Annotated in this window: 50 protein-coding genes and 3 pseudogenes (2 of these 53 running past the window's edge); 37 read left to right on the plus strand and 16 right to left on the minus strand. The window is 71.8% G+C overall.

Annotated elements, in window-relative coordinates:
- On the minus strand, window positions 1-255 hold the beginning of the coding sequence (locus VT52_RS02565) for an alpha/beta fold hydrolase (RefSeq protein WP_046423366.1). It extends 528 nt beyond the left edge of the window; the window shows 255 of its 783 coding nt (coding positions 1-255); the start codon lies at window positions 253-255; its stop codon lies off the left edge, out of view.
- Window positions 256-292: 37 nt separating this feature from the next.
- The gene (locus tag VT52_RS02570; protein ID WP_046423368.1) at window positions 293-616 is read right to left on the minus strand and encodes a DUF427 domain-containing protein; all 324 of its coding nucleotides are present in this window, start codon (window positions 614-616) and stop codon (window positions 293-295) included.
- A 51-nt stretch (window positions 617-667) separates the two neighbouring features.
- Between VT52_RS02570 and VT52_RS02575 the strand changes: the two genes are divergently transcribed.
- The 5 genes from VT52_RS02575 (at window position 668) to VT52_RS02595 (ending at window position 7,745) form a co-directional block, all read left to right on the plus strand.
- Entirely contained in the window at window positions 668-1,207 is a 540-nt protein-coding gene (locus VT52_RS02575; RefSeq protein WP_046423370.1) for an LOG family protein, read from the plus strand.
- A 7-nt stretch (window positions 1,208-1,214) separates the two neighbouring features.
- Complete coding sequence (locus VT52_RS02580; protein WP_046423372.1) at window positions 1,215-1,913, plus strand: SDR family oxidoreductase; 699 nt, start codon at window positions 1,215-1,217, stop codon at window positions 1,911-1,913.
- Between the two features lie 30 nt (window positions 1,914-1,943).
- Window positions 1,944-2,951, plus strand: a complete 1,008-nt coding sequence (locus VT52_RS02585) for a methionine synthase (protein ID WP_046423374.1) — start codon at window positions 1,944-1,946, stop codon at window positions 2,949-2,951.
- Window positions 2,952-2,966: 15 nt separating this feature from the next.
- The gene (gene ligA, locus VT52_RS02590; protein WP_046423375.1) at window positions 2,967-5,165 is read left to right on the plus strand and encodes an NAD-dependent DNA ligase LigA; all 2,199 of its coding nucleotides are present in this window, start codon (window positions 2,967-2,969) and stop codon (window positions 5,163-5,165) included.
- A gap of 258 nt (window positions 5,166-5,423) precedes the next feature.
- The gene (locus VT52_RS02595; RefSeq protein WP_079174795.1) at window positions 5,424-7,745 is read left to right on the plus strand and encodes a putative bifunctional diguanylate cyclase/phosphodiesterase; all 2,322 of its coding nucleotides are present in this window, start codon (window positions 5,424-5,426) and stop codon (window positions 7,743-7,745) included.
- On the opposite strand, the gene VT52_RS35195 is transcribed toward VT52_RS02595, so the two are convergent.
- On the minus strand, window positions 7,647-8,168 hold the full coding sequence (locus VT52_RS35195; RefSeq protein ID WP_338059174.1) for a TetR-like C-terminal domain-containing protein: 522 nt from the start codon (window positions 8,166-8,168) through the stop codon (window positions 7,647-7,649). The genes VT52_RS02595 and VT52_RS35195 overlap by 99 nt on opposite strands.
- A 247-nt stretch (window positions 8,169-8,415) precedes the next feature.
- Between VT52_RS35195 and gatC the strand changes: the two genes are divergently transcribed.
- From gatC to VT52_RS38405, 8 genes are all read left to right on the plus strand, one after another.
- Window positions 8,416-8,712: an Asp-tRNA(Asn)/Glu-tRNA(Gln) amidotransferase subunit GatC gene (gene gatC / locus VT52_RS02605; protein ID WP_006130840.1), complete on the plus strand. Its 297-nt coding sequence runs from the start codon at window positions 8,416-8,418 to the stop codon at window positions 8,710-8,712.
- A 2-nt stretch (window positions 8,713-8,714) separates the two neighbouring features.
- Complete coding sequence (gatA, locus tag VT52_RS02610; RefSeq protein ID WP_046423378.1) at window positions 8,715-10,211, plus strand: Asp-tRNA(Asn)/Glu-tRNA(Gln) amidotransferase subunit GatA; 1,497 nt, start codon at window positions 8,715-8,717, stop codon at window positions 10,209-10,211.
- Window positions 10,208-10,447 carry a hypothetical protein gene (locus tag VT52_RS02615; protein ID WP_046423380.1) on the plus strand — a complete coding sequence of 80 codons (240 nt, stop codon included), beginning with the start codon at window positions 10,208-10,210 and terminating at the stop codon, window positions 10,445-10,447. Before gatA ends, VT52_RS02615 begins: the two co-directional genes overlap by 4 nt.
- A gap of 16 nt (window positions 10,448-10,463) precedes the next feature.
- Complete coding sequence (gatB, locus tag VT52_RS02620) at window positions 10,464-11,978, plus strand: Asp-tRNA(Asn)/Glu-tRNA(Gln) amidotransferase subunit GatB (protein WP_046423382.1); 1,515 nt, start codon at window positions 10,464-10,466, stop codon at window positions 11,976-11,978.
- Between the two features lie 236 nt (window positions 11,979-12,214).
- Entirely contained in the window at window positions 12,215-14,470 is a 2,256-nt protein-coding gene (locus VT52_RS02625; RefSeq protein ID WP_046423383.1) for an MMPL family transporter, read from the plus strand.
- Window positions 14,448-15,020, plus strand: a complete 573-nt coding sequence (locus tag VT52_RS02630) for a GNAT family N-acetyltransferase (RefSeq protein WP_046423385.1) — start codon at window positions 14,448-14,450, stop codon at window positions 15,018-15,020. The genes VT52_RS02625 and VT52_RS02630 overlap by 23 nt, the downstream gene beginning before the upstream one ends.
- A gap of 45 nt (window positions 15,021-15,065) precedes the next feature.
- Complete coding sequence (locus VT52_RS02635) at window positions 15,066-15,716, plus strand: hypothetical protein (protein WP_046423387.1); 651 nt, start codon at window positions 15,066-15,068, stop codon at window positions 15,714-15,716.
- 128 nt (window positions 15,717-15,844) lie between these two features.
- The gene (locus tag VT52_RS38405; protein WP_046423389.1) at window positions 15,845-16,129 is read left to right on the plus strand and encodes a DUF6191 domain-containing protein; all 285 of its coding nucleotides are present in this window, start codon (window positions 15,845-15,847) and stop codon (window positions 16,127-16,129) included.
- A 6-nt stretch (window positions 16,130-16,135) separates the two neighbouring features.
- On the opposite strand, the gene VT52_RS02645 is transcribed toward VT52_RS38405, so the two are convergent.
- Both VT52_RS02645 and VT52_RS02650 read right to left on the minus strand, forming a co-directional pair.
- On the minus strand, window positions 16,136-17,278 hold the full coding sequence (locus tag VT52_RS02645; RefSeq protein WP_046423391.1) for a PQQ-dependent sugar dehydrogenase: 1,143 nt from the start codon (window positions 17,276-17,278) through the stop codon (window positions 16,136-16,138).
- A gap of 73 nt (window positions 17,279-17,351) precedes the next feature.
- On the minus strand, window positions 17,352-18,350 hold the full coding sequence (locus tag VT52_RS02650; RefSeq protein ID WP_046423393.1) for an aldo/keto reductase: 999 nt from the start codon (window positions 18,348-18,350) through the stop codon (window positions 17,352-17,354).
- A gap of 76 nt (window positions 18,351-18,426) precedes the next feature.
- Here VT52_RS02650 and VT52_RS02655 point away from each other — a divergent pair, with 76 nt between their 5' ends.
- From VT52_RS02655 to serA, 6 genes are all read left to right on the plus strand, one after another.
- Window positions 18,427-19,467 (plus strand): 2-hydroxyacid dehydrogenase, encoded by a 1,041-nt coding sequence (locus VT52_RS02655; protein WP_079174796.1) that lies wholly within the window; start codon window positions 18,427-18,429, stop codon window positions 19,465-19,467.
- 383 nt (window positions 19,468-19,850) lie between these two features.
- Window positions 19,851-23,210, plus strand: coding sequence for an EAL domain-containing protein (locus tag VT52_RS36675; RefSeq protein WP_046423395.1), 3,360 nt, complete (start codon window positions 19,851-19,853; stop codon window positions 23,208-23,210).
- Window positions 23,211-23,453: 243 nt separating this feature from the next.
- Window positions 23,454-25,304 (plus strand): acetolactate synthase large subunit, encoded by a 1,851-nt coding sequence (locus VT52_RS02665; protein WP_046423397.1) that lies wholly within the window; start codon window positions 23,454-23,456, stop codon window positions 25,302-25,304.
- A gap of 22 nt (window positions 25,305-25,326) precedes the next feature.
- The gene (ilvN, locus tag VT52_RS02670; protein ID WP_046423399.1) at window positions 25,327-25,851 is read left to right on the plus strand and encodes an acetolactate synthase small subunit; all 525 of its coding nucleotides are present in this window, start codon (window positions 25,327-25,329) and stop codon (window positions 25,849-25,851) included.
- Window positions 25,852-25,981: 130 nt separating this feature from the next.
- The gene (gene ilvC, locus VT52_RS02675) at window positions 25,982-26,980 is read left to right on the plus strand and encodes a ketol-acid reductoisomerase (RefSeq protein WP_046423400.1); all 999 of its coding nucleotides are present in this window, start codon (window positions 25,982-25,984) and stop codon (window positions 26,978-26,980) included.
- A gap of 249 nt (window positions 26,981-27,229) precedes the next feature.
- The gene (serA, locus tag VT52_RS02680; RefSeq protein WP_046423403.1) at window positions 27,230-28,819 is read left to right on the plus strand and encodes a phosphoglycerate dehydrogenase; all 1,590 of its coding nucleotides are present in this window, start codon (window positions 27,230-27,232) and stop codon (window positions 28,817-28,819) included.
- A gap of 194 nt (window positions 28,820-29,013) precedes the next feature.
- On the opposite strand, the gene VT52_RS02685 is transcribed toward serA, so the two are convergent.
- Entirely contained in the window at window positions 29,014-29,805 is a 792-nt protein-coding gene (locus tag VT52_RS02685; RefSeq protein ID WP_046423405.1) for a transglutaminase domain-containing protein, read from the minus strand.
- 178 nt (window positions 29,806-29,983) lie between these two features.
- Window positions 29,984-30,391 carry an ATP-binding protein gene (locus VT52_RS02690; RefSeq protein ID WP_046423407.1) on the minus strand — a complete coding sequence of 136 codons (408 nt, stop codon included), beginning with the start codon at window positions 30,389-30,391 and terminating at the stop codon, window positions 29,984-29,986.
- Window positions 30,392-30,550: 159 nt separating this feature from the next.
- Here VT52_RS02690 and VT52_RS02695 point away from each other — a divergent pair, with 159 nt between their 5' ends.
- The 3 genes from VT52_RS02695 (at window position 30,551) to VT52_RS02705 (ending at window position 32,018) form a co-directional block, all read left to right on the plus strand.
- Window positions 30,551-31,432 (plus strand): helix-turn-helix domain-containing protein, encoded by an 882-nt coding sequence (locus VT52_RS02695; RefSeq protein WP_046423409.1) that lies wholly within the window; start codon window positions 30,551-30,553, stop codon window positions 31,430-31,432.
- A 4-nt stretch (window positions 31,433-31,436) separates the two neighbouring features.
- Window positions 31,437-31,649, plus strand: coding sequence for a DUF397 domain-containing protein (locus VT52_RS02700; protein ID WP_046423411.1), 213 nt, complete (start codon window positions 31,437-31,439; stop codon window positions 31,647-31,649).
- 111 nt (window positions 31,650-31,760) lie between these two features.
- Complete coding sequence (locus tag VT52_RS02705; RefSeq protein WP_240509626.1) at window positions 31,761-32,018, plus strand: hypothetical protein; 258 nt, start codon at window positions 31,761-31,763, stop codon at window positions 32,016-32,018.
- A gap of 249 nt (window positions 32,019-32,267) precedes the next feature.
- On the opposite strand, the gene VT52_RS02710 is transcribed toward VT52_RS02705, so the two are convergent.
- On the minus strand, window positions 32,268-33,656 hold the full coding sequence (locus VT52_RS02710; protein WP_206306421.1) for a PucR family transcriptional regulator: 1,389 nt from the start codon (window positions 33,654-33,656) through the stop codon (window positions 32,268-32,270).
- A 164-nt stretch (window positions 33,657-33,820) separates the two neighbouring features.
- Here VT52_RS02710 and VT52_RS02715 point away from each other — a divergent pair, with 164 nt between their 5' ends.
- The 13 genes and pseudogenes from VT52_RS02715 to cimA all read left to right on the plus strand — a co-directional run bounded on the left by VT52_RS02715 (window position 33,821) and on the right by cimA (window position 47,896).
- Window positions 33,821-34,747 carry a proline dehydrogenase family protein gene (locus tag VT52_RS02715; protein WP_046423416.1) on the plus strand — a complete coding sequence of 309 codons (927 nt, stop codon included), beginning with the start codon at window positions 33,821-33,823 and terminating at the stop codon, window positions 34,745-34,747.
- Window positions 34,748-34,785: 38 nt separating this feature from the next.
- On the plus strand, window positions 34,786-36,417 hold the full coding sequence (gene pruA / locus VT52_RS02720; protein WP_046423418.1) for an L-glutamate gamma-semialdehyde dehydrogenase: 1,632 nt from the start codon (window positions 34,786-34,788) through the stop codon (window positions 36,415-36,417).
- 160 nt (window positions 36,418-36,577) lie between these two features.
- Window positions 36,578-36,967, plus strand: a pseudogene (locus VT52_RS02725) (type 2 periplasmic-binding domain-containing protein); the annotation flags it as partial.
- Between the two features lie 244 nt (window positions 36,968-37,211).
- Entirely contained in the window at window positions 37,212-37,343 is a 132-nt protein-coding gene (locus VT52_RS39355; RefSeq protein ID WP_086812259.1) for a hypothetical protein, read from the plus strand.
- A gap of 100 nt (window positions 37,344-37,443) precedes the next feature.
- Complete coding sequence (locus VT52_RS02730; protein ID WP_046423420.1) at window positions 37,444-38,487, plus strand: 3-isopropylmalate dehydrogenase; 1,044 nt, start codon at window positions 37,444-37,446, stop codon at window positions 38,485-38,487.
- A gap of 264 nt (window positions 38,488-38,751) precedes the next feature.
- Window positions 38,752-39,840 carry a branched-chain amino acid aminotransferase gene (locus VT52_RS02735; RefSeq protein WP_046423422.1) on the plus strand — a complete coding sequence of 363 codons (1,089 nt, stop codon included), beginning with the start codon at window positions 38,752-38,754 and terminating at the stop codon, window positions 39,838-39,840.
- A gap of 201 nt (window positions 39,841-40,041) precedes the next feature.
- Window positions 40,042-40,746 (plus strand): urease subunit gamma, encoded by a 705-nt coding sequence (ureA, locus tag VT52_RS02740; RefSeq protein ID WP_046423424.1) that lies wholly within the window; start codon window positions 40,042-40,044, stop codon window positions 40,744-40,746.
- Window positions 40,743-42,467, plus strand: coding sequence for an urease subunit alpha (locus VT52_RS02745; RefSeq protein WP_046423426.1), 1,725 nt, complete (start codon window positions 40,743-40,745; stop codon window positions 42,465-42,467). Before ureA ends, VT52_RS02745 begins: the two co-directional genes overlap by 4 nt.
- A gap of 39 nt (window positions 42,468-42,506) precedes the next feature.
- On the plus strand, window positions 42,507-43,556 hold the full coding sequence (locus tag VT52_RS02750) for an agmatine deiminase family protein (protein WP_046423428.1): 1,050 nt from the start codon (window positions 42,507-42,509) through the stop codon (window positions 43,554-43,556).
- 33 nt (window positions 43,557-43,589) lie between these two features.
- On the plus strand, window positions 43,590-44,048 hold the full coding sequence (locus VT52_RS02755; RefSeq protein WP_046423429.1) for a nuclear transport factor 2 family protein: 459 nt from the start codon (window positions 43,590-43,592) through the stop codon (window positions 44,046-44,048).
- Between the two features lie 116 nt (window positions 44,049-44,164).
- Entirely contained in the window at window positions 44,165-44,782 is a 618-nt protein-coding gene (locus VT52_RS02760; protein WP_046423431.1) for a TetR/AcrR family transcriptional regulator, read from the plus strand.
- A 68-nt stretch (window positions 44,783-44,850) separates the two neighbouring features.
- Window positions 44,851-46,002: pseudogene (locus VT52_RS02765) on the plus strand (MFS transporter); the annotation flags it as partial.
- Window positions 46,003-46,288: 286 nt separating this feature from the next.
- The gene (cimA, locus tag VT52_RS02770) at window positions 46,289-47,896 is read left to right on the plus strand and encodes a citramalate synthase (RefSeq protein ID WP_046423433.1); all 1,608 of its coding nucleotides are present in this window, start codon (window positions 46,289-46,291) and stop codon (window positions 47,894-47,896) included.
- A 46-nt stretch (window positions 47,897-47,942) separates the two neighbouring features.
- On the opposite strand, the gene VT52_RS02775 is transcribed toward cimA, so the two are convergent.
- The 4 genes and pseudogenes from VT52_RS02775 to VT52_RS02790 all read right to left on the minus strand — a co-directional run bounded on the left by VT52_RS02775 (window position 47,943) and on the right by VT52_RS02790 (window position 51,843).
- Window positions 47,943-48,545: a GOLPH3/VPS74 family protein gene (locus VT52_RS02775; RefSeq protein ID WP_046423435.1), complete on the minus strand. Its 603-nt coding sequence runs from the start codon at window positions 48,543-48,545 to the stop codon at window positions 47,943-47,945.
- Between the two features lie 275 nt (window positions 48,546-48,820).
- Window positions 48,821-50,195 (minus strand): annotated as a pseudogene (locus tag VT52_RS02780) (glycoside hydrolase family 30 protein); the annotation flags it as partial.
- A 198-nt stretch (window positions 50,196-50,393) separates the two neighbouring features.
- Window positions 50,394-50,834 (minus strand): MarR family winged helix-turn-helix transcriptional regulator, encoded by a 441-nt coding sequence (locus tag VT52_RS02785; RefSeq protein WP_046423437.1) that lies wholly within the window; start codon window positions 50,832-50,834, stop codon window positions 50,394-50,396.
- A gap of 406 nt (window positions 50,835-51,240) precedes the next feature.
- On the minus strand, window positions 51,241-51,843 hold the full coding sequence (locus tag VT52_RS02790) for a YceI family protein (protein ID WP_046423438.1): 603 nt from the start codon (window positions 51,841-51,843) through the stop codon (window positions 51,241-51,243).
- Window positions 51,844-52,241: 398 nt separating this feature from the next.
- Between VT52_RS02790 and VT52_RS02795 the strand changes: the two genes are divergently transcribed.
- Both VT52_RS02795 and VT52_RS02800 read left to right on the plus strand, forming a co-directional pair.
- Entirely contained in the window at window positions 52,242-53,837 is a 1,596-nt protein-coding gene (locus VT52_RS02795) for an acyl-CoA carboxylase subunit beta (protein WP_046423439.1), read from the plus strand.
- A 35-nt stretch (window positions 53,838-53,872) separates the two neighbouring features.
- Window positions 53,873-54,064, plus strand: a complete 192-nt coding sequence (locus VT52_RS02800; protein WP_046423440.1) for an acyl-CoA carboxylase subunit epsilon — start codon at window positions 53,873-53,875, stop codon at window positions 54,062-54,064.
- 189 nt (window positions 54,065-54,253) lie between these two features.
- Here VT52_RS02800 and VT52_RS02805 read toward each other — a convergent pair whose 3' ends face one another.
- The 4 genes from VT52_RS02805 to VT52_RS02820 form a co-directional block, all read right to left on the minus strand.
- Window positions 54,254-54,844: a GTP-binding protein gene (locus VT52_RS02805; RefSeq protein WP_071387349.1), complete on the minus strand. Its 591-nt coding sequence runs from the start codon at window positions 54,842-54,844 to the stop codon at window positions 54,254-54,256.
- Window positions 54,825-55,424 (minus strand): DUF742 domain-containing protein, encoded by a 600-nt coding sequence (locus VT52_RS02810; RefSeq protein ID WP_046425851.1) that lies wholly within the window; start codon window positions 55,422-55,424, stop codon window positions 54,825-54,827. Before VT52_RS02810 ends, VT52_RS02805 begins: the two co-directional genes overlap by 20 nt.
- Window positions 55,425-55,518: 94 nt before the next feature.
- The gene (locus VT52_RS02815) at window positions 55,519-55,932 is read right to left on the minus strand and encodes a roadblock/LC7 domain-containing protein (protein ID WP_005479603.1); all 414 of its coding nucleotides are present in this window, start codon (window positions 55,930-55,932) and stop codon (window positions 55,519-55,521) included.
- A gap of 10 nt (window positions 55,933-55,942) precedes the next feature.
- Window positions 55,943-57,129 carry the final stretch of a nitrate- and nitrite sensing domain-containing protein gene (locus tag VT52_RS02820; RefSeq protein WP_206306422.1) on the minus strand. Its footprint extends 2,050 nt past the window's final position, so the window shows 1,187 of its 3,237 coding nt (coding positions 2,051-3,237); its start codon lies beyond the right edge, outside the window; the stop codon is at window positions 55,943-55,945.

Here is a 57,129-nt window from a genome sequence, read left to right on the forward strand (position 1 = left end):
GCCGCCGACCGCGTCCAGCAGCGCGGCCAGGTCCTCGACCTCGCGGTCCACCGCGTACGGCGCCGTGTCGCCGCTCCTGCCGCGGCCCCGGCGGTCGTAGACGACGGCCGTCACCCGGTCCGCGAGCCGCTCGGCCAGGGGAGCCAGGGTGCCGCCGGTGGACATCGCGCCGCTCACCAGGATCACCACGGGCCCCCGGCCGGTCACCGCGTAGGCGAGTGGGGTTCCGTCGCGGGAAGTCGTCTTCTCGTCCATGTCCGTGCAGACTGCCGCACGAGGGCGGACTCGTCGCTCACGACACGTCGACGTCGTAGAAGCAGAGATGGTCCTTGATCGGCGCGACCTCCGGCTTCGGCTCGTGGTACGCCCAGACCAGGTCCGGCGCGTCCGGCAGCGACCAGTAGGACGCCGTGCCCTTGAACGGGCAGACGGTGTGGGTCCCGGACGGGGTCAGCAGGTCGACGCGCACGTCCTCGGGCGGGATGTAGTAGCGCGCCGGGCAGCCCGTCTCGCGCAGTACGAGGGGGCGGTCGGTCTCCGCGAGCACCTGGTCGCCGTGCACCACGCGCACGTGCCGCTCGCCGGCTTCGATGGTGATGGTGTGTCCTTCGGCCATACCTGGACAGCGCCGCCGGGCGCCAGGTTCTTCCCGCGTACGGTAGGGGCCATGAACATCTGCGTCTTCCTCTCCGCCGCCGACCTCGACGAGCGGTACACCCGCCCCGCCCGTGAGTTCGCGGAGCTGATCGGCAAGGGCGGGCACACCCTGGTCTGGGGCGGTTCCAACGTCGGTCTGATGAAGGTCGTCGCCGACGGGGTGGAGGAGGCGGGCGGCCGGCTGGTCGGCGTGTCCGTGGAGTTCCTGGCCAACAAGACCCGGCCCGCCGCCGACGAGATGGTGATCGCCTCCGACCTCGCGGAGCGCAAGAAGCTGCTCCTGGAGAAGGCCGACGCCGTGGTCATCATGGTGGGCGGCACCGGCACCCTGGACGAGGCCACCGAGATCCTGGAGCTGAAGAAGCACGGCCGCACCCGGAAGCCGGTGGTGCTGCTGAACACGGCCGGGTTCTACGACGGGCTGCGCGAGCAGTTCCGCCGCATGGAGGAGGAGGGCTTCCTGCCCCGCCCCCTGGCCGACCTGGTCTTCTTCGCCGAGGAGCCGTCCGGCGCGCTGGCCTACCTGGAGGAGCAGGCCGGCACCCGCTGATGCGAGCATGGCGGGTATGGCTACACATGTGATCACCGGGGCCGGTTCCGGCATCGGCGCGGCAGTCGCCCGCCGGCTGCACGCGCGCGGGGACGAACTCGTGCTGCACGCGCGGGACGCGGGGCGCGCGAAGGAACTGGCCGCGGAGTTTCCCGGGTCCCGCACCCTGGTGGGCGACCTCGCCGAACCGGACCGGCTCTCCTGGGCGTTCTCCCACCAGACACCGCCGGACCGGGTGGACTCCCTGCTGCACATCGCCGGCGTGGTGGACCTCGGCGAGGTCGGCGAGCTGACCCCCCGGTCCTGGCGCCACCAGCTCGACGTCAACCTCGTCGCCCCCGCCGAGCTGACCCGCCTCCTGCTGCCCCAGCTGCGCGCGTCCCGCGGCCACGTCCTCTTCGTCAACTCCGGGGCGGGCCTCGCCGCCCACGCCGGCTGGGCCGCCTACGCCGCCTCCAAGCACGGCCTCAAGGCCCTCGCCGACGCCCTGCGCCAGGAGGAGCACGCCGGCGGAGTCCGCGTCACCTCCGTCTACCCCGGCCGCACCGCCGGCCCGATGCAGGCCAAGGTGCACCAGCAGGAGGGCAAGGAGTACGACGCCGGGAAGTGGATCGACCCCGAGTCGGTCGCCACCACGATCCTGATGGCCCTCGACCTGCCCCGGGACGCCGAGGTCAACGACCTGACGGTGCGTCCGGGCCGCTGAGCCGCCCCGCGGGTTCCGTAGGCTTCTCCGGTGAGCGAAAAGAGCGTGTTCAGGTTCGCCGGGGCCACCGGAGTCGGGTCCATGCCCGGCGGGGACGCCCGGGAGGCCGCCAAGACCGTCACCGGGTCCTTCGAGGACTTCCCGTATCTGCCCGAACTGCCCGCCCGCGGCCCCGGCGCCGACATGATCGGCCGGACCGCCGGGATGCTGGTCGAGCTGTACGCGCGCGTGGAGCCCAGCGGCTGGCGGATCGGCGACCGGCCGGGGCGGGACACCCGGCGGGCGCGGGCCTGGCTGGGGGAGGACCTGGACGCGCTGGAGGAGTTCACCCAGGGGTACGAGGGCGACCTCAAGGTGCAGGCGGTCGGGCCCTGGACGCTCGCCGCCGCCCTGGAGCTGAGGAACGGCGAGGCCGCCCTGTCCGACCCCGGCGCCTGCCGGGACCTCGCCGCCTCCCTCGCCGAGGGGATCGGGCTCCATCTCGCCGAGGTCCGGCGCCGGGTCCCCGGCGCCCGCGTCCTGCTCCAGCTCGACGAGCCCTCCCTCACCCCCGTACTGCGCGGCCGGGTCCGCACCGCCAGCGGCTACCGCACCCACCGCGCCGTGGACCGCCAGCTCGTCGAGCACACCCTGCGCGACGTCGTCGGCGCCCACCCCGACGGTCCCGTCGCCGTCCACTCCTGCGCCCCCGACGTCCCGTTCGCCCTGCTGCGCCGGGCCGGCGCCGACGCCGTGTCGTTCGACTTCGCGCTGCTCACCGAGCGTGACGACGATGCGATCGGTGAGGCCGTCGAGGCCGGGACCCGGCTGTTCGCCGGTGTCGTGCCGGGCACGGACGGCCCATTGTCAGACCCTGCCGGTAGCGTCATGGGTGTCAGGACGTTGTGGCGCAGGCTGGGCTTGCATCCGGGCCTGCTCGCCGAGGCGGTCACGGTCACCCCGGCGTGCGGTCTCGCGGGCGCTTCCCCCGCTTACGCGCGCCAGGCGCTCGCCCATTGCGTCCGGGCGGCGAGATCCCTCGCGGACAACCCAGAGTAACGGGAGGACAACACGGTGGCCGGCGACAAGCAGGCGGAGACCACGGCGGTGCCCGCCGAGGCCCGCGACAGGCACGCGCAGCTGGCGGAGCAGATCGAGGAGCACCGCTTCCGGTACTACGTGAAGGACGCTCCCGTCATCAGCGACGCGGAGTTCGACCAGCTCCTGAAGTCCCTGGAGGCGCTGGAGGAGCGGTACCCCGAACTGCGCACCCCCGACTCGCCCACCCAGAAGGTGGCGGGGTCGTACGCGACGGAGTTCACCGCGGTCGAGCACCGCCGGCGCATGCTCTCCCTCGACAACACGTTCAACGACGAGGAGCTGGCCGCCTGGGCCGACCGCATCGCCCGCGAACTGGGCGACCAGACCTACCACTTCCTGTGCGAGCTGAAGGTCGACGGCCTCGCCGTCAACCTCACGTACGAACACGGCCGCCTCACCCGGGCCGCGACCCGCGGTGACGGCCGCACCGGCGAGGACATCACGCCCAACGTCCGTACGATCGCGGACATCCCCGACCGGCTGGGCGGCGAGGAGGTCCCCGACCTGGTCGAGATCCGCGGCGAGGTCTACTTCCCGATGGAGAAGTTCCTCGAACTCAACGAACGCCTGGTCGCGGCCGGCGAGAAGCCCTTCGCCAACCCCCGCAACGCGGCTGCCGGTTCGCTGCGCCAGAAGGACCCCCGTGTCACCGCCACCCGGCCGCTGCACATGGTGGTGCACGGCATCGGCGCCCTGGAGGGCTTCAGCGGCATGACCCGCCTGTCCCAGGCGTACGACCTCCTCAAGTCCTGGGGCCTGCCCACCTCCTCGCACAACCGGGTGGTCGACGACCTCGACGGCGTCCGGCGGTTCATCGCGCACTACGACGGCGAGAACCGCCACTCGGTGGAGCACGAGATCGACGGCGCCGTCATCAAGCTGGACGAGATCCGCCTCCAGGGCCGGCTCGGCTCCACCGCGCGCGCCCCCCGCTGGGCCATCGCCTACAAGTACGCGCCGGAGGAGGTCAACACCAGGCTCATCGACATCAAGGTGGGCGTCGGGCGCACCGGCCGCGTCACGCCGTACGCCCAGGTCGAGCCCGTCACCGTCGCGGGCAGCGAGGTCGAGTTCGCCACCCTGCACAACCAGGAGGTCGTCAAGGCCAAGGGCGTGCTGATCGGCGACACCGTCGTCATCCGCAAGGCCGGCGATGTCATCCCGGAGATCCTCGGCCCGGTGGTCGACCTGCGGGACGGCGGCGAGCGGGAGTTCGTGATGCCCGGCGAGTGCCCCGAGTGCGGCACCCCGCTGCGGCCCATGAAGGAGGGCGACATCGACCTCCGCTGCCCCAACGCCCGCACGTGCCCGGCACAGTTGCGCGAGCGCGTGTCCTATCTCGCGGGCCGCGAGTGCCTGGACATCGAGCACTTCGGCGGTGTGGCCGCCGCCGCGCTCACCCGCCCGCTGGAGCCGGCCGACCCGCCGCTGGTGGACGAGGGCGACCTGTTCGACCTGACGGTGGAGAAACTGCTGCCCATCAAGGCGTACGTCCTGGACCCGGACAGCGGGCTGCCCAAGCGCGACCCCAGGACCGGTGAGGAGAAGGTCGTCACGGTCTTCGCCAACCAGAAGGGCGAGCCGAAGAAGAACACCCTCGCGCTGCTGGAGAACATCGAGGCGGCCAAGTCCCGCCCGCTCGCCCGTTTCCTGAACGGACTGTCCATCCGGCACGTCGGTCCGGTCGCCGCCCAGGCCCTCGCCCGCGAGTTCCGCTCGGTCGACCGCATCGAACAGGCCACGGAGGAGGAGCTGGCGGCCACCGACGGCGTCGGCCCCATCATCGCGGCCGCGGTCAAGGAGTGGTTCGCCGAGGAGTGGCACCGCGAGATCGTCCGCAAGTGGAAGGCCGCGGGGGTCCCGTTGGAGGACCAGGTCAGCGGGGAGGCGGAGGGCCCGCGTCCGCTGGAGGGGCTCACCGTCGTGGTCACCGGCACGCTGGAGAACTTCACCCGGGACGGCGCCAAGGAGGCACTCCAGGTCCGGGGCGCCAAGGTGACCGGCTCGGTTTCGAAGAAGACCTCTTTCGTGGTCGTCGGTGACAACCCGGGATCGAAATACGACAAGGCCATGCAATTGAAGGTTCCGGTGCTCGATGAGGACGGATTCGGCGTCCTGTTGGAGCAGGGTCCGGACGCCGCGACGGAGGCCGCGCTTCCGACCGAGGAGTAGCGGTTGAAGGCCACCCGTTCGGCGCATACCAGTTGCATACGGGTGGCCCCGGCGCATTCGGGCAACCGCCGACGACCGGTGCCCGTGGAAGCCCCGCGCGGCCTAGTGTTGAGTTGTGCACCTGCCGTGCCCGGCGGCGGACGGGGGCATTTCCCTGCCCGCCGCGGGCGCGGCAAGGGTTTCTTCAGCGCGAAGCCGTCGATGGCGTCTGACATCGGCCGCGTGGCGTGGGCACCGCCGGCTGTGAGAGGGACGGGAATGGAACCGACCGAGAGCGTCGCCCCGGACTCACGGCTGCGCCTGCGCCGCCGCGCGCTCGCCTGGCGGGAGATCCTGCGGCCCGCCCGCGCCGGCGGCGGTACCCGCCCGCGCGTCCGCCCGGCCGCGGCCGGCCCCGTCACCCCGCCGGGCACCCGCGTGCCGCTCGCCGTCGAGCCCGCGCCCGGCCTGGCGGGCGCGAGCGTCGGCGGCGAGCCGGAGCCCGGCCGGCCGGGTCCCCGGCCCGCGCTGCCCGCGGCCGTCACGGCGGCCGCCGGGCTCGTCCTGGCCGCCGGTTTCCTGCGCGCCTTCGGTGGCCGGCACGCCCTCTTCCCGTACGGCACCGCCGGCTGGGCGCTGGCCCTGCTCACCGGGATCATCGTCGGCCACCTCGTCATGCTGGGCCGCGCCCGCTGGTGGGGCGGCACCGGCTCGGGCGCCGCGCTCACCCTCGCCGTACTGCTGCTCTACGGCTGGGTGCCCGCCGGCATGGTGAGCCTGACCGTCGTCGTCCTGGTCGGCATCGCCCGCCGGTACCGCTGGCGCCAGGGCGTGCTGCACGGCGCGACGGACATCCTCGGCATCGCCGTGGCCGCCCTGCTGCTCGGCGCGCTCGGCCGGGTGCCCAGCGTGGAGCAGCCCTGGCGGGCGCACAGCTGGAGCCTCGCCACCGCGCCCGAGGTCGTGCTCGCCGCCGTCGCCTATCTCGCCGTCAGCCGCGGCCTGCTGTGGTACCTGACCGCGCCGCGCACCCGCGGACTGCCCGGCATCCCCCGGCCCGCCCTGGTCAGACAGGGCCTGGTGGCCGTGGCGCTGCTCGGCATCGCGCCGCTCGTGTGCGTGGTCGCGGACGCCCAGCCGGTGCTGCTGCCGCTGTTCGCCATCCCCCTCATCGCCCTCGACTCCGCCCTGTGGATGGCCCGCGCCCGCGCCGAGGAGCAACTGCGCGACCCGCTGACCGGACTGCCCAACCGGCAGTGGCTCCAGGAGCGGATCTGGACCGCGCTGGATGAGGCCGACCGGGGCGGTGCCCGTTCCGCGCTCATGCTGATCGACCTCGACCGCTTCCGTTCGGTCAATGACACCCTCGGTCATCTCGCCGGAGACCGGCTGCTGTTGCAGATCGCCGAGCGGCTGCGGCTCGCCCTGCCGCGCGGCGCGGAGGCGGCCCGGCTCGGCGGCGACGAGTTCGCGGTCTTACTGCCCGTCGCCGACTCCATCACGTCGGCGATGCGGGTCGCCCGCGGCCTCGTGACCGCCCTCAGCTCCCCGCTCGACCTCGACGGCCTCACCCTCGTGCTGGAGGCCAGCGCCGGGGTCGCCGTCTTCCCGGACCACGCGCTGGACGCGGAGGGACTGCTGCGGCGGGCCGACGTGGCCATGTACCAGGCGAAGCGGGACCGCACCGGCGTCGAGGTCTACGAGTCCAAGCGGGACTCCAACACCCCGGACCGGCTCGGCCTCCTCGGCGACCTGCGCCGGGCGCTGGACGCGCACGAGGTGCAGTTGCACTACCAGCCCAAGGTGCGCTTCGACGGTCAGGTCGCGGGGCTGGAGGCGCTGGTGCGATGGGTGCACCCGGAGCGCGGGAAGGTCCCGCCGGACGAGTTCATCGCGATCGCCGAGTCCTCCGGGCTGATGCCCCATCTCACCGAGTACGTCCTGGAGACCGCCCTCGGGCAGGTCGCCCGCTGGCGGGCGCAGGGCATCCGGGTGCCGGTCGCGGTCAACGTCTCCCCGCGCGATGTGCACACACCCGGCTTCGCGGGCTCGGTCGCCGCGCGGCTGGCCCGGCACGGGGTGCCGGCGGGCGCCTTGCAGCTGGAGATCACCGAGCACGTCCTGCTGGAGGACCCGCAGCGGGCCGCCGACACCCTCGCGGCGCTCACCGGGCACGGCGTGAAGATGTCCCTGGACGACTTCGGGACCGGGTACTCCTCCCTGGTGCATCTGCGACGGCTGCCGGTCAGCGAGCTGAAGATCGACCGCTCGTTCGTCGCCCGGCTCGCGGTGGACACCGAGGACGCGGAGATCGTGCGCTGCACCGTCGACCTCGCGCACTCGCTCGGGCTGCTCGTCGTCGCGGAGGGCGTGGAGGACGACGAGACCTGGGAGCGGCTGCGGGACCTGGGCTGCGACGCGGTGCAGGGATGGCTGGTGGCCGCGGCGATGCCGCCGGAGGAGACGACGGCATGGCTGCGCTTCCGCCAGACCAGCGTCGGCTCACCCACGCGCCGCCCCCTGCCCGGGGGAGAGGTGCCCGTCCCGGGTGCGAGCGGGCCGCCACCGGCGACGGCGGGCGGCCGCAAGCCGACCCCCTAGACCTTCGCCGCCCCCGCTTCCCGGCTGCTTCCCGGCGAACCGGTCCACCAGCAGCCCCAGGCGCCGATCGTGCGCCCACTCCGGCAGCCGGCCGCCGCGCATCAGGGTCGTCAGGCCGTGCAGGGCCGCCCAGAAGGTCTCGGTCAGCGGGCCGGCGTCCTCCTCGGTGGTGACCGGTGCCACCGCGGCCAGCAGTTCGCCGAAGGCGTCCCGGAGCGGGGCCGGGGTCTGCGGTGCGGCGAACGGCAGGTCCACCAGACGGGTGAACATCGCGTCGTACAGGGCGGGCCGGCGCCGGGCGAAGGCCGTGTAGGTCCGGGTGACCGCGAAGAGCGGGGCCCGGACGCCGTCGGCGGCCGGGTGTGCCTGCCGCGGCTCCCTCGCCAGGTCGGCGCAGCCGTCGACCGCGACCGCCGCCGTGATCGCGTCCTTGCCCTTGAAGTGACTGTAGAGGACCGGCCGGCTTTACTCGATCTCGGCGGCCGGCCGGCGCGTGGTCACCGCGTCCCGGCCCTCAGCGCCGCGCCGCTCTTCGCGGTGTGACCGGCCCGCCGGGCAGGGCGGCGCGGAGCCGCCGCGGGCCCGTCCGGGGAAACCGTTTAACGGCCACGCCACCCCGCCCCATAGGATTGGCTCCAAAACACACGCACTCACCCCAGAGGATCGCTGCATGCCTGGCATCACGCGCGAGGAGGTCGCCCACCTCGCCCGGCTGGCGCGTCTGGAGCTGAAGCCCGAAGAACTCGACCACTTCGCCGGCCAGCTCGACGACATCATCGGCGCGGTCGCCCGCGTCAGTGAGGTCGCCGACCAAGACGTACCGCCGACCTCGCACCCGCTCCCGCTGACGAACGTCATGCGGGCGGACGAGGTCCGTCCCTCGCTCACCCCCGAGCAGGCGCTCTCCGGCGCCCCCGCGCAGGAACAGCAGCGTTTCAAGGTGCCGCAGATCCTGGGGGAGGAGTGACCATGACGGACAACATCATCAAGCTCACGGCCGCGCAGATCGCCGAGAAGATCGCCTCCGGCGAGCTGACGGCCGTCGCGGTCACCGAGGCCCACCTCGCCCGCATCGAGGCCGTGGACGAGAAGGTGCACGCCTTCCTGCACGTCGACCGCGAGGGCGCCCTCGCCCAGGCCCGCGCCGTGGACGAGAAGCGGGCCCGCGGCGAGAAGCTCGGCCCGCTGGCCGGCGTCCCGCTCGCGCTCAAGGACATCTTCACCACCGAGGGCGTGCCCACGACCGTCGGCTCGAAGATCCTCGAGGGCTGGATCCCGCCGTACGACGCCACGCTCACCAAGCGGCTCAAGGCCGCCGACGTCGTCATCCTCGGCAAGACCAACATGGACGAGTTCGCCATGGGGTCCTCCACCGAGAACAGCGCCTACGGCCCGACCGGCAACCCCTGGGACCTCACCAAGATCCCCGGTGGCTCCGGCGGCGGTTCCTCCGCCGCGCTCGCCTCCTACGAGGCCCCGCTCGCCATCGGCACCGACACCGGCGGTTCCATCCGCCAGCCGGCCGCCGTCACCGGCACCGTCGGCGTGAAGCCGACGTACGGCGCGGTCTCCCGCTTCGGCATGGTCGCCTTCTCCTCCTCCCTGGACCAGGGCGGCCCCTGCGCCCGTACGGTCCTGGACGCGGCCCTGCTGCACGAGGTCATCGCGGGCCACGACCCGATGGACTCCACCTCCGTCGACGCCCCGGTCCCGCCGGTGGTCGAGGCCGCCCGCAACGGCGGCGTGGCGGGCATGCGCGTCGGTGTGGTCAAGCAGTTCCGCGGCGAGGGCTACCAGGCCGGCGTCATCCAGCGCTTCGACGAGTCCGTCGAGCTGCTGAAGGAACTGGGCGCCGAGATCGTCGAACTGGACTGCCCGTCCTTCGACCTGGCGCTGTCGGCGTACTACCTGATCGCGCCCTCGGAGTGCTCCTCCAACCTCGCCCGCTTCGACGGCCTGCGCTACGGCCTGCGGACCGGCGACGACGGCTCGCACTCGGCCGAGGAGGTCACCTCCCTGACCCGCGAGGCCGGCTTCGGCCCCGAGGTCAAGCGCCGCATCATGCTCGGCACGTACGCCCTGTCGAGCGGCTACTACGACGCCTACTACGGCTCCGCGCAGAAGGTCCGCACCCTCATCACGCGGGACTTCGAGAAGGCGTTCGAGCAGGTCGACGTGATCGTCTCCCCGACGACCCCGACCACCGCCTTCGCGATCGGCGAGCGCGCCGACGACCCGATGGCGATGTACCTCGCGGACCTGTGCACCATCCCGACCAACCTGGCGGGCAACGCGGCCATGTCGCTGCCCTGCGGGCTCGCCCCGGAGGACAACCTCCCGGTGGGTCTTCAGATCATCGCCCCGGCGATGCGGGACGATCGCCTCTACAAGGTGGGCGCCGCCGTCGAGGCCGCCTTCGTGGAAAAGTGGGGACACCCGCTGCTTGAGGAGGCTCCGTCGCTGTGAGCAAGCTGTCCAAGGCCAAGGACTTCAAGAAGTCCAGGTCCGGTACGTACCTGTCCATGGCCACCACCGCGTTCGGCGCGATCGGTGTCACCAAGCAGATCAAGAAGGCCCGCGCCGAGCACGACACGCTGCGGCTGATCGACGCCGCGGTCTCCGCCGCCGCGATCGCGACCGGCCTCGCGATCCTCTACCGCGAGCTGAAGCGGCTGGGCGACGACGACGTCCTGCTGGGCTGAGAGGGAAGTTTTCACCGTGACCACCACGACCGACCTGGTGTCGTACGAGGACGCGCTGGCGTCGTACGACCCCGTCATGGGCCTCGAGGTCCATGTCGAACTCGGCACCAAGACCAAGATGTTCTGCGGGTGCTCCACGGAGCTGGGCGCCGAGCCCAACTCGCAGACCTGCCCCGTCTGCCTCGGCATGCCCGGCGCGCTCCCGGTCGTCAACGCGACCGGCGTCGAGTCGGCCGTCCGGATCGGCCTCGCGCTGAACTGCTCGATCGCCGAATGGTGCCGCTTCGCCCGGAAGAACTACTTCTATCCGGACATGCCGAAGAACTTCCAGACCTCCCAGTACGACGAGCCGATCGCCTTCGACGGCTACCTCGATGTGCAGCTGGAGGACGGCGAGACCTTCCGCGTGGAGATCGAGCGCGCCCACATGGAGGAGGACACCGGCAAGTCGACGCACGTCGGCGGCGCCACCGGCCGTATCCACGGCGCGTCCCACTCCCTGCTGGACTACAACCGCGCCGGCATCCCGCTCATCGAGATCGTCACCAAGCCGATCGTGGGCGCCGGCGAGCGTGCCCCCGAGGTGGCCAAGGCGTACGTGCGTGAGCTGCGCGAGGTCATCCGTGCCCTCGGCGTGTCCGAGGCCCGCATGGAGATGGGCCAGATGCGCTGCGACGTGAACCTGTCGCTGATGCCCAAGGGCGCCGAGAAGTTCGGCACGCGCTCGGAGACGAAGAACGTCAACTCCCTGCGCTCGGTGGAGCGTGCGGCCCGCTTCGAGATCATGCGGCACGCGGCCGTGCTCTCCTCCGGCGGCACCATCGTCCAGGAGACCCGCCACTTCCACGAGGACACCGGGTCCACGACCTCGGGCCGCGTGAAGGAGGAGGCCGAGGACTACCGGTACTTCCCGGAGCCCGACCTGGTCCCCGTCGCGCCCTCACGCGAGTGGGTCGAGGAGATCCGCGCGGCGCTGCCCGAGCTGCCGCTGGTGCGCCGCACCCGGCTGCTCGCCGAATGGGGCATCTCGGCCACCGAGATGCAGGCGATCCTGAACGCCGGCGCGCTGGACCCGATCGTCGCCACCATCGAGGCCGGGGCCGACGCGGCCTCCGCCCGCAAGTGGTGGATGGGCGAACTGGCGCGCAGCGCCAACGAGTCCGGCACCTCCCTGGACGGGCTGGCGATCACCTCGCAGCAGGTGGCCCGGGTCACCGAGCTGGTCGCGAAGGGCGATCTGAACGACAAGCTGGCCCGCCAGGTCATCGAGGGCGTTCTCGCGGGCGAGGGCACCCCGGACGAGGTCGTCGACAAGCGCGGCCTCAAGGTCGTCTCCGACGACTCGGCGCTCGGCACCGCCGTGGACGAGGCCATCGCCGGCAACCCCGGCATCGCGGACAAGATCCGCGGCGGCAAGGTGGCGGCGGCCGGCGCCCTGGTCGGCGCGGTCATGAAGGCCACCCGTGGCCAGGCCGACGCGGCCCGCGTCAAGGAGCTGATCCTGGAGCGGCTGGGCGTCGGCGAGGGCTGACGCGGGGGCCGGCCGGCGAGAGCCGGGCCACCGTCGACCGTGGGGGGACGCGCCGCACCGGCGCGTCCCCCCACGGCATTTCCTCCCTCGCTGTGAATAAGCCCACGAACACAGCAAAGGATCACTTTCGCCTGCAAGAGTGTCCAAATATTGCTCATACGTTCTTTGCGGGCTGTTCAGTCAATGGACGATCGTTCCCGGTCAAAGATCCACAAATCGTCCTTGGGAGCACGTCCGTGGCAGCCCTCGCGCGCTGGTGCGTCCGGCACCGACTGATCGCCGTCCTGCTGTGGCTGTGCGCCTTCGGCGGGGTCACCGCGGCAGCCTCCGTCGCCGGCACGTCGTACTCGAACGACTACTCGGTCCCCGGCACCGAGTCCGGTCGCGCCGCGCAGCTGCTCCGGGCGGGTTTCCCGGGCCTCGGCGGCGACAGCGACACCGTCGTCTGGCACACCGCGAAGGGCACCGTCCGCGCCGCCGACGTCGAACAGAGCATGACCACCGCCCTCGACAAGATCGCCGATCTGCCCGGCGTCGCCTCCGTGGACGGGCCGTACGACGGCCGGGGCGGCCGGCAGATCAGCGCCGACGGCCGCACCGCCTACGCCACCGTCACCTTCGCGCGCCAGGCCGAGGACATCGGTGCGAAGGAGGCCCAGGCCGTGGTGGGCGCGGCGAAGGCGGCCGAGGGGGACGGACTCCAGGTGGAGCTGGGCGGCAGTGCCATCGGGCTCACCGAGACACCGGACGACCACACCGCCGAGGTGGTCGGGGTCCTCGTCGCCGCCGTCGTCCTCTTCCTCGCCTTCGGCTCCCTGGCCGCCTCCCTGCTGCCGATCGCCACCGCCCTGATCGGCGTCGGCACCGCCTACGCCGGCATCGGGCTGCTGGGCCACGCCATGACGGTCGCCGATTTCGCGCCCATGCTCGGCATGCTGGTCGGCCTCGGCGTCGGCATCGACTACGCGCTGTTCATCGTCACCAGACACCGGCGCGGACTCAAACGCGGCCTGGACGTCACGGAGGCCGCCGTGAGCGCCGTGACGACCACCGGACGCGCCGTCGTCTTCGCGGGGGCGACCGTGTGCATCGCCCTGCTCGGCATGCTGATCCTGCGCCTGAGCTTCCTCAACGGCGTCGCCGTGGCCGCCGGCCTGACCGTGGCCCTCACCGTCGCCGCCTCCGTCACCCTGCTGCCCGCCCTGCTCTCCTACATCGGCCCGCGCGCCCTCAGCCGCCGCGAACGCCGCCGGCTCGCCGAGCACGGGCCGCGCCCCGAGGTGCCCACCGGCCTCGCCGCCCGCTGGTCCGCGCTCGTGCAGCGGCGCCCCAGACTGCTCGGCTCGCTCGCCGTGGCCGTGATCGCGCTGCTCGCCCTGCCCACGCTCTCGCTCCACCTCGGCACCTCCGACCAGGGCAACGACCCCCGCACCTCCACCACCCGCAAGGCGTACGACCTGCTGGCCGACGGCTTCGGGCCCGGCATCAACGGGCCGCTGACCCTCGTCACCCGGGTGGACGGCGCCGCCGACCGGCTCGCCCTTGACAACCTCGACGCGACGCTGCGGGCCACCCCCGGCGTGGCCTCCGCCACCCCGGCCGCCTACGCCACCGGTGGCGAGACCGCCTACCTGACCGTCGTCCCCGACTCCGCACCCCAGTCCCAGGCCACCAGTGCCCTGGTGGACCGGCTGCGCGAGACGGTGCTGCCCCGCGCGGAGCGGGGCACCTCCCTCGACATCCAGGTCGGCGGGGTGACCGCCGGCTACGACGACTTCGCCGACGTCATCGTCGGCAAACTCCCGCTCTTCGTCGGCACCGTCATCGGCCTCGGCTGCCTGCTGCTGCTCGTCGCCTTCCGCTCGCTGGGCATACCGCTCAAGGCCGCCGTGATGAACATCGCCGCGGTGGCCGCCGCGTTCGGCGTGGTGGTCGCCGTCTTCCAGTGGGGCTGGGGCAGCGAGCTGCTCGGCCTCGGCAGAGCGGGTCCCATCGAACCCTTCCTGCCCGTGATCATGGTCTCGGTGCTCTTCGGGCTCTCCATGGACTACCAGGTCTTCCTGGTCAGCCGGATGTACGAGGAATGGCTGGCGACCGGCGACAACCGGCGCGCCGTCCGCGTGGGCCTCGCCGAGACCAGCCGGGTGATCAACTCCGCGGCCGTGATCATGATCTCGGTCTTCCTGGCCTTCGTGCTCAGCGGCGACCGCGTGATCGCCATGTTCGGCATCGCGCTGGCCGCCGCCGTCGCCCTCGACGCCTTCGTGCTGCGCACCCTCCTGGTGCCGGCCCTGATGCATCTGCTCGGCGCCGCCAACTGGTGGCTGCCGGGCTGGCTGGAGCGCAGGCTGCCGCACATCAGCATCGAGCCGCCGGAGTGCCGCGCCGCGCATGAGAGGCTCGGACGGGTCCCGGCCGACGGGATCGGCCGGGACCGGATCCGTGAACAGCAGAAGGAAGCGCAGCGCGATGTACGCGATATCCCTGGGTGAGGGCGCCGAACTGCGCCCGTTGGAGATCTGGCACGCCGAGGAGATGCTGGCCAACATCGACCGGGGGCGCGCGTTCATCGGGCGGCACATCGGACTGCCCGAGGTGGTGGCCGACCTGGACGGTGCCCGCGCCTACCTGCGGTCGTACGGCGAGAAGCGCGCCACCGACACCGGGGCGCTGCACGGCATCTGGCAGGACGGGACGCTGGTCGGCGGGCTGCTCTTCCGTACCTGGGACACGCCCAGCGGGGTGTGCGAGGCCGGCTGCTGGCTGGAGCCCGCGGCGGCCGGGCGCGGGCTCGTCACCCGGGGCATGCGGCTCCTCGTCGACTGGGCGTTCGGGACGCGCGGCATGCACCGCGTGGAGTGGCGGGTGGCCACCGGCAACCAGCCGAGCATCAACGTGGCCCGGCGGCTCGGCATGACCCGTGAGGGTGTACTGCGCGAGAACTACCCGCACGACGGGGAGCGCACCAGCACCGAGATCTGGTCGGTGCTGGCGCCCGAATGGCCCACGGCCCGCGAGGGCGCCGCGCAACACGCCCATTGACGATCATTAAGCGCCCTCTCAGACGGCGTCCGTACGGTTGCCGGCATGGCAACGAAGACATCGGAAGACGCCGCGGCCGGTACGACGGCGGCGCAGCTCGACGACGAGACGGCACAGGAGGCGCGGACCGCGGGGCAGGACACCGCGGGGAAGGCGGGGGCCGAGGGCGAGAGCGCCGAGGGCGCGGTCGCCGGGGACACCGAGGAGGCGGCCGACGGCGCGCTCGCCGAGGAGACCGCGGACGGCCCGGCGGACGAGGCCGGGGAAGACGCGGCGGACGACGCGGCGGACGCCAAGGCGCCCTCCGGGGTCGGCCAGGGCGCCGGCGCCGTGGTCTCCGCCGCGCTGGGCCTGGTCTCGCTCAGCGGCGGCTGGGTCGGCACGGTCGCGGGCGCCCGCCAGCAGCTCGTCGGTCAGCTGCGGACGTCCTCCACGGCGGGCGTCGCCACACAGATCAAGGCGGTCTACGGTGACGCCTGGCACACCACCGCGCTGTGGGCCGGCTTCTTCGCCCTGCTCGCGCTGGTCACCGGAGTGGTCGTCCTGGCCCGCCCCGCCTTCGGCGCCCCCGGCCGCCCGCAGGCGCCCTGGATCAAGTCGGTGGCCTGGGCGGGTGTCTCGCTCGGTGTCATCGGCCTGCTGCTGGCGGTCCTGAAGTACTCGGACGCGCTGCTGGCGCTGCCTTCGGCGGGCTGAACGGGCGGTAGCCCGCCACGCCCAGGGGCCTCGGGGAACCCGTGCTCATGCCACGGATTCCCCGGGGCCCCTCACGCGTGCGCGGCGCGCGACAATGGCCCCGGGACAACCGGCAAGGGGGAGAAGTCGTGTTCGACGCCTTCAGCGAACTGTTCACACCCGGTCGCAAACACACCCGCGACGAGCAGAACCGCCTCGAACTGACCCGGGAGGAGGCCGGCGACAGCGATCCCGGCCGCGGCCCCATAGACCTGACCTCCGGCAAGGCGGTCATACGCCTGTCCGCTCGGCGCCCGGCCGGCGCGGAGCCGGAACGGGAGCGGGAGGAGCCGGAGCCGGAGCGGGAGCGGGAGGAGCCGGAGCCGGAGCGGGAAGGGGAGCGCGAGCGGGGGGCGGGCCCCCGGGAGCCGTAGGCGTGGCTAACTCACCTGAAGCTCCAGGATCCTGTCGTCCCCCTTCTTCGGATGCCCCCGCCCGTCCGTGTTGCTCGTGATCAGCCAGAGCTTGCCGTCGCCCGCCGGCGCGACGGTGCGCAGGCGGCCGTAGGTGCCGGTGAGGAAGGACTGGGGGGCGGCCGCCGCCCGGGTGCCGTGGAGGGGGATGCGCCACAGGCGTTCGCCCTTGAGGGCGGCCATCCAGATGACGCCGTGGACGTAGGCGATGCCGCTGGGGGAGGCGTCGTCGGTGTGCCACTCGGCGACGGGGTTCTGGAAGCGCGGGTTCGTGGACCTGCCCTCGGCGTCCGGCCAGCCGTAGTCGCCGCCGGGCTTGATGGCGTTCAGTTCGTCCCAGGTGTCCTGGCCGAACTCGGAGGCGAACAGACGCTGGCGATCGTCCCAGGCGAGGCCCTGGACGTTGCGGTGGCCGTAGGAGTAGACGGGGGAGCCGGGGAAGGGGTCGCCGGGGGCCGGCTCGCCCTCCGGGGTCAGCCGGAGGATCTTGCCGCCCAGGGAGTCGCGGTCCTGGGCGAGGCCGCGCCGGCCGCTCTCGCCGGTGCCGGCGTAGAGCATGCCGTCGGGGCCGAAGGCGATCCGGCCGCCGTTGTGGATGGTGCCCTTGGGGATGCCCTTGAACAGCGTGTCGGGGGCGCCCAGTTGCTCACCGGCCGGTTTCTTGTCGTCGTAGCGCACGCGGACGATGCGGTTGTCCGAGGCGGAGGTGAAGTAGGCGTAGATCATGTGGTCCGACGCGTAGTGCGGGGACAGCGCGATGCCCAGCAGACCGCCCTCGCCCGCCGGGGAGACCCCGGAGACCGTGCCCAGTTCGGTCTTGCGGCCCGTGACCGGATCGACGCGGGTGATCGTCCCGTCGTCGCGGGAGGAGACCAGCAGACCGCCGTCCGGCAGCACGGCCAGGCCCCATGGCGACTTCAGGCCCTCGGCCACCGTGCGCAGCACCCGTACCGAGCCCTTGGCCGGTGCCGCCGGCTCCGTGGCCGGGGCGGCGGGCGCGGTGCTCGGGGGCGCCGTACGGGGGACCTCACCGGGGAAGCCCACCCCCGAGGAGCCGGCGGAGCAGCCCGCCGTCAGCAGCAGGGCGGCCGCGGCCAGCACGGCCGGCACAGCTCGACGTCGCACGATCACGATCCCTTCGGGGCGGCGTTCCAGCGGCAGATCTTCCCCTCCCAAGGGTCCCTCAGTCCCACGACCCCCGCGCCCCCGGCAGCCGCCCTATCTCCGCCAGATCCGCCGCCGACAGCCGCAGACCGGCCGCCGCCGCGTTCTCCGTCGCCCACCGCTCCCGCTTCGTGCCCGGCAGCGCGATCACATGGCGTCCCCGCGACAGCACCCAGGCCAGCGCGACCTGCGCCGGGGTGACCTCCGGGCCGTGCCGCCGGGCGACGCGGCGCAGACCGGCCACGATCGGCTGGTTCGCGGCCATCATCTCGGCGGTGAACCGGGGATGCCGGGCACGCACATCGTCCGGTTCGAAGCCCTCGCCCGGGGTGAGCGTGCCGGTCAGGAAGCCGTTGCCCAGCGGCATCGCCGCCAGGAAGCCCACGCCGCGCGCCGCGCACCACGGCAGCAGCGTCCGCAGCGCCTCCGGCGACCACACCGACAGTTCCGCCTCGACCGCGGCCACCGGGAACACCTGCTGCACCCGCTGCAACTGGCGCAGCGTGCCGTCGTGGAGTCCCGTGCCCGAACGGCGCCCACCGCGCGCGCCCAGCGCGCACAGGCCCAGCGACCGCACCTTCCCGGCCCGCACCAGCTCGGCCATCGCGCCCCAGGTCTCCTCGATCGGCACCTCGGGGTCGGGGCGGTGCAACTGGTAGAGGTCGATCACATCCGTCTGGAGCCGGCGCAGCGAGGCGTCGCAGGCCCGTCTCACATAGCCGGGGCGGCCGTTGGCCACGATGTGCTGCTCGCCCACCAGCAGCCCCACCTTCGTGGAGACGAACGCGTCCGCCCGGCGCTCCCTCAGCACTCGTCCGAGCAGCAGCTCGTTGGTGAACGGGCCGTACATGTCCGCGGTGTCCAGCAGGCTCGACCCCAGGTCCAGTGCCCGGTGCACGCATCGCACCGATTCGTCGCCCCGCTGCCGCGAGGTGCTGTAGGCCCAGCTCATCGGCATGCACCCGAGTCCGACGGCCCCCACCGCGAGCGCCCCCGCGCCGATCGTCCTGCGCTCCACCTGCTCCGGAACCCTCCCCTAGCCTGACCCCCAACCTAACCTCTGCGCCGCGCGTACCTGACATAGCCTCCTGACCATGAGCGCAGACGTATGGCTTCCGCTTCCGCCCGAGGAGATCGAGGGGCTGCCCGAGGGGCTCCGGTATCTGTTCTGGGACGGGGGCGAGGACGGCGACCAGGAGTTTCCGGGCGACCCCGCCCGGTGTGTGATGTACGTGGTGCCCTACATGAAGCGGTGGCCGGTCAAGGTGCGCCCGCTGGAGCTGCTGAGCGACGTCCGGGTCATCCAGACGCTCACGGCCGGCGTCGACGACATCACGGCGCGCCTTTCGGCCATCGTGCCGGGCGTGCGGCTGTGCAACGCGCGCGGGGTGCACGAGGCGAGCACCGCCGAGCTGGCGCTCACCCTGACCCTGGCCGCGCTGCGCGGCATCCCGGACTTCGTGCGGGCCCAGCAACAGGAGCGCTGGCAGGGCGCGTTCCGGCCGGCGCTCGCCGACAAGAACGTGCTCATCGTCGGCTACGGCTCGATCGGCGCCGCCATCGAGGACCGGCTCACGCCCTTCGAGCTTGCGCGGGTGGCGCGCGTCGCGCGCTCCCGGCGCACCACGGCGCGCGGTCTTGTGCATCCGATCGCCGATGTGCTTTCTCTGCTTCCGGCCGCCGATGTCGTGATTCTGTCCACCCCCCTCACGGACGCCACCCACGGTCTGGTGGACGCCGAGTTCCTCTCCCGGATGAAGGACGGGGCCCTCCTGGTGAACGTCGCCCGCGGGCCGGTCGTGGACACGAACGCGCTGCTCGCGGAGCTGGAACGGGGCCGGATCATCGCTGCCCTGGACGTCACCGACCCCGAGCCGCTGCCGCCCGGCCACCCCCTCTGGAAGGCACCCGGCGCACTGATCACCCCGCATGTCGGCGGGCCCACCTCCGCCTTCCTGCCGCGCGCCAAGCGGCTGCTGGTCGATCAGCTGACCCGGTTCGTGAACCACGAGCCGCTGCGGAACGTGATCCTGACGACGGGACCGGACCCGAAGAACCCGGTGGGAACGGCCCCGGAAGATCCCGCCGGGACAGATCCGGAGGGCCCGGACACCCCGGGAACGAACGGGCGTTAGGGCCTTTCCGGCACCCTCCGCGACCTCTCGGACGCGGCCTGTGCCCGCATCCCCGCTGGTCGTCACGGAGCGTAGAGAAGCTATGTCCCTGAGTGACGAACCTGGTGTATCGTCCCGACAGGGGCAGCGCCGCCTACATCGGCGCCGGGGATGACATTTCAGATCTTGTGAGGGGGGCGACGGGCGATGCACGGCCTATGGACGAACGATCCGACGCGGTGGAGCCGCCGAAGGCGGCCCTGGCGCACGGCCGCGGGCAGACGCGGCCGGCACACCGCTCACCACACCCACCACCCGCGCCGGCCGGCCGGCCCCCGCAGGCACCCGCACCCGGTCCGCCGGGCCCGGCGGGACGCGGGCGCGTCACCCACCGGGAGGCCCCGGTGAACGCGCCCACACCGACCACCACCGTCCACGCGGAGGTGCGCGCGCCGCACCCGCACCAGGAACCGCCGGCGCGCGGACGGGTTACCGCCCCGCGCACCCGCGCCTCCGAACAGCTCGTCCTCGCCCTCGTCTGCGCGGCGTACGCCGTCGGCGCCGCGTTCGACTGGGGCACGGACGAGATCGCGCTGGTCATGGGCGACTTCGGGCTCAGCGCCGCGGCCGGCGCCGCCGCCGTCTCCTGCTTCCTCTACGCCCGCGGCCCCCGGGTGCGCTACCGCCCCGCCTGGCTGCTGTTCGGCCTCTCCTCGGCCATGGCGGCCCTGGGCAACGCCGTCTGGGGCTGGTACGAGGTCGTGCTCGGCCGGCCCGTACCGAGCCCGTCGTACGCCGATCTGTTCTTCCTGTGCTTCGCGCCGCCCGCGATCGTGGGCCTGCTGGTGCTCGCCAGCCGCCCGGTGACCCGGGCCGGCTGGATCTGCCTGGGCCTGGACGCCTGGCTGGTCGGCGGCTCGCTGCTCACCCTGTCGTGGAGCCTCGCGCTCGCCCAGGCGGCCCGGTTCGACGGGCCGAGCGTGGCGCACACCGCGCTGTCGCTGGCGTACCCGCTGCTCGACATCGCGCTGATCAGCATGGTGCTCGCACTTCACTTCCGGCGCGCGCCCGGCAACCGCACCGCCGTGAACACCGCGATCGGCGCGCTCGCCCTGACCGTGATGTGCGACGCGCTGTTCACCTCCCCGCTGCTGCACAGCAGCTACCGCTCCGGGCAGCTGCTGGACGCGGGCTGGTTCGCCGGCTCGCTGCTGCTCGCCTACGCCCCCTGGGCCACACCCCGGCCCGGTAGCAGGTCGTCGGCACCGGAGGCGGACGGGCACACCCACGCGGCCTCCGGGCACCTGCCCGCGCCGCGCGCCGCCGACGACCGCTCGCCGTCCGCGCCCGCCCCGACCGCCGAGCACAGCCCCGACCCGGGCCCCGAGCAGGACCCCGGTTCCGGCCACGACGCGTCCGCGGGTCCCGGATGCGATGGCCACGAGGGCTCCGGACGCGGCTCGTACCCGGAACCGGGCCGCCGCCAGGACTGCGCGGACGGCCCGTTCGGGCCGCCCCCGGCGTCCGGGCACACCGGCCCCGCCTCCTACCCCGGTGCCGACCCCGTCCGCTATCCGGCCGGCCGCCCGATCACCGGCTCGCTCGCCGCGCTCACCCCGTACCTCGCCGCCGCGGTCTGCACCCTGGGCATCCTGTACAACGTCCTCAACGGCCGCAGGCCCGACCACGTCGTGCTGATCACCGCGGGCTGCGTGGTGCTCGCGCTGGTGATCCGCCAGGGCATCATGCTGCTGGACAACATCGCCCTCACCCAGGAACTGGCGCAGAAGGAGAACCACTTCCGCTCCCTGGTGCAGGGCTCCAGCGACGTCATCATGATCGCCGCGCCCAACGGCGTCCTGCGCTACGTCTCGCCGGCCGCCGCCGGGGTCTACGGCCGGCCCGCCGAGGACCTGGTGGGCACCGAGCTGGCCGCCCTGATCCACCCCGAGGACCTGGGCTGCGTGGTGCACGAGGTGCGCCGCTTCCTCGCCGCCAGCCCGCTGACGGAGCCCGTCACCCGGATCGAGTGCCGCTTCCGCTCCGGCGGCGGGGGCACCTCGCGCGCGAGCGGGGCCGAGGGCGGGGAAGGCTGGCTGAACGTCGAGTCCACGGTCAGCCGCCACCACGGCGGCCTGATCTTCAACAGCCGGGACGTCACCGAACGCGTGCGCCTCCAGGCGCAGCTGCAGCACAACGCGGAGCACGACCCGCTGACCGACCTGCCCAACCGCGCGCTGTTCACCCGGCGGGTGCAGCAGGCCCTGTCCGGCCGCCGCGCCACCGACCGGGGCGCCGCCCTGCTCGGCACCGCCGTGCTCTTCATCGACCTCGACGGCTTCAAGGCCGTCAACGACACCATCGGGCACCAGGCCGGCGACGAACTCCTCGTGCAGGCCGCCCGAAGGCTCCAGGACGCGGTCCGCCAGGGCGACACCGCCTCCCGGCTGGGCGGCGACGAGTTCGCGGCCCTGATCGTCGGGGACGGCACCCATGACCGCGCCGCCCGGGAGCGCGACATCCTGGAGCTCGCCGACCGCCTCAGGACGACCCTCTCCCAGCCCTACGCGATCGACGGCAACGATGTCCGGGTCAACGCCTCCATCGGCGTCGCCTTCGCCGAACCGGGGCTCGGCGCGGGCGAGTTGCTGCGCAACGCCGACCTCGCGATGTACCGCGCGAAGTCGGCCGGAAAGGGCCGCGTCGAGCTGTACAAGCCGCAGATGCAGCAGGACGTCGTGCGCAAGGCGGAGCTGGCCACCCGGCTGCGCGCCGCGCTGCACGACGGGGAGTTCGCGCTGCTGCACCAGCCCGTGGTGTGCCTGGAGGACGGCCGGATCACGGCGGTCTCGGCGCAGGCCCGCTGGCGTTCCTCGCAGGGTGTGCTGTTCACCCCGGCCGAGTTCCTGCGGGTGGCCGAGGGCGGCGGCAAGACGGCCGAGCTGGACCGCTGGACCCTCCAGGAGGCCGTGGCGGGGGCCGCCGAGCGGGCGGCGAGCGGTCTCGTCGTACCGGTGGCGGTGCGGATGAGCGCCCGGCGGCTGCTGGACCGCTCACTGCCGCCCGGCTCGGTGGAGGCGCTGCTGACCAGATACGGGCTGCCGCCCGGGGCGCTGGTCGTCGAACTGTCCGACACCGATCCCGGGCTCGGGCTGGACGAGCTGGAGCGCAGGCTGACCGCGCTGAGCCGGCTCGGGGTGCGCATCGCGCTGGACGGCTTCGGCAGCGGCCACGCGGCGATCACCGCGCTGCGGCGGCTGCCCGTGGACATCCTCAAGCTCGACCGCGGCCTGGTCGAGGGCGTGGTGGACTCCGCGCGGCTGCACAAGATCACCAGCGGGCTGCTGCGCATGGCCGGGGACCTCGGGCTCCAGTCCGTCGCCGAGGGCGTGGACCTGCCCGAGCAGGCGGTGGCCCTGCGTGCCATGGGCTGCACCCACGGCACCGGCGCGGCCTTCTCCGGCCCGCTGGACGAGTACCGGCTGCGCCGGGCGCTCGGCGCCGGGTCCTGCCCGGTGCCGCACACCGGGACCGGAGCGCACGCGGCGGCCGGAGCGCACGCGTCGGGCGGCCCCCACGCGCAGGGCGGCCCGCACGCGCAGGCCGGGTCCCACGCGCCGGCCGAACCCGCGTTCGCGGGCAGAGTGCGGGAAACCCAGGGGCGGCTGGGTGCCGCGGGGGTGTACACCGGAGGAGTACCCGCTGTTTTCGGAGGCAGCAGTGCCCTTCGCTCACATTCTGAGACGCCCGTCCCACCCACTTGACACGTGGTGCGCCCCGGGGGGAGGGTCAGTGCCATGCGCACCCGAATTCTCGTACTTGGACAGCGCGTCGGCTGAGCTGGGCCCTACCGGAACGCGATCCGGAATCCCCAGCGACCCTCACCGGCGCGCTCCCCTCGCTTGCCTTACGGCACGAGGGGTTTTTTGTTGCACGAGTGCCCCTCGTACGACACCCGAACTCCGTCCGACCCTCGCAAAAATCCTCAGCATCGAGAAGAGAAGCCGATGACCGAGCAGGCCACCGGGGCCCATCATCCGCAGCCCCGGCCCCGATCCGGCGGACAGCACTCCGCCCCCGTCGAGCACGTCACGGGCGCGCAGTCCCTCATTCGCTCCCTCGAGGAGGTCGGCGCGGACACGGTGTTCGGGATTCCGGGCGGCGCGATCCTGCCGGCCTACGACCCGCTGATGGACTCCACCCGGGTGCGTCACGTCCTGGTCCGCCACGAGCAGGGCGCGGGCCACGCGGCCGAGGGATACGCGCAGGCCACCGGGAAGGTCGGCGTCTGCATGGCGACGAGCGGACCGGGCGCCACCAACCTGGTCACCCCGATCGCCGACGCCCACATGGACTCGGTGCCGATGGTCGCGATCACCGGCCAGGTGTCGTCGAAGTCGATCGGCACGGACGCCTTCCAGGAGGCGGACATCGTCGGCATCACCATGCCGATCACCAAGCACAACTTCCTGGTGACCAAGGCCGAGGACATCCCGCGGGTCATCGCCCAGGCGTTCCACATCGCCTCCACCGGGCGCCCCGGCCCGGTGCTGGTCGACATCGCCAAGGACGCCCTCCAGGCGAAGACAACCTTCTCCTGGCCGCCGGTCATGGACCTGCCCGGCTACCGCCCCGTCACCAAGCCGCACGCCAAGCAGATCCGCGAGGCCGCCAAGCTGATCACCGCCGCCAAGCGGCCCGTCCTCTACGTCGGCGGCGGCGTCCTGAAGGCCAAGGCCACCGCCGAGCTGAAGGTCCTCGCCGAACTCACCGGGGCACCCGTCACCACCACCCTGATGGCGCTCGGCGCGTTCCCCGACAGCCACCCGCTGCACGTGGGGATGCCGGGCATGCACGGTGCGGTCACCGCCGTCACCGCGCTGCAGAAGGCGGACCTGATCGTCGCCCTCGGCGCCCGCTTCGACGACCGCGTCACCGGCAAGCTGGACAGCTTCGCGCCGTACGCCAAGATCGTGCACGCCGACATCGACCCGGCCGAGATCGGCAAGAACCGCGAGGCCGACGTGCCCATCGTGGGCGACGCCCGCGAGGTCATCGCCGACCTGGTCCAGGCCGTGCAGAAGGAGCACAGCGAGGGTCAGCGGGGCGACTACAGCGCCTGGTGGCAGGACCTCAACCGCTGGCGCGAGACCTACCCGCTCGGCTACGACCGGCCCGAGGACGGCTCGCTGTCCCCGCAGGCCGTCATCGAGCGCGTCGGACAGCTCGCCCCCGAGGGCACCATCTTCGCGGCGGGCGTCGGCCAGCACCAGATGTGGTCCGCGCACTTCATCCAGTACGACCGGCCGGCCACCTGGCTGAACTCCGGCGGCGCCGGAACCATGGGCTACTCGGTCCCGGCCGCCATGGGCGCCAAGGCCGGCCGGCCCGAGCGGACGGTCTGGGCGATCGACGGCGACGGCTGCTTCCAGATGACCAACCAGGAACTGACCACCTGCGCCCTGAACAACATCCCCATCAAGGTCGCCGTCATCAACAACGGCGCGCTCGGGATGGTCCGCCAGTGGCAGACTCTGTTCTACAACCAGCGCTACTCCAACACCGTGCTGCACAGCGGTCCCGACGACGTCAACCCCGAGGCCAGGGGCACGCGGGTGCCGGACTTCGTGAAGCTGGCCGAGGCGATGGGCTGCGTGGGGCTGCGCTGCGAGCGCCCCGAGGACCTGGACAAGGTCATCGAGGAGGCCAATTCCATCAACGACCGTCCGGTGGTCGTGGACTTCATCGTCCACCAGGACGCCATGGTGTGGCCGATGGTCGCCGCCGGCACCTCGAACGACGAGATCATGGCCGCCCGGGACGTCCGCCCCGACTTCGGCGACAGCGAAGACGACTGAGCGAGAGAGACGTAAAAAGACCATGTCCAAGCACACGCTCTCCGTCCTGGTGGAGAACACGCCGGGCATCCTCGCCCGCATCGCCGCCCTGTTCTCCCGCCGCGGCTTCAACATCGACTCGCTCGCGGTGGGTGTCACCGAGCACCCCGACATCTCCCGGATCACCATCGTGGTCGGTGTCGAGGAACTGCCGCTGGAGCAGGTGACCAAGCAGCTCAACAAGCTCGTCAACGTGCTGAAGATCGTCGAGCTGGAACCCAATCAGGCCGTTCAGCGCGAACTCGTTCTGGTGAAGGTCCGCGCCGACAACGAGACCCGCTCCCAGATCGTGGAGATCGTCCAGTTGTTCCGCGCCAAGACGGTGGACGTCTCCCCGGAGGCCGTCACCATCGAGGCCACCGGGTCCGGCGAGAAGCTGTCCGCCATGCTCAAGATGCTGGAGCCGTTCGGCATCAAGGAGCTGGTCCAGTCCGGCACCATCGCCATCGGCCGCGGCGCCCGTTCGATCACGGACCGCTCGCTGCGCGCCCTGGACCGATCCGCGTAACACCGGGCACGGAGCCCTACGGGCGGCCGGTCCGCACCGCTCGCCCGTATGCCGAGACCCCCGAACCATCTCGTCGCCCACCGTCATACGGTGGGACGCACCACCTGCACACATAGGGAGAGAACCCAAAGTGGCCGAGCTGTTCTACGACGCTGACGCCGACCTGTCCATCATCCAGAACCGCAAGGTCGCGGTCATCGGTTACGGCAGCCAGGGTCACGCGCACGCCCTGTCGCTGCGCGACTCCGGTGTGGACGTCCGGGTCGGCCTGCACGAGGGCTCCAAGTCCAAGACCAAGGCCGAGGAGCAGGGCCTGCGCGTGGTCACCCCGGCGGAGGCCGCGGCCGAGGCCGACGTCATCATGATCCTGGTCCCGGACCCGATCCAGGCCCAGGTCTACGAGGAGTCCGTGGCCGCCAACCTGAAGGACGGCGACGCGCTGTTCTTCGGCCACGGCTTCAACATCCGCTTCGGCTTCATCAAGCCCCCGGCCGGCGTGGACGTCTGCATGGTCGCCCCCAAGGGACCGGGCCACCTGGTCCGCCGCCAGTACGAGGAGGGCCGCGGCGTGCCCTGTATCGCCGCCGTCGAGCAGGACGCCTCCGGCAACGCCTTCGCGCTGGCCCTGTCGTACGCCAAGGGCATCGGCGGCACCCGCGCCGGCGTCATCAAGACGACCTTCACCGAGGAGACCGAGACCGACCTCTTCGGCGAGCAGGCCGTCCTGTGCGGTGGCACGGCCGCTCTGGTCAAGGCGGGCTTCGAGACCCTGACCGAGGCCGGCTACCAGCCGGAGATCGCCTACTTCGAGTGCCTGCACGAGCTGAAGCTGATCGTCGACCTCATGTACGAGGGCGGCCTGGAGAAGATGCGCTGGTCCATCTCCGAGACCGCCGAGTGGGGCGACTACGTCACGGGCCCGCGCATCATCACCGACGCCACCAAGGCGGAGATGAAGAAGGTCCTCGCCGAGATCCAGGACGGCACCTTCGCCAAGAACTGGATGGACGAGTACCACGGCGGTCTGAAGAAGTACAACGAGTACAAGAAGCAGGACTCCGAGCACCTGCTGGAGACCACCGGCAAGCAGCTGCGCCAGCTGATGAGCTGGGTGAACGAGGAGGCGTAAGCCTCACGTCAGGGGGTCGGGGCATGCTGCTCCGGCCCCCATTCGCCACGATCTCCGACAGCACTCCACATTGGAGTTCCCCGTCCGGGTGATCCTTCCGCAGCGGCGCAAAACGAAGAGCGCGGCGCCACTAGACTGCTGCACAACATACGCGTCAGGCCCACAGCGTCGTGCGTCTTCCACGCGGCTAGCACCCCTCCGCCAGCGGCCGTCGGGACGGCCGTCCGCATTGGACTTGTGAGGACCCACGTGAGCTCGAAACCCGTCGTACTCATCGCCGAAGAGCTTTCGCCCGCGACCGTCGACGCCCTCGGCCCGGACTTCGAGATCCGGCACTGCAACGGAGCCGACCGGGCGGAGCTGCTGCCCGCCATCGCCGACGTCGACGCCATCCTGATCCGTTCCGCGACCAAGGTCGACGCCGAGGCCGTGGCCGCGGCCAGGAAGCTCAAGGTCGTCGCCCGCGCGGGCGTCGGCCTGGACAACGTGGACGTGTCCGCCGCCACCAAGGCCGGCGTGATGGTCGTCAACGCTCCGACCTCCAACATCGTGACCGCGGCCGAGCTGGCCTGCGGTCTGCTGCTGTCCACCGCCCGCAACATCCCGCAGGCCAACGCCGCGCTGAAGAACGGTGAGTGGAAGCGCAGCAAGTACACGGGCGTCGAGCTGGCCGAGAAGACCCTCGGCGTCGTCGGCCTCGGCCGCATCGGCGCCCTGGTCGCGCAGCGCATGTCGGCCTTCGGCATGAAGGTCGTCGCCTACGACCCGTACGTGCAGCCGGCGCGCGCCGCCCAGATGGGCGTCAAGGTGCTCTCCCTGGACGAGCTCCTGGAGGTCTCCGACTTCATCACCGTCCACCTGCCGAAGACCCCCGAGACCCTGGGCCTCATCGGCGACGAGGCGCTGCGCAAGGTCAAGCCGAGCGTGCGCATCGTCAACGCCGCGCGCGGCGGCATCGTGGACGAGGCGGCGCTGTACGCGGCGCTGAAGGAGGGCCGCGTCGCCGGCGCCGGCCTCGACGTGTACGCCAAGGAGCCGTGCACCGACTCCCCGCTGTTCGAGCTGGACGAGGTCGTGTGCACCCCCCACCTGGGCGCCTCCACGGACGAGGCCCAGGAGAAGGCGGGCATCGCGGTCGCCCGGTCGGTGCGCCTCGCCCTCGCCGGCGAACTGGTCCCGGACGCGGTCAACGTCCAGGGCGGTGTCATCGCCGAGGACGTCAAGCCGGGCCTGCCGCTCGCCGAGCGCCTCGGCCGCATCTTCACCGCGCTCGCCGGTGAGGTAGCCGTGCGCCTGGACGTCGAGGTCTACGGCGAGATCACCCAGCACGACGTGAAGGTGCTCGAACTCTCCGCGCTCAAGGGCGTGTTCGAGGACGTCGTCGACGAGACGGTGTCGTACGTGAACGCGCCGTTGTTCGCCCAGGAGCGCGGCGTCGAGGTCCGCCTCACCACCAGCTCCGAGGCCAGCGAGCACCGCAACGTGGTGACCGTGCGCGGCACGCTGGGCACCGGCGAGGAGGTGTCGGTCTCCGGCACCCTGGCCGGCCCCAAGCACATCCAGAAGATCGTCGCGGTCGGGGAGTACGACGTCGACCTGGCCCTCGCCGACCACATGCTGGTCCTGCGCTACGAGGACCGGCCCGGTGTCGTCGGCACCGTCGGCCGCATTCTCGGCGAGGCCGGCCTGAACATCGCCGGCATGCAGGTCGCCCGCGCCGCGGTGGGCGGCGAGGCCCTGGCCGTCCTCACGGTGGACGACACGGTGACGCCGAACGTCCTGGCCGAGGTCGCCGCCGAGATCGGCGCGGCGTCGGCGCGTTCGGTGAACCTGGTCTGACCTCCCTTCCCCGCTCGCCCGCCCAGCCGACCCGCTGGGCTGAAGGGTTGGCGTAGAACGCGGGACGGGCCGAGGTCTCCCTCGGCCCGTCCCGCGTTCTCTCGTCCTCCCGTGCCGTCGGGATCGCGCGGGTCGCGGCGGCCACCGCGGTGAGGCGCACCGCGGCTCGTGGGCGAACGTCGCCTGCCGCGGCACTAGAGTCCGGCCGCTCGTCGGCCCAGGACGGGCTCGGCCAGGAACCTCGCCGGGCCGCACAGCGTCTGGCCGTGCCGGGCGAAGAGCTCGTCTCGGGAGTCGAAGTGCCCGAGGTCCGTGAGCAGGTACGCCGAGGGTTCGCACGAGCCGTCCGACGCGGGGCAGGCCGTGCCCCTGTCCCAGTCGACGCTCGTCCTGGACAGTGCCTCGAAGAGGGTCTCCGGACCGGCGTTCGTGAAGCCGCCGCCGGCCCGGCCACGTGGCTCGCCGGCACCGGCGAAGAGCTCGGACACCGCAAGCCACGGTGCGCCGGCGTGATCGGCCTCGGACAGCCCATCGAGGTGGAACTCCGGCCAGGCCAGCACTACTTGCGCGGGGACAAGCCGACGTAGCCGGGGGAAGCGCGGGTACCAGAACGCGCCGTCCACGACCAGGCCGCGCACCCGGGAGGGAACGCCCCACGCCCGCGCGACCGCTTCCAGTACGGCCATCCGCTGGCTGCAGGAGCCGCGGCCGAGCCGCAGGACCTGGGACACCGGTCGCGTCTCCTCCACCGAGTACACCGGGCGAACCTCTTCGGAGATCCATCGGTGTGCGCGGCGGAGAGCCGCCACCTTCGCCGCGGGCCCCTCCTCTTCCGGGGCCGCGGTGCCGATACTCCGCACGGCAGACCGGACCCGCGGATGTCCCCGGTCGAGAATCCGCGTCGGTGCGGTTCCTCCGCACGCATCACGGCCGCCGGCCTCGGCCTGTCGAGTCCGCCCGCACGGCGTCAGCAGCCTACTCACCATGACCGTCCCCTCCCCTTCGAGTGGGGCCCAGTCTCCCCATCTTTTTGAACACGTTCAAGTGCGCCTGCCTGCCGGCCGGCAGCGGGCGGGCCGCGCTGTCGACGCGGGCCTGCGCCTCGTCTGCCGCACGGGCCGGCACCCGGTCCCGCCGGCCGAGTTGGCATCGAACCGAGAGGGTTCAGCCGGGGACGCCCAGGCGGGCCCGGACCGTCTTGCCGAGTTCCGCCCTGAGGAACCAGTCCAGTTCCTCCGCGAGCGCGGCGACGACTCGCAGCCCCCGGCCGCGCTCGCCCCCGGGGCCCTGCCGGCCCGGCTCGGGGAACGCCTGTACCGGGTCCGACACCTCCACGATCAGCTCGTTGTTCTCCAACTCCTGCAGTCTCAGCCACAGTTGGTGACCCGGCACCTTCGCGTGCACCGCCGCGTTGGCGACCAGCTCCGACGCCACGAGGGCGGCGTCCTCGATGTCCCCGGCCCAGTTCCAGCCCGTGAGGCGACGGCGGACCTGGGCGCGGGCGACGGGGACGCTGCGGGTGGTCATGGGGTAGCTCATGGCCCAGTCGTGGGTGAGGAGGGTGGGGGGCATGGGGGCTCCGTTCCGTTGCAGGTGTTCAACACGGTGACGGGCCATCCCGTTCGACTTCAATCGAAAGCCATCTGATTAATCAGTGAGTTGGTAAGTGGACTATGCAGGATTTCGCGCGATCGCCTGCGAGCGTTGCACAGGTGCTGGAACACTCTGCACATGGCACCAAAGCGTGGGCGCACAGCCCAACGACTCGAACTTGGCTTGCAACTCCGTCAGTTACGAGAGAACTGTGGACGCGGAGACCGAGGCGGTGGCTTCACCCGGAGGCAAGCCGTCGTCGGGCTCCGCATCTCGGAGGCCTCGTTGCAGCGGATCGAGTCCGGTTCCCTCAACTTTCGTAACGTAGGTGACCTGCGCAAACTCCTCGACAAGTACGGCGTCACCGACGAGGAGGTCATCGAGTCGCTGATCAACCTCAACAAAGACTCCAACCAGCAGGACTGGTTGACGCAGTACCGGGGGCTGATGCCTGCGGGGATGCCGGGGTTCGTGGGGCTGGAACCGGAAGCGCGAGCGATGAAGGCATACCACCCGACGGTCGTCCACGGCCTGTTGCAGACCGAGCGCTACGCCTTGGCGACTCACGAGTTGCACAAGCCGATCGAGGAGTACACGACGGAGTTCATCCGCAGCAGCGTCGAGCTACGGATGAAGCGCCAGGAGATCCTCACCCGGGAGGACCCGGTCAGGCTTCACGTGATCCTCGGCGAGGCCGCTCTGAGGTACCCCGTCGGAGGTCCTGAGGTGATGGACGAGCAGTTCTCGAAGATCGAGGAGATGTCGGGCTGGGACCACATCACCATCCAGGTGTTGCCGTTCCGTCGGAGTTACCGCTCCACCAACGACTTCTCCATCCTCGACTTCGGAAAGGATCTGCCCCCGCGAGTACAGGCCGACAGTGCCTGGGGTTCGGTGTCCACCTCGGACAAGCCCCGTGAAGTGGACCGCTTTCACCGCAGGTTCGACGTCATGGCAGCATCGGCATTGCCCCCCGATGTCACACCCGAATTCCTGCACCGACTAAGAGGAGAGCTGTAGGGCCATGAACCCGCGCCGCATCGCAACCGAACTCGCACCCGACCACGACTGGTTCAAGTCCTCCTACAGTGACCCCGGCCAGAACTGCGTCGAAGTGGCCCCCCTCCACCCCCACATCGGCGTCCGCGACTCCAAGGACCCCCACGGCCCCGCCCTCCTCCTCCCTTTCCACGCCTGGGCGGAGTTCATCGGGCACGTTGCCGGGGCCGCGGAGTAGTCGGGATCGTCCCACCACGAGGCGCCCCCGCCGGACTGGATCGCCGGCCGGGCGGGGGCCCTCCCACCAGGCTCCGCTCGGGGCTGTCGGATGCGAGAGTGGAGGAGCGCCGTGGGGGTCCGCAGGACAGCGAAGGGCGTCGGTGACTTTCTGATCGACATGGTGGGAGAAGCCCTCACCGAGGCGATCCTCAGCCTGCTCGCCTGCGCCCTGCTCGGCTGCCTGGCCCTGACCGCCTACCTGAGCTGGTCCTTCGGCCCGCGCTTCACCATCGCGGGGGCCGGGCTGCTCGGTTTCTTCCTCGTCCACGTGCCTGGCAGATCTTCCGTGATCCCACGAAGGGCCGCCGTCGGGGCCTCGCCGCCCTGACCGCTGCCGGCTTCACCGTGGCCGCCATGACAGCCCTCTTCCTGCTGGCCCACGGCACAGGGTGCGACTGCCTGTGAGGCCGCCCGGCTCCATGCGCTCGGCCTGCCCGTGCGACGCGCGGCGGCCGGACGAACGCTCGGCCACCGCAGGACCGGGGCCGGTCCGCGGTGGCTGTCCCGGGAACGCGTGACTCGTGGAAGGCGCCGATCCGGGGCAGGGCGCGGGTCCCGTCATGATGATCCCGTCCCGCTACAGCCTCGCCCGCTTCAACGCCATGTGCAGCAGCAGCCGGTCCTCGCCGTCGTCCAGGTCCAGGCCCGTCAGCTGTTCCACGCGGTTGAGCCGGTAGTAGAGGGTCTGGCGGTGGATGCCCAGCTCCGCGGCCGTGCGGCCCGCCTGGCCCGCGCAGTCCAGGTAGACCTCGGCGGTGCGGGCCAGCTCGCGGTGGGCGGGGGAGAGGAGGGGGCCGGCCGCCGGGTCCTGCCCGGACTCCGGGGGGAGCGCGGTCAGCAGGCGGTACGGCCCGATGCCCCGCCACTGTGCGATCGGCCCGAGGTGCCGTTCGGCGAGCGCCGCCTGTGCCGCGGCGCGCGCCTCCTGCCAGACCGTGCCCAGCTCGGCCAGCCCGACCCGGGGGTCCCCGATACCGGCGGCGGGCCCGCCGAACCCGGCCGTGTACCGGCCCGCCCCGGCGACTCCCGCGGCGACCGCCGCGGCCACCGCCGCCCCGGCCCCGCGCGGTACCGCCCCGCGCGCCCTGCCGCCCGAAGCTCCCTCCGCCCCGGCGCCGGAACCCGCCGGCCCCGGGCTCCCCTCCGTCGTGGCCCCCGGCCCGCCGGGCGGCCCCAGGGCTCCCCAGGCCGTCTCCGCCTCCTCCAGCAACCGGCCCGCCGCCGCCGACGCCGGTGCCGCCACCGCCGTGGAGCGGAGCCGCACCAGTACCGCGAGGCTCTGGGACGCCGCTCCCCAGGGAACCGTGCACAGGGCCGCCGCGTGCGGGACGGAGCGGGCGGACGGGGCGTCGTCGGGGTCGGGGGAGGGCCAGGGGGCGACGCAGACCAGGGTGTGCGGGCCGTCCGCGCGGGGGCCGAGCGCCGTGCGCAGGTCGGCCACCGCCATGTCCCGCTGCCAGCCGCCCTCCGCCGTGAGGACCGCCCGCAGCTCCCGGCTCAGACCCGCCCCGGCCTCCGCCTCGTCCGCCAGCAGCGCGCCGATCCGGCCGGCCACCCGCATCGCCGCCGCCAGTTGGTCGTCCGTCGGCCCGGTCTCGCCCTCCAGGAGCCAGACGTAGCCGACGACGACGCCCCGGTGCCGCACGGGCAGGCAGATCCGGCCGCGGTAGACCCCGGCCTCGGGGCTCGGCGGGATGCGGACCGGGCCGGTGGCGCGGGTGATGCCGAAGCCCTCGAACCAGGCGCGCACGCCCGCCGTGGAGCGCCGGGTCAGGATCGAGCGGGTGCGCACCGGGTCCAGCGCCGAGGCGTCCAGCTCGTCGTCGCTGTCGTACGTGCCGAAGGCGAGCAGCTCGAAGTCGCGGTTCTCCAGGGTCGCGGGCGCGCCCAGCAGCTCCGAGATCTCGTCCACCAGTTCCTGGTAGTCACCCTTGTAATCCGCCGCCACCCGGGCATTCTCCCCCATTTTCCGGCCATCTTCATACAGATGTCTGAGATCCCGGGCACGGATGCGTGACAGCTGTCGATGGCCGACGATCAAAGGGATCCGTAGGTTTCGCGGTGGTTCTCCGTGCCGTACCCGAATCGTCGGGTGATGGCCTCTTTGGTGCTTGTCTGTGGAGGTGCCCCGTGCTGGGTCCCGTGATTCTCGCCGCGTCGCGCAGCGACCGGATGCGTCGCCTGATCTCGGCGGCCCCCGTGACCAAGCAGGTCGTCGACCGCTTCATCCCCGGTGAGACGGTGTCCGACATCGTCCCGATCATCAAGGACCTGACGGGCAAGGGCCTCCAGCTGACGATGGACGTCGTCGGCGAGGACATCACCACCCCCGAGCAGGCCGCGCACGCCCGCGACGCCTACCTCGCGCTGATCGACCGCCTCAAGGACCTGGAGCTCGGCGAGAAGGTCGAGATGTCCGTGAAGCTGTCGATGTTCGGGCAGGCGCTGGAGGGCGGGCACGAGCTCGCGCTCGCCAACGTCCGCCCCGTCGTCGAGGCCGCCGCCGCCATCGGTACGACGGTCACGCTGGACGCCGAGGACCACACCACCCTCGACTCGATGTTCGCCATCCACGAGGAGCTGCGGAAGGACCACCCGCAGACCGGCTGCGTCATCCAGGCGTACCTGTTCCGCACCGAGGCCGACGCCAGGCGGCTCGCCGAGGCCGGCAGCCGGGTCCGCCTGGTCAAGGGCGCCTACAAGGAGCCCGCCGAGGTCGCCTACCAGCAGAAGCACGAGATCGACAAGGCCTACGTGCGCATCCTGAGGACGCTGATGGAGGGCGAGGGCTACCCGATGATCGGGTCCCACGACCCGCGTCTGATCTCCATCGCGCAGGAGCTCGCCCACAAGGCCGGTCGTAAGCTCGACGAGTACGAGTTCCAGATGCTGTACGGCATCCGCGGCGACGAGCACCTGCGGCTGGCCGCAGAGGGCCACCGCATGCGCGTCTACACGGCGTACGGCACCGACTGGTACGGCTATTTCATGCGCCGTCTGGCGGAGAAGCCGGCGAACCTGCGTTTCTTCCTCCGGTCGATGGTCAGCAAGGGCTGAGTCCCACCACCCGCTCACGTACAAGGAGTTCGGATCTCATGGACGCTGTGACCCAGGTCCCCACCCCCGTCAACGAGCCGGTGCACGGCTATGCCCCCGGCTCGCCCGAGCGCGCCCGCCTGGAGGCCAAGCTCAAGGAGCTGGCCGAGAACCCGGTCGAGCTGCCGATGACCATCGGCGGCGAGAAGCGCCTCGGCGGCGGCGAGCCGTTCGAGGTCGTGCAGCCGCACAACCACAAGGCCGTCCTCGGCACCGGCCGCCACGCCACCCGGCAGGACGCCCAGGACGCCATCGACGCGGCCCTGGCCGCCGCCCCGGCCTGGCGTGCGATGGCCTTCGACGACCGCGCCGCGATCATCCTGCGCGCCGCCGAGCTGCTGTCCGGCCCCTGGCGCGAGACGATCGCCGCCTCCACCATGCTCGGCCAGTCCAAGACGGCCCAGCAGGCGGAGATCGACAGCCCCTGCGAGCTGGTCGACTTCTGGCGCTTCAACGTGCACTACGCCCGCGACATCCTCGCCGAGCAGCCCCCGGCGAACTCCCCGGGCGTGTGGAACCGCATGGACCACCGCCCGCTGGAGGGCTTCGTCTACGCGATCACGCCGTTCAACTTCTCGGCGATCGCGGCGAACCTGCCCACCGCCCCCGCCCTGATGGGCAACGTGGTGGTCTGGAAGCCGTCCCCGACGCAGACGCACGCCGCCGTGCTGCTCATGCGGCTCCTGGAGGAGGCCGGTCTGCCCAAGGGCGTCATCAACCTCGTCACGGGCGACGGCATCGAGGTCTCCGAGGTCGCCCTGGCCCACCGCGACCTCGCGGGCATCCACTTCACCGGTTCGACCAAGACCTTCCAGTACCTGTGGAAGACGGTCGGCAACAACATCGAGAAGTACCGCTCGTACCCGCGTCTGGTCGGCGAGACCGGCGGCAAGGACTTCCTGGTCGCCCACCCGAGCGCCGACCGCGCGGTCCTGAAGACCGCCCTGACCCGCGGTGCCTTCGAGTACCAGGGCCAGAAGTGCAGCGCCACCTCCCGCGCGTACATCCCGGCCTCCATCTGGAACGCCGGCTTCAAGGAGGAGTTCGCGGCCGAGGTCGACTACCTCACCATGGGTGACGTGACGGACCTGTCCAACTTCATCGGTGCCGTCATCGACGACCGCTCCTTCGCCAAGAACAAGGCCGCGATCGATCGCGCCAAGGCCGACGCGAGCTGCACGATCGTCGCCGGCGGCACGTACGACGACTCGGTCGGCTACTTCGTGCGCCCGACCGTCATCGAGTGCTCCGACCCGGAGAACGAGGTCTTCACGACCGAGTACTTCGGCCCGATCCTCGCCGTGCACGTCTATGAGGACGACAAGTACGACGAGATGCTGACCCAGATGGAGTCGGTCTCCGACTACGCCCTCACCGGCGCGGTCATCGCGAACGACCGCGCCGCGGCCGCGTACACGATGGAGAAGCTCCGCTTCGCCGCGGGCAACTTCTACATCAACGACAAGTCGACCGGCGCCGTGGTCGGCCAGCAGCCCTTCGGCGGCGGCCGCGCCTCCGGCACCAACGACAAGGCCGGTGCCCCCCAGAACCTGATGCGCTGGACCCTGACCCGCGCCATCAAGGAGACCCTGGTCCCGCCGACCGACTACACGTACCCGCACATGGGCTGACCCTCGCCCTGACCCGAACGACGGGCCGGGAAGCCTGACCCCCGAGCAGGCTTCCCGGCCCGTTTCCAATGCCCGGCGCCCGCCGACGACCCGGCGTCGGCGACGGACCCGGCCCGGCGTCAATTCGTCCGGCGCACCAGGATCTTGACCGTGTTCCCGCCCCGCCGGGCACCCGGACCCGCGCGCCCCGCCGCTCGTCGACTGGGCCGAGAACTGCGGCTCCCGCACCCGGGACTGGTGGGCCGCCCAGGACTGGCTGCCGGCCGCCACCGTCCGGGCCGAGGACGACGGGGCGGTGCTGTTCATGGTGGGCAGCGGCCTCGGCATGCCCGTCATGCCCGCGCTGTCCCTCACCGGTGCGCCGCCCTCGGTGGAGATCGCGGGCCTCGGCCCGGACCGCCCGTACCGACGCGTCGGCTACGTCACCACCCCGGAGCTGGCCGACACCACCGCCGTCCGCGCCCTGATCCGGACCCCGCGCTCGCTGGAGGGGCCCGGTGGGTCCCGAGGGTCCCGAAGCCTCGGAGAGCCCGCACTCGAACGCACGTAGCCGCAGGTCAGAGCGGTTCGCGGTGATCCGCCGTCTCAGATAGTAGGAAGTCCGAGTAATTGTGCAGACAGACGCGGGCCGCTCCCTTAGCTTGGAAGAAGCCGAACGTCTCGCTCGATCCAGCGAATGGCGGTCGTGAGCCGGATCCGTGCAGGCAACCCCTGCGGCCGGTGCTCCCCGCCCTCCGGCGTCTCGAACACCCCCCTCACCGCCGTACTCCCTTCATGCCGAGGAGTCGATTTCCATGGCCGAGACGACCGTCCGCCGCCGCGTCCGCCACGTGCCCAGCACCGGCGAGTCCGACCGCAAGAACGCCGCCGCCGCCCTCCAGCGCGCCCTCGACCGCCGGGACAACGGCGGACAGACCGGCCACTGAGCCGTCCGCCGTACCGCCTTTCGAGCCGCTCACCCCACACGGGCCGTCCGGATGTCGGACGGCCCGTGTCATTAGCTGGGACGAGGGGTAGGGTGCCCGCATGTCTCGCAGCATCAATCTCGCAGTGATCCCCGGTGACGGCATCGGCCAGGAGGTCGTGGCCGAGGGTCTGAAGGTCCTCTCCGCCGTGCTTCCGCAGGATGTGAAGCTGGAGACCCAGGACTACGACTTCGGCGCCAAGCGCTACCACGCCACCGGTGAGACCCTCACCGACGCGGACCTCGCGCAGCTGAAGCGGCACGACGCCATCCTGCTCGGCGCCATCGGCGACCCGTCGGTGCCCTCCGGCGTCCTGGAGCGCGGCTTCCTGCTCAAGCTCCGCTTCGCCTTCGACCACCACGTCAACCTGCGGCCGAGCAAACTGCTGCCGGGCGTGTCCACCCCGCTCGCCGGGCAGCCGGAGATCGACTTCGTCGTCGTCCGCGAGGGCACGGAAGGCCCGTACACCGGCAACGGCGGCACCATCCGCAAGGGCACCCCGCACGAGGTCGCCACCGAGGTGTCGGTCAACACGGCCTACGGCGTCGAGCGCGTCGTCCGTGACGCCTTCGCCCGCGCCCAGGCCCGCCCGCGCAAGAAGCTGACGCTGGTGCACAAGAACAACGTGCTGACCTTCGCCGGCCACCTGTGGACCGACACCTTCAACCGGGTCGCCCAGGAGTTCCCCGAGGTCGGCACCGACTACCTGCACGTCGACGCGGCCACGATCTTCCTGGTCACCCAGCCCGAGCGCTTCGACGTGATCGTCACCGACAACCTCTTCGGCGACATCATCACCGACCTCGCCGCGGCCGTCTCCGGCGGCATCGGCGTGGCCGCCTCCGGGAACATCAACCCGGGCCGCGAGTTCCCGTCCATGTTCGAGCCGGTGCACGGCTCGGCGCCGGACATCGCCGGCCAGGGCAAGGCCGACCCGACGGCCACGGTCCTCTCCGTCGCCCTGCTGCTGCGTCACCTCGGCTACGACGCCGAGGCCGACCGCATCGACGCGGCGGTCGCCGCCGACCTCACCGAGCGCGCGGACAAGCCCGCCCGGAGCACCTCCGAGATCGGCGACGCGGTCGCCTCCCGAGTAGCCGGCTGACCCGGCGCTCCATTCGGAAGAAGCCGCCGGGTCGCACGACCGCCCGGCGGCTTCCGCATGTCTCCGCCGGGTGAAACGATCGCCCCCGGGCCGCCACCACGACCCCTGGGCCGCCGCCACCCGATTCCATCGGCCGGGGCCCGCGCGCGATAATCGAACGCGGAGCCGCGGTATGAGGGAAAGCTCGGACGTCCGAGCACCGGTCCCCAGCCGGTGCCGACGTGAGCGCGGCCCGTCACGACAACCGGTGAAGGACAATCACTCATGACGACGCCCACGATCGAGCTCAAGCCCTCCGCCAGTCCCCTCGCCGCCGCCGAGCGCGAGGCGATCCTGGCCAATCCCGGGTTCGGCCGCCACTTCACCGACCACATGGTGACGATCCGGTGGACCGAGGGCCGCGGCTGGCACGACGCCCAGCTCGTGCCGTACGGCCCGCTCTCCCTCGACCCCTCCACCCATGTGCTGCACTACGGCCAGGAGATCTTCGAAGGGCTGAAGGCGTACCGCCAGCCCGACGGCTCGATCGCGCTGTTCCGTCCCGAGGCCAACGCCCGCCGCTTCCGCACCTCCGCCCGCCGCATGGCCATGGCCGAGCTGCCCGAGGAACTGTTCATCGCCGCCCTGGACGCGCTGCTCGTCCAGGACGCCGACTGGGTCCCGGCGCACGGCGGCGAGGCGGCCCTCTACCTGCGCCCCTTCATGATCGCCACGGAGGCCGCGCTCGGCGTGCACCCGGCCAACGAGTACATGTTCCTGCTCATCGCCTCGCCCTCCGGCGCCTACTTCTCCGGTGGCGTCAAGCCGGTCACCATCTGGGTCGCCGAGGACCACGTCCGCGCCGTGCCCGGCGGCACCGGTGACGCCAAGACCGGCGGCAACTACGCCGCCTCCCTGCTCCCGCAGGCCGAGGCCGCGGCCCACGGCTGCGACCAGGTCGTCTACCTCGACGCGGTCACCCGCACCAAGGTGGAGGAGAGCGGCAGCATGAACGTCGCCTTCGTCTACGGCGACAGGATCGTCACGCCGGCCCTGACCGGCTCCATCCTGGAGGGCATCACCCGCGACTCCCTCCTCCAGGTCGCCCGTGACCTCGGCTACCAGGCCGAGGAGGGCGTGGTCACCCTGGAACAGTGGCGCGCGGACGCGGCCTCCGGCGCGCTGACCGAGGTCTTCGCCTGCGGCACCGCCGCGGTGGTCACCCCGATCGGCCACGTGAAGACCAAGACCGACGCGTGGACCCACGGCGACGGCGCCCCCGGCGAGGTCACCATGCGCCTGCGCGAGGCCCTGCTCGGCGTCCAGCGGGGCATGACCGAGGACAAGCACGGCTGGATGCACAGGATCGGCTGACGCTCGGGCACCCTCGCGCAGGGCCGCCGCGGATTCCCTCCAGGGGGATCACGGCGGCCCTGCGCGTTTTTGGAGCGGTGTTCGATCCGTCACAAGCCCATCGCTCGGTGGGGCCTTTCCGTGCCCGGACTCTCCGTTTAGAGTGCTGCTCTAAAGCTTAGAGCGTCGCTCTAAAAGGTTGACGAGAGGGAGGCCCGCGCCGTGCGACTGACCCCCACGGAACGTGACCGGCTGCTGCTCTTCGGCGCCGCCGAGCTGGCCCGAGCCCGCCGCGCCCGCGGCCTCAGGCTGAACGTGCCGGAGGCGACCGCGCTGATCGCGGACACCGTCTGCGAGGCCGCCCGGGACGGCAGGCGGCTCGCGGAGGCCGTCGAGGCGGCGCGCGGCGTCCTCGGGCCCGCGGACGTGCTGCCCGGGGTCGCCGACGTGGTGACCGAGGTGATGGTCGAGGCCGTCTTCGACGACGGCTCCCGGCTCGCGGTGGTCTCCGACCCCATCGGCGGCGGCCTGGGCACGGACGCCCCGGGCGCGCTGCTGCCCGGCCCCGCGCACGCCGACCCGGAGCCGGCGCTCCGGCTCACCGTGACCAACACCGCGGCCGTACCGGTCTCCGTCACCTCCCACTTCCACTTCTTCGAGGCCAACCCGCGCCTCGACTTCGACCGCGCGGCCGCCTACGGCATGCGGCTCGCCGTGCCCGCCGGATCCTCCGTGCGCTTCGGGCCGGGCGAGAGCGAGGAGGTCGGCCTGGTGCCGATCGGCGGCGAGCGGATCGCCATCGGCTTCGCCGGGCTGGTCGACGGACCGCTGGACGCGCCGGGCGCGCGGGCGGAGGCGCTGCGCAGGGCCGCGGCCTGCGGATATCTGGGGGTAACGAGCGACGAGGAGAAGGGGCAGGACCGATGAGCCGTTCCAAGGGGCGCGAGGTCAGCCGGGCGATCCACGTCGACCCGGGCGCCTACGCCGCCACCCACGGGCCCCGCGCGGGCGACCGCGTCCGCCTCGGCGACTCGGGCCTGACCGTCCGCGTGGAGTCCGACGCCCAGCGCCACGGGGACGAGTTCCTCGCCGGGTTCGGCAAGACGGCCCGCGACGGGCTGCACCTCAAGGCCGCCGCCGTGCGCGAGACCTGCGACGTCGTGATCAGCAACGTCGTGGTGATCGACGCGGTGCAGGGCATCCGCAAGGTGTCCATCGGCATCCGCGAGGGCCGCATCAGCGCGATCGGCCGCGCGGGCAACCCGGACACCCTCGACGGCGTGGACGTCGTGGTCGGCACCGGCACCTCGATCGTCTCCGGCGAGGGCCTGATCGCCACCGCCGGTGCCGTGGACACCCATGTCCATCTGCTGTCGCCGCGCATCATGGAGGCCTCCCTCGCCTCCGGCGTGACCACCGTCATCGGGCAGGAGTTCGGCCCGGTGTGGGGTGTCGGCGTCAACTCCCCCTGGGCGCTGCGGCACGCCTTCGGCGCCTTCGACGCCTGGCCGGTCAACATCGGCTTCCTGGGCCGGGGTTCGTCCTCGCACGAGGCGCCGCTGATCGAGGCGCTGGCCGAGGGCGGCGCGAGCGGCTTCAAGGTGCACGAGGACATGGGCGCCCACACCCGCGCCCTGGACACCGCGCTGCGGGTGGCCGAGGAGCACGACGTCCAGGTCGCCCTGCACAGCGACGGGTTGAACGAGTGCCTCTCGGTCGAGGACACCCTCAGGGTGCTGGAGGGCCGCACCATCCACGCCTTCCACATCGAGGGCTGCGGCGGCGGCCACGTCCCCAACGTGCTCAAGATGGCCGGGGTGCCGAACGTCATCGGCTCCTCCACCAACCCCACCCTGCCCTTCGGCCGGGACGCGGTCGCCGAGCACTACGGCATGATCGTCTCCGTCCACGACCTCAAGCCCGAACTGCCCGGCGACGCGGCCATGGCCCGCGACCGCATCCGGGCCGGCACCATGGGCGCCGAGGACGTGCTGCACGACCTGGGCGCGATCGGCATCACCTCCTCCGACGCCCAGGGCATGGGCCGCGCGGGCGAGACGGTACGGCGCACCTTCGCCATGGCCGGCAAGATGAAGGCCGAGCTGGGCCCGCTGGAGGGCGACGGCGAGGGCGACGACAACGCCCGCGTGCTGCGCTACATGGCCAAGCTGACCATCAACCCCGCGATCGCGCACGGCCTTTCGCACGAGGTCGGCTCCATCGAGGTCGGCAAGCTCGCGGACATCGTGCTCTGGCGCCCCGAGTACTTCGGCGCCAAGCCGCAGCTCGTCCTCAAGTCCGGCTTCCCCGCGTACGGCGTCGTCGGCGACCCCAACGCGGCCACCGACACCTGCGAACCCCTCGTACTGGGACCGCAGTTCGGGGCGTACGGCGCGACGGCGGCCGACCTCTCGGTGGCGTTCGTCGCGCGGGCGGCCGCGGACCAGGGCAACGACACCATGCCGACGCGCCGCCGCCGGGTCGCCGTGCGCGGCACCCGCGGCATCGGCCCCGCCGACCTGCGGCTGAACGCCCGTACCGGAGCGGTCGACGTCGACCAGCGCACCGGCCTGGTCACCCTCGACGGCGACCCGCTGCGCTCGGAGCCGGCCGACTCCGTCTCCCTCAACCGCCTCTACTTCCTGTGACCTCCGGACCCCTCCTGTGAACCCCGAACGGACCCCCAGATGAGCACCCCTGCCGCCGACGGCTTCCGCATGCCCGCCGAGTGGACCCCGCACGAGCGCACCTGGATGGCGTGGCCGGGCCCCAACCCCACCTTCGACGACGCCGACGACCTCGCCGCCTCCCGGCACGCCTGGGCCTCGGTCGCCCGCGCCGTCCGCCGCTTCGAACCGGTGACCGTGGTCTGCGGTCCCGGCACTTCGGCCGAGGCACGGGAGCTGCTCGGGCCGGACGTCGACCTCGTGGAGCGCGAGCTGGACGACGCCTGGATGCGGGACATCGGGCCCACCTTCCTGACCGACGGCCGGGGCGGACTGGCGGCCGTGGACTGGACGTTCAACGGCTGGGGCGCCCAGGACTGGGCCCGCTGGGAGCACGACGCGAAGATCGGCGGGCACGTCGCCGACCTCGCGGGCGCCCGGACGTACGCCTCGGCGCTGGTCAACGAGGGCGGCGGCATCCATGTCGACGGCGAGGGCACGGTGCTGCTCACCGAGACCGTGCAGCTCGGCCCCGAGCGCAACCCGCACTGGACGCGGGAGCGGGTCGAGGCGGAGATCCACGCCCACCTCGGCACCAGCAAGGCCATCTGGCTGCCGCGCGGCCTGACCGCCGACTATCCGCCGTACGGGTTCGGCACCCTCGGCCACGTCGACATCGTCGCCGCCTTCGCCCGCCCCGGTGTCGTGCTCGCCCATCACCAGCCGGACCCGGCCCACCCCGACCACGAGGTCGGCAAGGAGATCATCGGCCTCCTCAGGTCCTCGACCGACGCCCAGGGCCGTCCACTGGAGGTCGTCGAGGTCCCCGCGCCGACCGTCCTGGAGGCCGACGGCCACTGGGCCGACTACTCCTACATCAACCACTACCTCTGCAACGACGGCGTCGTCCTGTGCGCCTTCGACGACCCCCGCGACGAGACGGCCGCCGCCATCTTCCGCCGCCTCTTCCCCGAGCGCACCGTCACCCTGGTCGACGCCCGCCGGATCTTCGCGGCCGGGGGCGGCATCCACTGCATCACCCAGCAGCAGCCGCGGTCCCGCCGCCCTTGACCTCAAGTCCGCTTCAGGTCGGAGGCTGAGCACATGACCACACAGACGGATCAGTCGGAGATCACCACGCTCGTGGACCGGTACTTCCGGGCGCTGGACGCGCGGGAGTTCACGCCCGGCTGGGCGGACGCCTTCCTCGCCCCGGACGCCCGGATGGAGACCCCGCTCGGGACGTCCGAGGGCGCGGCGGCCGTGCGGGCGACCGAGGAGGCGCTCGGACGGTACGACCGCACCCAGCACCTCGCCTCGGGCATCGTCGCCGACACGGACGCCGGTACGGCGCGGGCCTCCTGGAACGCCCTGATGGTCCACGTCCGTCACGACGCCACGCTGTTCCAGGTGGGCGGGGTCTTCGAGGCGGAGCTCGCACGCACCGGTGACGGCTGGCGGTTCGCCCGGATGGCCGTCCGGGCGGTCTGGACGCAGGGACGGCCGCCCGGGGGAGTGGGGGAGGCCCCCGCCCGGCAGCCGTCGGCGCCTCGGGTCGGGTAGAACATACGGGTGAACGTCCTGGTCCGTGCGGGCTGCACGGTGGCGGGCCTGCCCGCCGAGTGCCACGGCCCGTACAAGACCCATGTCCCGCCCGCCGCCGTACGCCTGGTGACCCCATGACCGAGAGTTCCGCGCCGCGCCGGCGCACCCCCGCCCCGCCCCGCGAGGAGCTGCTCGCCGCGGCCATGGGCATGATCGCCGAGCGCGGTCTGGAGAAGCTCACCATGGCGGCGCTCGGCCGCGAGGTCGGGATGAGCAGCGGGCACCTCCTCTACTACTTCCGCTCCAAGGACGAACTGCTGCTCCAGACCCTGGAGTGGAGCGAGGGCCGGCTCGGGGCGGCGCGCGGCCGGCTGCTGGCGGGGGAGGGCCCGGCCCGGGAGCGGCTGGCGGCGTACGTCGACCTGTACGTGCCCGACGGCCACCGCGATCCGCACTGGACCCTGTGGCTGGAGGTCTGGAACCGCTCCCAGAACGCCGACGACGACGCGCGCGCCCGCCAGGCCGCGATCGAGGGGGCGTGGCACCGGGACCTCGTCGCCCTGATCGCGGAGGGCGTCTCGCGGGGGGAGTTCCGGGAGGTGGACGCGGACCGCTTCGCGACCCGGACGCGTGCGCTGCTCGACGGGTTCTCGATCCAGGTCGCCATCGGGTTGCGAGGGATTTCGCGGGAGCAAGTGCTGGCGCATGTGAGGGAGTTCGTCGAGGACGGTCTGATCGCCCGGTCGTCGTAGGGGTGCGGCCCGCGCCCGCGGTCCCCCGCGCCCCTGCGGGGCGCGTCGTCCGATCAGCTCGCGGGCAGGTCGGGTTCTTCATGCGGCCCGTCGGCGGATGGCTGCTGGGGCGGGCCGGCGACCGCAGGGGCCGCAAGGCGGCGCTGACGCTGACCGTCACGCTGATGTCGGCCCCGGCGGCGCTGATCGCCGTCGCGCCGTCGCGCCGACGTACGCGGTCGCCGGGTACGGCGGCGCCCTCGTCCTGCTCGTCGCCCGGCTGCTCCAGGGCCTGTCGGTGGGCGGCGAGTACGCGGCCGGCGCCACCTACCTCACCGAGGCCACCGACCCGGGCAGGCGCGGCTTCGCCTCCGGCTTCCAGTACGTGTCCGTGACCGCCGGCCAGATCGTCGGCCTCGGCCTCCAGATCATCCTCCAGCGCACCATGTCCGACTCGGCCCTGCACAGCTACGGCTGGCGCATCCCCTTCGTCGTCGGTGCCCTCGGCGCGGCCGTCGTCTTCCACCTGCGCCGCGACATGCCGGAGAGCGAGGTGTACGACGAGGACACCTCGGCCGCCGAGGAGCGCGGCGGCCTGCGCGCCCTGGGCGGTACCGGCGCGAGGCATTCCTCGTATCGCGCTCACCGCGGGCGGCACGGTCGCGTACTACACGTACACCACCTGTCCGACCAGGTACCTCTCCAACTCGGCGGGCCTGGCCGAGGACACCGCGACCCTCGTCTCCTTCACCGCGCTGATCGTCTTCGCCGCGCTCCAGCCGCTCGCCGGGGCCCTGTCCGACCGGATCGGGCGCCGGCCGCTGCTGATCACCTTCGCGGTCGGTTCCACCGTCCTGACCGTGCCGGTCGTGACCCTGCTCAAGCACGCCGGCGGCTACTGGCCCGCGCTCGGCCTCTCCTTGCTCGCGCTGGTGGCCGTCACCGGCTACACCTCGGTCAACGCCCGCGTGAAGGCCGAGCTGTTCCCCACGAGTGTCCGCTCCTTGGGCATCGCCCTCCCGTACACCCTCGCCAGCGCCCTCTTCGGCGACACCGCCGAATACATCGCGCTGTGGTTCAAGAAGGCCGGGATGGAGTCCGGTTTCTTCTGGTACGTGGCGGGCTGTGCGGCCGTTTCGCTCGTCGTGTATGTCACCATGCGGGAGACCGGGGACCTGGATCCGACCGGAACACGAGGGGCCGACGGAGTGGAGAAGTCCGCCGTGACGACCGCATCCTGAGACGGTCGGTGAGCCGGGGGCGTCGCTGTGCCAGACTTCCCCCGTGCTTACGTTCGCCACGATTATCGGCAACAGGCGCGCCGGTCCGCAGTGACCATCTCGTACGAAAAGGTACGGGTGGCCACCGTTCGTCCTCGACCCGCGCGCAGACCTCTCGCATCCGCGAGGGGTTTTTTCGTTTTACGGCCCACCTTCAGCCGTGAACCGAGCGCGAGGGAGTATTGGGGGGACGGTGGAGCCGGTCATTCCGGTAAGACCGAAGATCCACAACAGGAGCCTTGAGACCATGACCGAGACGGCACCCAGCGAGCTCGACGACTCGTTCCACGTCTTCGACACCACGCTGCGCGACGGCGCGCAGCGCGAGGGCATCAACCTCACCGTCGCGGACAAGCTCGCCATCGCCCGGCACCTGGACGACTTCGGCGTCGGCTTCATCGAGGGCGGCTGGCCCGGCGCGAACCCCCGCGACACCGAGTTCTTCGCCCGCGCCCGGAACGAGATCGAATTCCGTAACGCCCGGCTCGTCGCCTTCGGCGCCACCCGCCGCGCCGGTGCCAAGGCGGCCGACGACCCGCAGGTCAGGGCGCTGCTGGAGTCCGGTGCCCCGGTGATCACGCTGGTCGCCAAGTCGCACGACCGGCACGTCGAGATGGCGCTGCGCACCACCCTGGACGAGAACCTGGAGATGGTCCGCGACACCGTCTCCTACCTGTGCGAGCAGGGCCGCCGGGTCTTCGTGGACTGCGAGCACTTCTTCGACGGCTACCGCGCGAACCCCGAGTACGCCAAGGCCGTCGTACGCGCCGCCTCGGAGGCCGGGGCCGATGTGGTGGTGCTCTGTGACACGAACGGCGGCATGCTGCCCGCCCAGGTGCACGCCGTCGTCGCCACCGTGCTCGCCGACACCGGCGCCCGGCTCGGCATCCACGCCCAGGACGACACCGGCTGCGCGGTCGCCAACACGCTGGCCGCGGTCGACGGCGGCGCCACGCACGTGCAGTGCACCGCCAACGGCTACGGCGAGCGGGTCGGCAACGCGAACCTGTTCCCCGTGGTCGCCGCCCTGGAGCTGAAGTACGGCAAGAAGGTGCTGCCCGAGGGCCGGCTGCGGGAGATGACCCGGATCTCGCACGCCATCGCCGAGGTCGTCAACCTCACGCCGTCCACCCATCAGCCGTACGTGGGTGTCTCCGCGTTCGCGCACAAGGCCGGGCTGCACGCCTCCGCGATCAAGGTCGACCCGGACCTCTACCAGCACATCGATCCCGCGCTGGTCGGCAACACCATGCGGATGCTGGTCTCCGACATGGCGGGCCGCGCCTCCGTCGAGCTCAAGGGCAAGGAACTCGGCGTCGACCTCGGCGGCGACCGCGAGCTGATCGGGCGGGTGGTGGCCCGGGTCAAGGAGCGCGAGCTCAAGGGCTACACCTACGAGGCCGCCGACGCCTCCTTCGAGCTGCTGCTGCGCGGCGAGGCGGAGGGCAGGGCGCTGAAGTACTTCGACGTCGAGTCCTGGCGGGCGATCGCCGAGGACCGACCCGACGGCAGCCACGCCAACGAGGCCACGGTCAAGCTGTGGGCCAAGAGCGAGCGCATCGTCGCCACCGCCGAGGGCAACGGCCCGGTCCACGCCCTCGACCGCGCCCTGCGCGTCGCCCTGGAGAAGATCTACCCCCAGCTCGCCGCCCTCGAACTGGTCGACTACCGCGTCCGCATCCTGGAAGGCCGCCACGGCACCTCCAGCACCACCCGCGTCCTCATCTCGACCTCCGACGCCACCGGCGAGTGGTCCACGGTGGGCGTCGCGGACAACGTGATCGCCGCCTCCTGGCAGGCTCTGGAGGACGCCTACACGTACGGCCTGCTGCGCGCGGGAGTGGAGCCGGCGTAGCGGCTCTCGCGGGCACGAGGCGCCGGGCGCCCCGCCCCGACGGGGCTCAGGGCGCCCGCCAGATGTTGTCGAAGGCGGCGTTCTCGATCCGCCGGCGTTCCCGCACCGCCGTCAGCTCGGTGATCGCGTCGCCCACGGCGGCCAGGACGGTGAGGACCGCGTCGTCGGCGTCCTCGTTGCCGTCCGCGCGGTCCTCACCGATGCCCAGCGGGACGGCGAGGGCGGTCAGCACCGGCTCGTGGGACCACCAGCGGTCGGCCGCGTGGCGGCGGGCGGGGGTGTCGGGCCGGGGGGCGTCCCCGCCGAGCCGGGGCAGCCAGCGCCGGCGCTCCCCGGTGAGCTGACCGGAGCGGTCCAGGTCGTCCTGGTAGGCCGCGGCGAGCCCGCGGCCCCGGCGCCACAGCCAGTCCTCGACGCTCTCGTACGGCTCCGCGCGCACCAGAGCCGCGCCCGCCTCGTCCAGCATCCGGTCACCCGTGCCCAGCGACGCCCCCGGCACGATGCGCGCGCCGTCCAGGGTGAGCGCCCGCGTCCCGAGCAGGTCGACCAGCTCGGCCCCCGCGAGGGCCAGCGACAGATCGCCCTGCTCGACGGGGCGCGTGCCGGGGACGTCCACGCTGACGAGGAACAGGTCCTGCGGTGTGGTCATGAAGGGCTCCAGGTCGCCGGGGCGGCAGGGCGTCAGACGCGGCCCGGTCGTTCGGACGGGACTCCGGCGGACTGAGGTGAGACTCGTCCAGGACCGTAGCGGCAGCGTACCGAGCACCTTCTCACGCGGCTCGGCCTCGTCGCGGGCGCGCCACACACCGACGCCCCGCCGCTCGGCGAGCGACGGACCGGCCGGGGGACGAACCGGCCGGGGGACGGCGGACCCCCCTCACCGTCCCCCAGCCGGCCCTGGGCCGCTCGTCACCGAAGCCGCCGCTTCTGGTCGGCGGCGCCCGTGCAGGACCGGATCTGCGCGCGGGCCCCGTCGGCCGGGGAGTCGTCGGTGACGTCCAGGCACTTGTCCGCGGCGAGGTTCACGTCGCGGAGGTCTTGCCGGGCAGCGAGTGAGTGGCGTGCTGCGAGCCTCAGTCGATGGTGACGGTCCGGGCGGAGGAGGAGCCGTTGTAGGCGATCAGCGCCTTGCTGCCGTCCGGGTTGCGCCAGGCCACGTTGGGCACCGTGGTGGACGCGGTGGAGGCGATCCGCTGCGCGCCGGGCCGCACGAACTTGGTGAGCTGGCCCATGTCGTAGTACTCGACGGTGTAGTCCACGCTCCTGCTCCTGCCGTCCCCGTCGTGCACGGTGACCAGGCCGGTGCAGGTGCCGCAACCGCCGTTGTGCGGGCCCATGTCCTGGTCCACGGCCAGCGACCACTTGGTCACCGACTTCGCCCAGTTGCGGGTGTAGTCGACGATGTCCGCCATGTCCTCGTGCTGCTGGTCCGCGTTCCAGGTGCCCCCGGAGTGCTCGGTGCCGAAGGCGTCGAGCGACGGGTACTTGTCGTGGATCGTCGTCTGCTCGGAGACGTCACCGCCTAAGCCGTGCCAGGCGATGCCGCCGAAGTCGGGGTGCTCGCGGATCGCCGGATCGTCCACCGAAAGCGCGGCGTAGGAGTCGTAGCTGTCCCAGTTCCAGCCGTGTGCGAGGACCTTGGTGCTCAGGCCCGCGGACTGGAGCCGCGGCAGCAGGTCGGCTCGTTCTGCGGGGTCACGTACGAGACGTCGACGCCCTGGTCCCGGTACTCCTGGAGGTACTTGACGAAGTAGGACGCGTAGGCGCCGTAGTCCTCCGCCTTCAGCCGGCCCCCGTTCAGCGAGCCGCTGTCCTTCATCCAGGCCGGGGCCGTCCACGGCGAGGCCATCACGGTCAGCGAGGGGACCAGCTGGAGCGCCTGCCGGGTGAGCGGCACGACGTCCGCGAGGTCGTGCGCGATCGAGAACCTGCTCAGACTCGGGTCGGTCTGCCCGGCCGGGACGTCGTCGTACGTGCAGCCGTGGCGAGCGAGGTCCGATGCGCCCATCGGGTTGCGCAGGAAGGACAGGCCGATGCCGTCCGTCGGCGAGAACAGCTTGCGCATCGTCGCGTCCCGGGTCGCCTGGGACAGGGCGCCGCTGCTGCCGAACAGCCAGGCCGCGGTGTCGGTGAACGAGGCGCCGGTGAAGACATGGCGGCCGGCGGAGTCGTCGGTGGTGGTGAGCCACGCGGTGACCTGCTCACCGGCGGCATGGGCGGGAGGTACGGCCGCGGTGAATCCGGCGGCGGAGAGCAGCCCGGCCGGCAGCAGCCGGAGCGCGCGGTGGGATCTCCTCATGGTGCGTCGCCCTTCCTCTCGGGTCGACAGAGCGGGGATGAGCGGGGCGGAGCAACTGGTATGCGTTCTTCATGAGTTGATGAGGAGTCAATTAACTCACGCCATGAGCTAAGTCATGAGTGAGCCATGAGGGCCGAGGGAGGGTCCATGCCGAGGTCGAGAACCGCCCGGCTCGTGAGGGACCAAAGGGGGCGGCGGTCAGATCTCCGTGCCCGGTATCTCCATCGAGCCCACCCGCTCCAGCAGCGCCGCCGCCAGCGTCAGTACCCCCCGCTCCGTCTCGCCGAGTGTGCTCAGGGCCGCCGCGAGCCAGACGTCACGTTCGGCCATGTCCCGCTCCAGTGCCCGCCGGCCCGGTTCGGTCAGGCTCAGCACCGACTGCCGGCGGTCGCCCGCGTCCGGCTCCCGGGCGATCAGCCCCTCCGCCTCCAGGTCCGCGAACACCCGTGTCAGCGACTGCGGCCGCTGCCGCTCCCGTGCCGCGATCCGTCCCGGCGTGGCCGGGCCGTGCGCGTGCAGATGTCCCAGCACCGCGAGCTGGTTGGGGCTCAGGCCCCCCTCCCCGCGCTCCTGTCGCAGCCTCCGGTTGATCCGGACGACGGCACGACGGAGAGCGGCGGCATCGGCGAGATGATCCATGCGCGGATCGTACGCAGCTCCTTATCGAATTTCCGACTTACGGGCTCTGTTCTCGGACAGTGCGTCAGATACTGATACGCAGCGCTTATGAAGCAAACGGTGACGACGACGGCCGTCCCGCTCTTCCGTGCGGCCGCCTGTGGCTGGAGGGCGGGGCAGGACGGCACACGGACTCCGTGGTCCTCGCGGTGGTCCTCACCCTGACCCCGATGCGGGGCCGGTGGTCCGCCGGCCGGCTCGGCCCTCTTCACCGCGGGTCCCGCCCTCGCGATCCGGATCCGCCGCTACGGCCTCCGGGCTCGGTGGGCGCCCGGCGGGACCAGCACCCTCTCCCGGTCCTCGGGTACCACGGCCGGAACGCCACCGGCCGGCGGCCGGCCCCGCTGTCCGCGATCGCGGCCGGGGCTCACGCGTTCTTGATCGCGGAGACGTCGAAACGCAGCTTGATCTTGTCGGAGATCAGGACACCGCCCGTCTCCAGCGCGGCGTTCCAGGTCAGGCCCCACTCGGAACGCAGCAGCTCGGCCTTGCCCTCGAAGCCGGCCCGCTCGTTGCCGAACGGGTCCTTGGCGACGCCGTTGAACTCCAGGTCGACGGTGATGGGCCTGGTGACCCCGAGCAGGGAGAGGTCGCCGGTGATGCGGTAGTCCTCGCCGCCCAGGGACTCCGCCCCGGTGGAGCGGAAGGTCATGGTGGGGAACTCGTCGATCTTGAAGAAGTCGGCCGACTTCAGGTGGCCGTCGCGGTCGGCGTTGCCGGTGTCGATGCTCGCCATCGTGACGTCGAGCGTGGCGGTCGACTTGGCCGGATCCCGACCGTCGAGGTGGAGGCTGCCGGTGAAGTCCTGGAAGCCGCCGCGCACGTTGGTGACCATCGCGTGGCGGGCCACGAACTCGATCGTGGTGTGCGCGGGGTCGATCGTGTAGTCACCGGTCAGCGCGGCCAGATCGGGGCCGGTGCCCTGCGCGGGGGCGGCGGTCCTGTGGTCCTTGCGGCCGAAGATGCCCATGACGTCCTCCTGGAGCGATTCTGTTTAACGTTCAACGAATCTGACGCCTCAGACCGTAGCCCCATTCCGTTCGGTTTTCAACATGATGTGCAGTGTGATGCGTCGATCACTCGAAGTAACTATGCGCGTTCACCGAAAGATGCGCATACCGTGGGGAGGGGTCGCGGCCGAGGGCCGTCCGAGGGGTGGCGTCACTCCAGGGATGGCATGCGCGTTCCCACGAATGCGGGATGATCCGCGGGGGCGCGCTTGTGGAATCCCCACAACGGAAGCCGCCTCTGAGCAGTCGGAACGGCTGCACCTTGCCGTGGTTCTGTTCACTCGCACCAGGAAAACGGGCGTGAGACTGTACGGAGTCGACGGCTCGCTTTCCTTGGTGTCCTTCGTAAGGTCGCTACATGACCGTTTTGGAAGAGACGACGGGTGAGCCGACCGGCGAGCCGACGGACGCGCGCGGACGGGTCGCCGAACTGCACGACATCCGTGCGCAGGCCGTGGCCGGCCCGAGCGAGAAGGCGACCGCGGCGCAGCACGCCAAGGGCAAGCTGACGGCGCGGGAGCGGATCGAGCTGCTCCTGGACCCGGGTTCCTTCCAGGAGGTCGAGCAGCTGCGCCGGCACCGGGCGACCGGTTTCGGCCTGGAGGCGAAGAAGCCGTACACCGACGGTGTCATCACCGGCTGGGGCACGGTCGAGGGCCGTACGGTCTTCGTGTACGCCCATGACTTCCGTGTCTTCGGCGGCGCGCTGGGCGAGGCCCACGCCACCAAGATCCACAAGATCATGGACATGGCCATCGCGGCCGGCGCGCCCCTGGTCTCCCTGAACGACGGCGCGGGCGCCCGCATCCAGGAGGGCGTCAGCGCGCTCGCCGGGTACGGCGGCATCTTCCAGCGCAACACGAAGGCGTCGGGTGTCATCCCGCAGATCTCCGTGATGCTGGGCCCGTGCGCGGGCGGCGCGGCCTACTCGCCGGCCCTCACGGACTTCGTCTTCATGGTCCGCGAGACCTCGCAGATGTTCATCACCGGTCCCGACGTGGTCAAGGCGGTGACGGGTGAGGAGATCACCCAGAACGGCCTGGGCGGCGCGGACGTACACGCCGAGACCTCGGGCGTCTGCCACTTCGCGTACGACGACGAGGAGACGTGCATCGCCGAGGTGCGCTACCTCCTGTCGCTGCTGCCGCAGAACAACCGCGAGAACCCGCCGCGCGTGGAGTGCTCCGACCCGGCCGACCGCCGCTCGGACGTCCTGCTCGACCTGGTCCCGGCCGACGGCAACCGGCCGTACGACATGGCCAAGGTCATCGAGGAGATCGTCGACGACGGCGAGTACCTGGAGGTCCACGAGCGCTGGGCGCGCAACATCATCTGCGCGCTCGCCCGCATCGACGGCCAGGTGGTCGGCATCGTCGCCAACCAGCCGCAGGTCCTCGCGGGCGTACTGGACATCGAGGCGAGTGAAAAAGCTGCGCGCTTTGTCCAGATGTGTGACGCTTTCAATGTTCCGATCGTGACCTTCCTGGACGTTCCCGGGTTCCTCCCCGGCGTCGACCAGGAGCACGGCGGAATCATCCGGCACGGCGCGAAGCTGCTGTACGCCTACTGCAACGCCACCGTGCCGCGGATCTCGCTGATCCTGCGCAAGGCGTACGGAGGTGCCTACATCGTCATGGACTCCCAGTCGATCGGCGCCGACCTCACCTACGCCTGGCCCACCAACGAGATCGCCGTGATGGGCGCGGAAGGCGCGGCCAACGTCATCTTCCGCCGCCAGATCGCCGAGGCCGAGGACCCCGAGGCCATGCGGGCCCGCATGGTCAAGGAGTACAGGTCCGAGCTGATGCACCCCTATTACGCCGCCGAGCGCGGCCTGGTCGACGACGTCATCGACCCGGCCGAGACCCGCGAGGTGCTGGTGAAGTCGCTGGCGATGCTCCAGACCAAGCACGCCGACCTCCCGTCCCGCAAGCACGGCAACCCCCCGCAGTAACCGAGCGGACATCTCTCTTACGGAGACTGACACCCATGAGCACTGCCGACATCCGCGTCGAGAAGGGCCACGCCGACCCCGAGGAGGTCGCCGCCATCACGGCCGTCCTCCTCGCCCGCGCCGCCGCCCGCCCCGATCCGACCCGCCGCCGCCCGCACCCGAAGGCCGGCTGGCGCCGCCTCGACCGCGAGCCGGGCTTCCGCGCCCCGCACAGCTGGCACGGCTGAGGCGAGAAGACATGGCAGTGGGGCCCCTCCTCGGAGGGGCCCCACTGCCATGTCCGCGTGTTCCCATGCCCAGGTGCCCGTCCACACGCCGTCCGTGCGCCCCGAAGGGGCGCGGGGGAACCGCGCGGGCGGACAAGACTGCCCGTCGCGGTGTAGCACCGCGACGGGCAGCCGGGCAGCCGCGGTCGACTACCGCAGACGAGCCATCAGCGCGTGCTCGACCAGCGTGATGAGCGTCGACTTGGCGTCGGCCCGATGCCGTGCGTCCGTCGTGATGATCGGGGTGTCCGGACCGATCTGGAGCGCCTCGCGCACCTCTTCCGGGTTGTACGGCTGGTTGCCGTCGAAGCCGTTGAGGGCGATGACGAACGGCAGGCCGCTGTTCTCGAAGTAGTCCACGGCCGGGAAGCAGTCGGCGAGCCTGCGGGTGTCGACGAGGACCACGGCGCCGATCGCGCCGCGCACCAGGTCGTCCCACATGAACCAGAAGCGGTCCTGACCCGGCGTGCCGAACAGGTACAGGATGAGGTCCTGGTCGAGGGTGATACGGCCGAAGTCCATGGCCACCGTGGTGGTGGTCTTGTCCCCGGTGTGGGTGAGGTCGTCGATGCCGGCCGAAGCGGACGTCATCACGGCCTCTGTGCGCAGCGGGTTGATCTCCGAGACGGCGCCGACGAACGTGGTCTTGCCCACGCCGAAGCCGCCCGCCACCACGATCTTCGCCGAGGTGGTGGAGCGACTCTGAGAAACCGGCCCTCCGCTAGAGCTTGCGAAGTCCACTGAGCACCCTTTCGAGCAGTGTCACGTCTGGCTGGCCACCGGCGTTCTCGTCGCCGCCGGGCTGATGGATGGCGACCAGGCCCGCCTCCGCCAAGTCGGCGACGAGGATCCTGGCCACGCCGAGGGGGATCGTCAGCAGGGCCGAGATCTCGGCCACCGACTTGATCTCCCGGCAGAGATTGCAGATCCGCTGATGCTCGGGCAGTTGACCCTGCATCTGGTGCGGAGCAGCGGTGGTGTGCACCAGCGCCTCGATGGCGAGCTGGTAGCGCGGGCGGGTCCGGCCGCCGGTCATGGCGTACGGACGCACCAGGGGGTTGTTCGCCGCGGCCGGCGCCGGCTCGGGGCGGCGCTGCGGCTGGACCGGCTGGATGCGCGGGGCAGGCGGCTGGTCGTACGGCGAAGGGCCGGGACCCCCGGGCCGGTCGTACGGCGAGGGGCCGGGGCCCTGCGGGGCGTAGGGCTGCCGGTGGTGGGGCGCGGAGGGGAAGTCGTACGGGTTCGCCGAGCCGTCGCCGTGGCCCTGGGCAGGGCCGTACGACCAATTGCCCGAGGGCGAACCTCCTGGGGGTGTTGCCACTTTCTCCTCCTCCGACTGCGTCGGGCACCCATCCGTGTGGAGCCGCGTCCCGAAACCTTACGGCCCCGGGACACGAATACGCACCGTCCGATTACTAGTTGAGAAGGCTTCCCTGGAGCTCCGCGCGGAGATCCGGGGTGAGGACCGTGCCCGCGCGGTCCACCAGCAGGGCCATCTCGTACCCGATGAGGCCGATGTCCGCTTCCGGGTGGGCCAGGACCGCCAGGGACGATCCGTCCGAGACGGACATGATGAAGAGGAATCCCCGCTCCATCTCCACAACCGTCTGGTTGACACTGCCGCCCTCGAAGATGCGCGAGGCACCGGCGGTCAGCGAGGTCAGACCGGAGGCGACGGCGGCGAGCTGGTCGGCGCGGTCACGGGGGAAGCCTTCGGACATCGCCAGAAGGAGTCCGTCGGCGGAGACCACCACCGTGTGGGACACCCCCGGGGTGTTGTCCACGAAGTTGGTGATCAACCAGTTCAGGTTCTGTGCCGCCTGGCTCATCGGGCTCACACTAACGCTCCTGGTCGTAGGTGCTGTCAGGACCACTGTGTTGGTTCCCAGTGGCCTGGCCGTTCGTTTCGGTGCCTGCGCTGCGTCCTCGCTGGACGCCCCGGCGCAGGTTGCTCAGCCTGCCCCGGACGTCCTCCGGGGCGCGGGAGACCTGGGGGCCTCCCTGAGGGGTGGTTTCGGCGCTGCCCTCGACCAGGTTGGCCTTGGGTACCCGCCGCGGCAGACCGGAGGCGGTGACCCCGCCTGCCTTGGGTTTACGCAGCTGGGAAGCCTGCTGCCAGCGCTCGTCGTTCGCCGAACGCCAGTCGTCGTCTCCGTCGCCGTCGTCCGCTGCATGCCGTTCACCGTCACCGTTGTCCCTCGGTGCGGCGGCCGGCGTCTCCGGCTGCGCGGGGACCGCGCCGTCGAAACCGTTCTGGACGGCCCCCCGGCGGGGCAGCCCGGCGTCGGTCAGCGCGTGCGCTGCGGGAGCGCCCGCTCCGGGACTGTCGAAGCCTACGCGGTTCTGCTCACTCGCGTCGGCCGGCGCGGATTCCGTTTCCGGAGCGTAATGGGCCGGGTAGCCGTTCTGGTAGGCGCCCTGCTGCTGCCAGTCGCCCTGGTAGGCGGGCTCCGCATAGCCGCCGTGCGGGTAACCGCCGTTCTCCGGGTAGCCTTCCGCGCCCGGCAGTTCACCGTTCTGGGGGTAGTACTGCCCGTCGTAGGACCGCTCGTAGGACGCCGACGGCGTCTCCGCGTACGGCTCCTGGTACGCCTGCTCCTGGTACGCGGCCTCCTGGTAGGGAGTCTCCTCGTACGGCTGCCGCGGCTGCTCGGGGTAGCCGGAGTACTGCCCTTCGAACAGCGGCTCCGCGTAGGTCTCGCCGGTGTCCTGGCGCGGCTCGTCCGACTGCGGCTGGCCGTGGGTCTGCGCCTCCAGGGAGGCGCGGCGCCCCTCGCGGAGCAGTGAGCGGCCGACCGGGTCCAGGTCCCGGATGTCGTCCGGGACCTCGGTGTACTGGCTGTCGTCGAAGCCGAGTTCGGCGGCCGTGCGCAGCGGCTGCGCCTCCGGGCGCTCCGCCCGGAACTGCTGCTCCGGGATGATCTGCGAGACCGTGAACTCCTCGCGCTCCAGCGGGGTGTCGCCGCCACCGCCGTGCGTGATCGCGTCCGGCAGCATGACCAGCGAGGTGGTGCCGGCCTGCTCGC

It is taken from the genome of Streptomyces malaysiense, assembly GCF_000980885.2.
GTDB classification, from domain to species: domain Bacteria; phylum Actinomycetota; class Actinomycetes; order Streptomycetales; family Streptomycetaceae; genus Streptomyces; species Streptomyces malaysiense.

What these genes read in the sequence shown, in the direction of transcription:
- VT52_RS02570 (WP_046423368.1), bottom strand. Translation starts at nt 616, where the DNA reads ATGGCCGAAGGACACACCATCACCATCGAAGCCGGCGAGCGGCACGTG.
- VT52_RS02575 (WP_046423370.1), top strand. Translation starts at nt 668, where the DNA reads ATGAACATCTGCGTCTTCCTCTCCGCCGCCGACCTCGACGAGCGGTAC.
- VT52_RS02580 (WP_046423372.1), top strand. Translation starts at nt 1,215, where the DNA reads ATGGCGGGTATGGCTACACATGTGATCACCGGGGCCGGTTCCGGCATC.
- VT52_RS02595 (WP_079174795.1), top strand. Translation starts at nt 5,424, where the DNA reads ATGGAACCGACCGAGAGCGTCGCCCCGGACTCACGGCTGCGCCTGCGC.
- gatC (WP_006130840.1), top strand. Translation starts at nt 8,416, where the DNA reads ATGCCTGGCATCACGCGCGAGGAGGTCGCCCACCTCGCCCGGCTGGCG.
- gatA (WP_046423378.1), top strand. Translation starts at nt 8,715, where the DNA reads ATGACGGACAACATCATCAAGCTCACGGCCGCGCAGATCGCCGAGAAG.
- VT52_RS02630 (WP_046423385.1), top strand. Translation starts at nt 14,448, where the DNA reads ATGTACGCGATATCCCTGGGTGAGGGCGCCGAACTGCGCCCGTTGGAG.
- VT52_RS02635 (WP_046423387.1), top strand. Translation starts at nt 15,066, where the DNA reads ATGGCAACGAAGACATCGGAAGACGCCGCGGCCGGTACGACGGCGGCG.
- VT52_RS02655 (WP_079174796.1), top strand. Translation starts at nt 18,427, where the DNA reads ATGAGCGCAGACGTATGGCTTCCGCTTCCGCCCGAGGAGATCGAGGGG.
- VT52_RS02665 (WP_046423397.1), top strand. Translation starts at nt 23,454, where the DNA reads ATGACCGAGCAGGCCACCGGGGCCCATCATCCGCAGCCCCGGCCCCGA.
- ilvN (WP_046423399.1), top strand. Translation starts at nt 25,327, where the DNA reads ATGTCCAAGCACACGCTCTCCGTCCTGGTGGAGAACACGCCGGGCATC.
- VT52_RS02685 (WP_046423405.1), bottom strand. Translation starts at nt 29,805, where the DNA reads ATGGTGAGTAGGCTGCTGACGCCGTGCGGGCGGACTCGACAGGCCGAG.
- VT52_RS02690 (WP_046423407.1), bottom strand. Translation starts at nt 30,391, where the DNA reads ATGCCCCCCACCCTCCTCACCCACGACTGGGCCATGAGCTACCCCATG.
- VT52_RS02695 (WP_046423409.1), top strand. Translation starts at nt 30,551, where the DNA reads ATGGCACCAAAGCGTGGGCGCACAGCCCAACGACTCGAACTTGGCTTG.
- VT52_RS02700 (WP_046423411.1), top strand. Translation starts at nt 31,437, where the DNA reads ATGAACCCGCGCCGCATCGCAACCGAACTCGCACCCGACCACGACTGG.
- VT52_RS02710 (WP_206306421.1), bottom strand. Translation starts at nt 33,656, where the DNA reads ATGGGGGAGAATGCCCGGGTGGCGGCGGATTACAAGGGTGACTACCAG.
- pruA (WP_046423418.1), top strand. Translation starts at nt 34,786, where the DNA reads ATGGACGCTGTGACCCAGGTCCCCACCCCCGTCAACGAGCCGGTGCAC.
- VT52_RS39355 (WP_086812259.1), top strand. Translation starts at nt 37,212, where the DNA reads ATGGCCGAGACGACCGTCCGCCGCCGCGTCCGCCACGTGCCCAGCACC.
- VT52_RS02730 (WP_046423420.1), top strand. Translation starts at nt 37,444, where the DNA reads ATGTCTCGCAGCATCAATCTCGCAGTGATCCCCGGTGACGGCATCGGC.
- VT52_RS02735 (WP_046423422.1), top strand. Translation starts at nt 38,752, where the DNA reads ATGACGACGCCCACGATCGAGCTCAAGCCCTCCGCCAGTCCCCTCGCC.
- VT52_RS02745 (WP_046423426.1), top strand. Translation starts at nt 40,743, where the DNA reads ATGAGCCGTTCCAAGGGGCGCGAGGTCAGCCGGGCGATCCACGTCGAC.
- VT52_RS02750 (WP_046423428.1), top strand. Translation starts at nt 42,507, where the DNA reads ATGAGCACCCCTGCCGCCGACGGCTTCCGCATGCCCGCCGAGTGGACC.
- VT52_RS02755 (WP_046423429.1), top strand. Translation starts at nt 43,590, where the DNA reads ATGACCACACAGACGGATCAGTCGGAGATCACCACGCTCGTGGACCGG.
- VT52_RS02760 (WP_046423431.1), top strand. Translation starts at nt 44,165, where the DNA reads ATGACCGAGAGTTCCGCGCCGCGCCGGCGCACCCCCGCCCCGCCCCGC.
- cimA (WP_046423433.1), top strand. Translation starts at nt 46,289, where the DNA reads ATGACCGAGACGGCACCCAGCGAGCTCGACGACTCGTTCCACGTCTTC.
- VT52_RS02775 (WP_046423435.1), bottom strand. Translation starts at nt 48,545, where the DNA reads ATGACCACACCGCAGGACCTGTTCCTCGTCAGCGTGGACGTCCCCGGC.
- VT52_RS02785 (WP_046423437.1), bottom strand. Translation starts at nt 50,834, where the DNA reads ATGGATCATCTCGCCGATGCCGCCGCTCTCCGTCGTGCCGTCGTCCGG.
- VT52_RS02790 (WP_046423438.1), bottom strand. Translation starts at nt 51,843, where the DNA reads ATGGGCATCTTCGGCCGCAAGGACCACAGGACCGCCGCCCCCGCGCAG.
- VT52_RS02795 (WP_046423439.1), top strand. Translation starts at nt 52,242, where the DNA reads ATGACCGTTTTGGAAGAGACGACGGGTGAGCCGACCGGCGAGCCGACG.
- VT52_RS02800 (WP_046423440.1), top strand. Translation starts at nt 53,873, where the DNA reads ATGAGCACTGCCGACATCCGCGTCGAGAAGGGCCACGCCGACCCCGAG.
- VT52_RS02815 (WP_005479603.1), bottom strand. Translation starts at nt 55,932, where the DNA reads ATGAGCCAGGCGGCACAGAACCTGAACTGGTTGATCACCAACTTCGTG.